Genomic DNA, 55,368 nt, shown 5'->3' with positions numbered 1-55,368 from the left:
CGACACGCTTGCCGAAGTCAGCGTCGATCTGTCGATCTCGGTCCTCGACATGAAGGGTGGGCGCAGGCACCTCAAGGACGTGCAGGCGGTCTGCACCCCTGACGCGGCTGTTACTGCCACCAGCATCGACGTGTCCGATATCCCTGCGGGAACGCTGCTTGCCTGGCGCTTCACGGCGTCGAACGGCATGGGCGGCGAGGGGCACTATGTTGATGGCACCTACAAGGCGCTGGAGCTCGAGCCCGCGGGCCTGATGGTCACGCACGAATATGTCGAGGAGGACGGCTCCGTCTGCCTCAATGTCACCGCGAGGGGACTTGCGCTCTTCGTGATGATCGAAACCGAGATCGACGGCAAGTATTCCGACAATGCCTTCGATCTGGCGGCGGGCGAGACGCGCCGCATCAACTTCACCCCGGCCACCCCGCTCGAGGGCGGCGCTTTGCCGGACTTCCGTTTCTACGACCTGCAGTCCTGTCAGTCCGTGGATTGATCCTGATTCAAATGAACGGGCACGAGGCCCGAGGAGGATAGTATGACGAAACTGAGTTTCCAGCTTTATAGCGCCCGCAACTTCCCGCCCTATTCGGCGATCTTCGAAAAGCTCGGCAAGGCCGGCTATCAGGAAGTCGAAGGCTTCGGCGGTATTTATGCCGACCTCGACGATGCCGGCCTGAACAGCCTGCGCGCAGAACTGGACAAGAACGGCCTTGTCATGGCCAGCGGCCATTTCAGCCCCGACTTTCTCGACGGAGAAGTGCAGAAGTCGCTGAACATCGCCAAGATCCTCGGCATGGACTCGATCTATGCACCGCATCTGGCTGCCGATGAGCGTCCGACCGATGGTGCCGGCTGGTTGGCCTTCGGCAAGCGCCTGCAGGAAATGAGCAAGCCCTATAAGGACGCCGGCTATGAGTTCGGCTGGCACAACCACGACTTCGAATTCGTGAAGCTCGCCGACGGCTCGCTGCCGATCGAGCGCATCTTCGAAGGCGCGCCTGATATTTCCTGGGAAGCCGATATTGCCTGGGTCGTTCGCGGCGGTGCGGATCCCTTCGCATGGATCGAGAAGCTCGGCTCGCGCATCACCTCGGCGCACGTCAAGGACATCGCGCCTGCTGGCGAAAACAAGAACGAGGACGGCTGGGCGGATGTCGGCCATGGCACGCTTGATTGGGCAAAGCTCATCGCGGCACTGAGGGGCACCAAGACCAAGCACTACGTCGTCGAGCATGACAACCCGGCCGATGTTGATCGCCTGATCACCCGCTCGATCGCATCCTTCAAGACTTACTGAGGCACATCATGACCAAGGAACTTGGCGTCGGCATCATCGGATGCGGCAACATCTCCACCACCTACTTTTCGCTTTCTCCCCTGTTCAAGGGCCTGAAGGTTCTGGCCTGCGCCGATATCAACATCCAGGCGGCAGAGGCCCGCGCCGAGGAATACGGCGTCAAGGCGCTGACAATCGACGAACTGCTCGCCAATGACGAGATCGACGTCATCGTCAACCTGACCATCCCCGACGCGCATTTCCCGGTTTCGAAGTCGATCCTTGAGGCCGGCAAGCACGTCTATTCGGAAAAGCCGCTGGTTCTCACCCTCGAGCAGGGTGAGGAGTTGCGTCGCATCGCCAAGGAGAAGAACCTCTCCGTCGGTTGCGCGCCTGACACCTTCCTCGGTGGCGCGCATCAGCTCGCCCGCAAATACATTGACGAGGGCGGCATCGGTCGCGTCACCTCGGGTGCGTGCTACGTCATGAGCCCGGGCATGGAAATGTGGCATCCGAACCCGGACTTCTTCTTCCTGCCCGGCGGCGGTCCGATCCTCGATCTCGGCCCTTACTACATCGCCAACCTGATCAACCTGATCGGACCGGTGAAGCGTGTTGGCGCCATGACGTCGATGGCGTCCGAGACCCGCACGATAACCAGTGCGCCACGCAACGGCGAGGTCATCCCGGTTAAGACGCCGACGACGATCCAGGCGATCCTCGAATTCGTCAGCGGCGCGACCGTGACGCTGACCGCGAGCTGGGATGTCTGGTCTCACCGCCATGCCAACATGGAGCTTTACGGCACCGAGGGCTCGATCTACGTGCCGGATCCGAACTTCTTCGGCGGTGTCGTCGAGGCAAGCGGCAAGGACAAGGACATCAAGCCGATCGAAGACTGGGATCACCCGTTCGGTATCTCCAACCAGGAGAGCACTCAGGGACCGCGCGCGAACTATCGCACGGCGGGTCTGGCCGACATGGCGATGGCGATCATCGAAGGCCGCGATGCGCGTTGCTCGCTCGACCGCACGCTGCACGGCGTCGACGTCATGACCTCGATCCTGAAGTCAGGCGAAGAAGGCCGCTTCATCGAGCTGACGACGACCTGCACGCAGCCGGCCGCGCTTGGCATCGAAGAGGCCCAAGCGCTTCTGAAGTAACAGGCGCTCTTGAAGTAAGCGTCCAAAGGACTATGGTCCGGCGCGGGCGATGAGCCCGCGCCTTTTTGCTTAAAGGATCAGAATTATGAGCTGGCAACCGGCTTCCGACCGCTATTCAAAGATGAAGTATAACCGCACAGGCCGTTCCGGCCTGAAGCTTCCGGCCGTCTCCCTCGGCCTCTGGCACAATTTCGGCGGCGACACGCCCCATGACCGCAAGATCGACATGTGCCGCACGGCCTTCGATCTCGGCATCACCCATTTCGATCTCGCCAACAATTACGGCCCGCCTCCCGGCAGCGCCGAGACGGCCTTCGGCGAAATCCTGCGCACCGAGTTTTCCGGCCTGCGCGACGAGTTGATCATTTCGTCCAAGGCCGGCTACGACATGTGGCCGGGTCCTTACGGCGAGTGGGGCAGCCGCAAGTATCTGATCGCCTCCTGCGACCAGAGCCTGAAGCGCATGGGTCTCGACTATGTCGACATCTTCTATTCGCACCGCTTCGATCCGGATACGCCGCTTGAGGAAACCTGCGGCGCGCTCGATCATATCGTGCGCTCCGGCCGTGCGCTCTACGTCGGTATCTCGTCCTACAGTTCGCAGCGAACCCGCGAGGCCGCTGCGATTCTCAAGGACCTCGGCACGCCATGCCTGATCCATCAGCCGAGCTATTCCATGCTCAACCGCTGGGTCGAGGACGACAAGCTGCTCGACACGCTTGATGAAGTCGGCATGGGCTCGATCGTGTTCTCGCCGCTGGCGCAGGGCATGCTGACGACGAAGTACCTTGGCGGCATTCCAGGCGACAGCCGTGCGGCGCAGAACCACTTCCTGAAGAAGGACTTCATCCGCCCGAAGATCATCGACAACATTCGCAAGCTCAACGAGATCGCGGAACGTCGTGGCCAGACGCTGGCGCAGATGGCAATCGCCTGGGTGCTGCGCGGTGACCGCGTGACATCGGCGTTGATCGGCGCCAGCCGCTCGTCGCAGATCGTCGATTGCGTGAAGGCGCTCGACAATCTCGAGTTCACCGCCGAGGAACTCAAGGAGATTGATGTCTACGCCCGTGAGGCGGACATCAATCTTTGGGCCAAGTCCGCAGAAATCGAATAGTCACAGACGCCCGGAACGATCTTCCGGGCGTTTTTCATAAATAGCTTGATGTACGTGCCGCAGCGTTTATGCGGTTGAGGAGGAGACCCACATGATCCGCAATCCTATCTTGCCGGGCTTCAATCCAGATCCGTCGATCTGCCGCGTCGGTGATGACTACTACATCGCCACCTCGACATTCGAGTGGTACCCCGGAGTGCAGATCCACCATTCGCGGGATCTGGTGAACTGGACACTGGTGCGGCGTCCGCTGGAGCGCCAGTCGCAGCTCGATATGCGCGGCAATCCCGACAGTTGCGGCGTCTGGGCACCCTGCCTGTCTTACGACGACGGTGTGTTCTGGCTGGTCTACACCGACGTCAAGCGCTTCGACGGCAACTTCAAGGACGCGCACAACTACATCGTGACCTCGCCAACGATCGAGGGCGACTGGTCCGAGCCTGTCTATGTGAACTCATCCGGTTTCGACCCGTCGCTGTTCCATGACGATGACGGCCGCAAGTGGTTCCTGAACATGCAGTGGAACCATCGCACCGAGAGCTTCGGCGGCGCACCGAAGTCGCCGGCCTTCGACGGCATCCTGACGCAGGAATGGGACGCGACGACCAAGTCGCTGAAGGGGCCAATCAAGAACATTTTCGCCGGCAGTCCGCTTGGACTCGTCGAAGGACCGCATCTCTTCAAGCGCAACGGCTACTATTATCTTACCACCGCCGAGGGCGGCACGGGCTACGATCATGCCGTGACGATGGCGCGCTCGCGGACGATCGACGGTCCCTACGAGATGCACCCGAATATGCACCTCATCACTTCCAAGGATCATCCCGAAGCCATTCTGCAGCGGGCAGGGCACGGTCAGTATGTCGAGACGCCGGATGGGCAGGTCTACCATACCCATCTCTGTGGCCGGCCGTTGCCGCCGAAGCGCCGCTGCACGCTCGGGCGGGAAACCAGCCTGCAGAAATGCGTGTGGAGGCAGGATGATTGGCTCTATCTCGAGAACGGCACGACCGTTCCCGATGTCACCGTCCCAGGACTGAGCGGTGCCGTCCTTGTCGAAGGGCCGGTGCGGACAGAGTACAGTTTCGATGGCGGCACGCTGCCTCAGGATTTTCAATGGCTTCGAACACCAAGGCCGGAACGCATCTTCAATCTGAGCGATCGGCCTGGCCATCTCCGGCTCATCGCCCGTGAGAGCATCGGCTCGTGGTTCGAGCAGTCGCTGGTGGCGCGCCGGCAGGAACATCACAGCTTCAGGGCAGAGACCGTCGTGGAGTTCGATCCGGATACCTACCAGCAGGTCGCCGGCCTTACGCACTACTACAATCGACACAAATTCCATGCCGTGGCGGTCACGCTGCACGAAAAGCTCGGGCGCTGCGTCACCATTCTTTCCTGCAATGGCGACTACCCGCATGGCCGGCTCGACTTCCCGGCCGGTAGCGGAGTGGCGGTTCCTGCCGAGGGACGGGTGCAGCTTTCCATGGAGATCCGTGACAACGATCTGCAATTCTTCTGGCAGACGGAAGGCAAGGGCGCCTGGCAGCCGATCGGCCCGGTACTCGACGCGGGCGTCGTTTCCGACGAGGGCGGGCGCGGCGAGCACGGCTCCTTCACCGGCGCGTTTGCCGGCGTATTTGCCTTCGATACATCCGGGCGCGCGCGGACAGCTGACTTCGACTGGTTCAACTACGAAGAGCTGTGATCGTCTGGCGACATCACCGGAGTTCCCTGTGTGATGTCGCATGTTCTAATTTAATATATGCTTTTAAGCATGTGTTTTCATTACGAAAGTTTAATTTAATTTTCAGTTTCGGTTCATCATTCGGAGCCTAATTTCGGGGCGTGTTCAACACGAGGAAACCCCATGAAAAAGCTCTTTGCCGTTCTCCTGTCTGCTTCGTTTCTTGCTGCGCCGCTGGTTGCGGCCACTCAAGCGAGCGCTCAGGATCACCGCCGGCCCGTCGTCGTCAAGCGTGATGTCCATGCGACGAACTACCGTTGGAGCCGAGGCCATCGCATGACGCCCGCCGAGCGCCGCCACATGCAGGACGTCCGCGACTACCGCCGCTATCGCTTGTCAGCACCGCCGCGCGGCTATCGCTGGGTGCGTGTCGACAACGACTATCTACTCATCGGCGTTGCCAGCGGCGTCATCGCAAACATCATTGCCAGCCGCTGATCTGTCGGCACGGCTCCTAGGAAGGGCGGCTTCGCGAAGCCGCCCTTTTTCGTGTGTCGGGATCGGCATCTCTTTTGACCAGCCGTTGCGCCAAACGTCTGAGCACCCCCGCGGCGGCAGGCCGTTGGTCTTCCGGCAAGAGGAGCGACGGGCCTTCGATCGGTGGCAGCGGTTCGCACTCCACGCAGATATAGCGGCAGGGGGGGCCTTCATGCGGCATGGCCTCCCCACCTGTCGAATGGATCGGCCAGGTTGCGCCACTTTTCCGGTGTGAATGTCTTCTCGCCGATCAGGCAGGCATCGAGACTTTCGCGTATCCAATGCTCGTCCATAGGATCGGCACCGATGAAGACGATCTCCTGGCGACGATCTCCCCAGACGGGGTGGAGATACGGAGAGATGGCACTCAAAAAGCCAGGGTCATCAGGCCAGCGATCTCGCGGGACCGCCGACCACCAAAGGCCTTTTTTGCCAGTCCGCAGGATCGCGCCGGCCTGGCTGATTTCACCGACATTCTGTGGGCGTGTGGCGAGCCAGAAAAAGCCTTTGGCACGGATGACGCCCGGCCAGCCGATGTCGAAGAACCGCTTGAGTTTTAGTGGGTCGAACGGGCGCCTTTCGCGGTACACGAATGAGCGTATGCCGTATTCCTCGGTCTCCGGTAAATGCTCGTTGAAACCGTGCATCTCCTTGTACCACAGAGGATGGGTTTCTGCTCTGTCGATGTCGAACAGGCCGGTTCCAAGTACGTCCCCCAGTCGCACGCTGCCGAAATCCGTCTCGATAAGTCGTGCATCCGGGTTGAGGCCGACGATGATCTGCCGTGCCGCCGCGCGTTGGTCCTCGGTGGCGGTGCCCATCTTGTTCAGGACGACGACATCGGCAAACTCGATCTGCTCTACGAGCAGGTCGACAACTGTGCGCGTGTCTCCTGTGCCTGCGGTCTCGCCGCGATCACCTAGGAAGTCCGCCGAGGCGTAGTCGGCCAGCAGGTTGGCCGCATCGACGACCGTGACCATCGTATCCAACTCGGCGATGTCGGAGAGGCTCCTGCCGTTCTCGTCGCGGAACTCGAAAGTGGTGGCAACGGGGAGCGGTTCGGCGATACCAGTCGACTCGATCAGCAGGTAGTCGAACCTGCCTTGCTCGGCGAGTTGCCGAACCTCGTCAAGGAGATCGTCCCTCAAGGTGCAGCAGATGCAGCCATTGGTCATCTCGACCAGCGCCTCTTCCGTACGCGATAGGTTGGCCCCGCCATCCCGAACCAGCGTCGCATCGATATTGACCTCGCTCATATCATTGACGATGACCGCAACGCGCATTCCCTGGCGGTTTGCAAGCACGTGGTTCAGCAAGGTCGTCTTGCCGGCGCCGAGAAATCCGGAGAGCACAGTCACCGGCAGCTTGATCTGCATCAATATCTCCATTTAATGTTATATTATTACATGTCGGTTGCTGAAAAAGACGAACCGGGAGGTCCGCCTTTAGGACGTCATGTCAGCTTTCGCGTGACAGGCAATCCTTCATGCTGTTGGCGATGCCCCGCATGAGGTTGAAGTAAAGGTCCGGTCCTGCTTCAAGCGTTGCGGCTTCCGGGTCGAGAACGCCGGATCTTGCCCGCGTGCCCTCGATCACGACATCGATCAGCCGCGGCTGAAACTGCGGCTCGGCGAAAACACAGGTGGCGCCAAGATCGGCAACCTTGTTGTGGATTTCGGATATGCGCTCCGCACCAGGGATGGTTTCCGGGCTGACGGTGATCGAGCCGGCGACGCGAACCTTGTAGCGGTGCTCGAAATACTGATAGGCATCATGGAAGACGACAAAAGGCTTGTCCTTCACCGGTGACACAGTGGCCGCGATCTCGCGGTCGAGTGCATCGAGCTTGTCGTCGAGTGCCTTGGCGTTGGCCTGGTAGGTCAAAGCGTTGGCCGGGTCAGCGGCAACCAGTGTCGTGGTGATTTCGGCGGCCATGGCCTTGGCGTTCATGGGGTCGAGCCAGAGATGCGTGTCAAAGACGTCATGGTCGTGGCCATGATCGTCGGCGTGCTCGTGCTCATCGCCATCGTCGTGCGCCTCGAAGGCTCCCCCTTCGCGAAATGCCAGTTTTGTGAGGCCGGGCGCCTTGTCGAGTTCCGCGACGCTGGCGTCAGAGCCGAGCGCCTCAAGCGGCTTCTCCAGAAAAGCTTCGAGCCCTGGGCCAACCCAGAACACCACCTTGGCACTCTGCAGTGCCGAGGCGTTCGAAGGCTTCATTGTGTATGTGTGGGGTGAGGCGGCGCCATCGACGATCAGTTGCGGCTTTCCGACGCCTTTCATGATCGCGGACACCAGCGAATGCACCGGCTTGATCGAGGTGACGACGACAGGTGCGTCGGCGGACCAGGCCGTGCCGGCGAGAAGAAACGCCGGGATTGCTAGCTCAAGGCCGATCGCGAGTTTCATTGATATGCTCCGCTTGAATTGCGATTGTTATGTTATTACATCAATTGCGTTATGCTATAACGTGTGCGATAGCAGGGCGCAACAGCACTTTCGGAAAAATGATGCCGCTACCCGCAAATTCCGAGGCGAAACCGCTCGTCTCGCTGTCCAATGTCGGCGTCCGCCGAAACGGTCGCTGGCTGGTGCGCGGCGTGGATTTTTCTGTCTCCCGAGGCGAGATCGTGACGCTGATCGGCCCGAACGGCTCCGGCAAATCGACGACCGTCAAGACGGCGATCGGCGTGCTGAAACCCGACGAAGGCCGGGTGCAGCGTGAAGCTGGTCTCAAGGTCGGCTACGTGCCACAAAAGCTTGCGATCGACTGGACCCTCCCGCTTACCGTTCGCCGATTGATGACGTTGACCGGACCGCTGTCCGAGCGCGACATGATGGATGCACTTGACGCGGTCGGGCTGGCGCACATGTCTGACGCCGAGGTGCAGCATCTCTCCGGTGGTGAGTTCCAGCGGGCGCTGATGGCGCGCGCCATTGCCCGCAAGCCCGATCTTCTCGTACTCGACGAACCTGTGCAGGGTGTCGATTTCTCCGGCGAGATCGCGATCTACGATCTGATCCGGTCGATCCGCAACGCGACCGGCTGCGGCATCCTGCTGATCTCGCACGACCTTCACGTGGTCATGGCGGCGACCGACACGGTCATCTGCCTGAACGGTCACGTCTGCTGCCGCGGCACGCCGCAGGCCGTCAGCCAGAGCGCGGAATATGTACGCCTGTTCGGCAGCCGGGCGGCGCAGTCGCTCGCGGTTTACAGCCATGACCACGATCATTCCCATCTCCCCGATGGCCGTGTGATGCATTCGGACGGTTCGGTGACGGAACACTGCCATCCGGAAGACGGTCACCACCACGATCACGCCCACGACCATGCGAACCGCGATCATGGGCATCATACCGCCGCGCCGGACCACGAGCACAAGCATCCAGCGGGGGACCAGCATGCTTGACGATTTCTTTGTCCGCGCAATCCTTGCCGGCGTCGGTCTGGCGCTGACGACCGGGCCGCTTGGCTGCTTTATCATCTGGCGCCGGATGGCCTATTTCGGCGATACGATTGCCCATTCGGCACTACTTGGCGTGGCGCTGTCGCTGCTCCTGCAGTTCAACCTCATGCTTGCCGTCTTTCTGGTGGCAGCAACGGTTTCGATCCTGCTCCTCGTTCTGCAGAAACGGCAGGCGCTGTCGGCTGACGCTCTACTCGGCATTCTCTCGCATGCGACGCTGGCAATCGGCCTTGTCATGGTTGCCTTCATGAGCTGGGTGCGCATCGACCTGATCGCCTTCCTGTTCGGCGACATCCTGGCCGTGTCGAAGACCGACATTGCCTTCATCTGGGGTGGCGGTGTCTTTGTGCTTGCGGCCATCGCCTGGCTTTGGCGTCCGCTCCTGGCATCGACCGTCAATCCCGAACTTGCCGAGGCGGAAGGTCTTCGCCCGGAGCGGGCAAGGCTGCTCTTCATGCTGTTGATGGCGGTGGTTATTGCAATCGCCATGAAGATCGTCGGTATCATGCTGATAACCTCGCTGCTGATCATACCGGCTGCCGCGGCGCGCCGGTTCGCATCGACGCCAGAGGCCATGGCGGTTCTCGCCTCGGTGATCGGCGCCGTCGCCGTCGTCGGCGGGCTCTTCGGCTCGTTGACCTACGATACCCCATCAGGCCCATCGATCGTCGTCGCGGCGCTGATACTCTTCGTCCTCAGTCTGCTGCCGAAGCGCGGACAGGGGCAGGCGGCAACGGAAGGACAAGGCTCATGAACGCTCCGCTTCTGACGAAAAACCAGGCGCTGGTCTTCGACGTGCTTGAGAAGGCCGATGGGCCGCTGAGCGCCTATACGATCCTCGACAAGCTGCGCGACCACGGCTTCCGCGCCCCGCTGCAGGTCTATCGCGCTTTGGAGAAGCTGCTCGAGTATGGCGTCGTGCACCGCCTTGAAAGCATCAACTCCTTCGTCGCCTGCGCCCATCCCGGCGAAAACTGCCACAGCCACGGGATAGTTGCTTTCGCCATCTGCGAAAGTTGCAGTCAGGTTATGGAGTTCCACGACCACGAGGTCGATCATCGGCTGATGGATTGGACGCGGGGCAAGAAGTTCAAGGCCGAGAAGACCACGATCGAAATCCGTGGCCTTTGCGAGGCCTGCGCTGCTTAGGGCTCGTTCCGAAGTCGCCGCAACCGGAAGCACCTTATGGGTGTATATAATATATATGTAATTTAAGATTGCATTTTGCGTTTCATGATTTATGATCTCTCCAGGTTAAGGGGGATTTCATGATTTTCACGCGCAAGTCCATGCTGCCAATACTGCCGCTGCTGCTCGGCGGCTGCGCCGCCTTCGCGCCAACCTATAGCGAGGCGATTTACACCAAGTTGGACGGCGCGCATTCGAGCCTTACCAAGATCGAGACTGCAATCGAGACAAAAGCGCCGCGGCACACGCCGTATCGCGATGTGGAGCCATATTACATCGATGCGCTGGCGCAGGTAAAAGAAGCAGGCGATATCGCCGAGAAGCGACCGGCTTACCTGCAAGGTCGTCCCGCAGCCGACGCGGCGCAGCTCGTAGCCGACAATATCGACCGGTGCCGCAAGGCGATCGAGCGCTCAAGGGCGGCATTCGATGGGGACGGGCAGGCGCCGAACGAAGCCGACAACGTCGCCATCGTCCGAAACACGTGCGCCATCGCCAAGACGATGGAAGGCTCGTTGAAGTAGAGGTTCAATCATGGTCGATCTCTCAACATTCGCACCGCAATCCGCCGAGGAGCTAGGCGAGGGGCTGCTGACCGTCGCTGCCGTCAAGGCCAAGGAGCATTGGGACAGCATCAGACAGGAGATGACTGCCCAGCTCACCTTCATCGCTCAGATGACGGCCAAGGTCATTGCACAACTCGCCGCCAAAAAGATTACCGCGCAGCAGGCCGATGTGACCTTGCACCTTCTCGAGTACAATCTGAACAGTGCACTCGCGGAGTTCAAATTTCTTGTCTACAACGCGGCGCAGAAAATCCTGTCGGCGGTGTTCGATCTCATCAAGGCTGCCGTCAAGAATCTTACCGGCGTCAGCCTGCTTTTCTGACGCGTCGTCTCAGAGCGCCTTCAGGTCGCGTGCGAAGCGCTGCCAGTTCGCGACGTATGTTTTCGCTGATTTACGCAGGCTTTCGATCGCGTCGTCGTCGAGTGTGCGGATCGCGCGGGCGGGCGATCCGACGATCAGCGAATTGTCGGGGAATTCCTTTCCCTCTGTGACCAGCGCATTCGCCCCGACCAGGCTGTTGTTGCCGATCCGGGCACCGTTGAGCACGGTCGCCCCCATGCCGATTAGGGAGTTGTCGCCGATGGTGCAGCCGTGGACGATGGCGTGATGGCCGATGGTGCAGCCCTCGCCGATCGTCACCGGCGAGCCCGGGTCGGTGTGCAGCATGGCACCCTCCTGGATATTGGTCGCCCTGCCGACGATGATCGGTTCGTTGTCGCCGCGCAGCACCGCGCCGAACCAGATGCCGACATCGGCACCCAGGATCACCTTGCCGATCACATGCGCGCCCGGCGCAATCCAGTAGGTGCCCGGTAGCGGCAGATCGGGCTCATGTCCGCCAAGGGCGTAGACTGGCATGGTGTTTCTCCCGTCAAGCGACGTTGATCGACAGCTGTGCGACACCGTCGATGCCGCAATTAATATGATCGCCGCGCCTGACGGCGCCGACGCCGGCCGGAGTGCCGGTCATGATGACGTCACCGGGCGCGAGGATGAATAGCTTCGACAGTTCGGCGATGATTTCCGGTACCTTCCAGATCATCTGGTTGAGGTCGCCGTCCTGGAGCCGCTTTCCGTTGAGCTCGAGCCAGATGCGGCCGGCAGCAGGGTGCCCCAGCAGGGATGCGGGTACGATGGCGGAGACCGGCGCGGAATATTCGAACGCCTTGGCGACCTCCCACGGTCGGCCAAGCTTCTTGGCTTCGGCCTGCAGGTCGCGGCGGGTGAAATCTACGCCGACGGCATAGCCGTAGACGCAGTCCAGGGTATTTTCGATGGCGATGTCCTGGCCGCCCGATTTCAGCGCCACCACGCACTCGACTTCGAAATGAACGTCGCTGGAAAGCGGCGGATACGGAAATTCCCTGCCCGGCGGCAAAAGGTTGTCGGCGTTCTTCTGGAAGAAGAAAGGCGGCTCGCGGCTCGGATCATGGCCCATCTCGATGGCATGGTCGGCGTAGTTGCGGCCGACGCAATAGACGCGGCGCACCGGAAAGCGCTCAGACAGGCCGTCCACCGGCAAAAGGACGGACTGCGGAAGGGGGATGACGGTGGCGGGACCGGACATAATGCACTCTTGCTGTTTCCGTGAGTCCCGGCATCTTAGACGCAAAATGCAAGGCTGGGAAAGCGCAGTTCGACCGCCGGCTTGTTCCTTTGTCTCGCGGCACATCAGACCATCGCATGATACGCGCTTGTCGCCCAGGGAGGGAGTTTGTGCGTCGGGCAATCTTTCATCCACCCATTCCGGCATTGCTGCCCTGCACCGGGAAAACTGGCGTTTTCCCGGGCTTTGCGCGATGAGCCGGCCATGACGACATCCGATTTCTACGCCGAGCCCTGAAAACCGGCCGGCCGATCTTCGCGGTTGCCCCGATGATCGATCAGATGGCCGTCTCAAAGCAGTTCAACGATGGCGTAACGATAGCCTCCTACGTCACATCCACCGTTGAGGGGTCTTGCAGGCGCAAGCCTTTGTGGCTTGGCGAGATATTGTCTGGCAATACGCATATTCTGACTTTGCCAAGGTGCAGGCGGGAGAGCGGGAGCAGCCGGCCGTGGCTGAAATCCTGAGTGAACTCCCCGAAATCGTCTGGCCGTAAACGGAGCCAGCATCATGTTCTGGAAAGTCTTCCGGCTCGCGCCGTTGTCGGTCGCGATCTATCCCGCGTGCGCGCTGCTATCCTGGCTGGCAACACTGCTGTCCTATCCGCTGTCGCCGCTGATTGCCGGGATATCCATGGTGACCGGCAAGAATGAGGTGGGCGGGCTGCTCGCCTACTTCTATACCCACGACAACAGTCTCGACGGTGGAGTTGATGCTGGCATTCCCGGCTATGACGCCAACGCGCGCGGTCTAAAACGCTGGTGGCTGCGGGTCTGCTGGATCTGCCGCAATCCCAGCTATCGATTCAATGCCTATGTTCTCGGTCTGCCGGCTGGAGGCACGACCATCATCTTCCGGCAGGGCGAGTGGCCGAACTTCCGGCTGTGGACCGTTCTCGAGACAAAATCCGGACGTCGGTACTTCGGCTATCGCGGCAAGAACGATCAGTGGTTTGGCTGGAACTACATTGCCTACGCCGGACGGCATCTGCTGAAGTCCAAGCCGATCTAACTGGACGAGAAAGAGAGGCCATTGGTCGCAGTGCGCCGTGGCGGGGTTTCATTGCCCGCTTCGTTTCCATACCTGAACAGGGTGTTCACGTTGCGTTAACCGCGCAGGGTTCAAACCTCTCCTTAGGTAAAGCGAAGGAAATGAAAATGAATGTCATGAAAGCAGTCTGCACAGCCATGGTTGCCCTTTGCGTCGGTGCCACGACTTTGACGCCGGCTTCCGCTGCCCCAATGCCGGCTGTTCATCCGGTGGTCGGGCAAGATGTTGATTTAGTTCAGGTCCGTGACGACCACCGTCGGCCACAGTATTACGGCGGGCACGATCGGAATGACCGCTACTACCAGGGTCGCGACCACCATCGTTACTCTTATCGTGACCACGATCGCGACCGCCGCGGTTACTATCGTGGATATCGCGGGTACCACGATCGCCGCCCTGGATATCGCCGGTACAATGACGGGCTTTGGTACCCAGCTGCCGCGTTTGCATTGGGCGCCATTATTGGTGGATCTATCAACAGATAGGCAATCCAGCTCGACAAGTTAAGTAAACAGTCTGAAGGCTCCTTTGCGGGGGCCTTTTTTCTATCCTAGGCGTCCCCCCAGAACTTTTCCCGATGTGACCCGCGTCTGAAACTTCATTCTTGGTCGTTGGTTCCGCAGAGACGAAAAAAGCCCCGCTGGCTGATGGCGGGGCTAGGCTACGAGATAGGAGTGCGCGGGGGAAACAGCGCAATGATAAAACGTCTGTCGCTTACCTTTGTTCCGCTCGGGAAAGACACTGCCAGCTAGGCCCAGCGTTCATGCCCCAATCCGGATGGCAAGAAAATTGTTTCAATTAGTTTCTGGATCGCTAATGTGCTTGGCATGGCATACCGAACGGTGCGGCTAAAACAGGGCGCAACGGGGACCGAGCATCCTGTTACAGGACGAAATCTCGAATGCCGTAGGGAGGGAAGCTTAGCTCTTCCGAGGCAACACCTGAGCTTCTCTCCCGATTCGTCGCAACCTGCTAGAAAGCTACCGATACGGTTGCGGTGATCTTGCCGCTGACCCCTCCAAAGCCAATGTCAATGTTGACGCATACTTCCGCGCATATCTTGGCGCCGCCGACAGTCTGACAAACCTTGAAGCACTTCTTGAATTTTTTCTCGGATACACCCGAGTCCGGAGGAACTACCACGGGGGGATAGGTGACAGCCATTCGAAGCCGACCGGGTGATTCTTTTCGTTCCTCCGCTTCCTTCTCTTCGTGACCCTCTTCCAACGAAACTATGGAAGCACCCGCCAGCTCTGAGGGAACCTTTAATCCGAATGCCCGCGCGAGGTGCGTAACGTCCTCGTCTCCAACGAGCTTGCCATCGCCTATGCGCTCGGTGAGTTCGACGAAGAACCTTCCCGTCTTCGCAAAGGTGTCCATACTATCAAGAAATAGGTTTAGGGGCATTTCCCTGGTCCTTTCAGGTGCTGGGAACTGAAAACTACACAGATGGAAGCCGGTGGGGTGGAGGCGTGTTTAGCCTGTGACGAAGGGGCGCTTCGAACACACTGTGTTGGCTTTTTGAGCGGCCAACCAAGAAAGTCACTGATGAGCTAGTATGCGCCTCTAACGAGACTATATCAAGGTGGTTCAACTGAACGGAGAGCAAGCGGGTGCCTAATCCCCAGTTGATTTTCGCTGGATGTCGCGCGCGAAATGGCGGAGTGCGCGGGACCGCAGGCTGACATGCTCGTCTTCCTGATTGAGAAGGCGTCACAGGAGGACAAGGACGAGGCAGCCCCGCGTGGCATTGTGGTCGGTACCGATGGGGGGACAGAGCTTCAATAGCCGTCTGATGCCTGTCCCAGCCTTCAGCACAATAAAGCCCCACCATGAGTTGGAGGGGCTTTTATGGGTGATGACCGCGTTAGAGTGGCCGATCAATAGCACTCGTTCTGGAAGGTGTCGGCGTGGCGCTCGTGCCGCCAATCCGGATAGCAGGTATCCCAACCATTGTCGTTGAACCGGCGGAACCCCCGATGGCTCAAATGGCCGGAACTGTGAGTTGTGTTTTCCGAGAAACTATCGTTATGGCTCCCTAAATTCCCGCGATCAAGGCCCCCAGGATGTTCTGCATTAATCGAGCCTCCATCACCTCCTGGGATGTAGCCGTAGGCCATTGCAGGCGTGAAGGCAAAAAAAGACGCGACTGTCAGGGTGGCGGCGATCAATCCAGTGACTGCGGCTCTGCTTAACCTGGACACAATATGCTCCTTCGGAAGTTATCTGCACCGACCAAGGTACGGCCGTGAGGGAACGGTAGCTCACAGCTTTATCTTGCGGAATCATACGCAGGTGTCGGGCAATCGATACCAAAGCTGCCGTTCGCGCTCTTGGCCAATCGATGTGTAGGAAATCCGGATTTTAGAGAAGGCCGCCCCAGGGGTGGGACGGCCTCTAGTGCGGATCATTATTCCGCCGACCAGAGCGAGGGGGATTGCGCTCAGATCCTGTAGCGAGGGTGCTACTCATCACCTCGCGAGAGGGGTTCAAGGTGATGCTCGGAAGATACCGTGGAGGGACACGTCGATCCACTATACACAGGTTTAGCGGAGCCTGGACGTTGAGAGACGGAGGGCTGGTGCTGCGGCGACAGTAAGCCCCTGTGTTGGTTGGGCTAAGTGGTGTTGCACACCGGGGAAGTGAAACCGACCACGGCACGCTGGTCGACTCACCAGAAATTCGCGACCCACCAAACGGATACGATAGCCACCGCAGCAATTGAGCTGGTGTATGTCAGTCGCAAAGCCATCGTTTGCTTCCTCCTTCGGTAACTAAAAGAAAGAGGTGAGCGCGCGCCGCGCGCCCGTCGAGCGACGCCCCTTAAGGCTGGCTGGTTGCCGGGGACCCAGGAGTAGCCGCTGGCGGCGTCATTGGCACCACGGGCTTCGGAACCGACTCAGTGATCGGCGGCCTGGGGGATGCGGTTGCTACTGGGTCGGTCGCCATGCCACCCCACTAAATGGTATGCGTGCGGGTGAGGGTGGTCAACAGCGTGAAAGGTTCTCGCATGCAAGACGCGGGCGCGTTAAACTGCTTCACGAGCGCGTTGGGAGATGCGGATGAGCACATTTCGGGATTTCTTCGCAGCGGTCGCTTTGATCGGTCTGACAGCGCTCTCTTCGGCGTGCACAACGCCAAACAATCACAACCGCGGCGATTCTGTATACCGTCCGGGGAGTTTCAACAATCCGGCATGCGCTGGCGGTTTCAGACCTACAAATGCGTTGTCGTGCTAGCTACGGCTGGCGGTGTTGCGTGGCCTCCGTCCACTTCTCCCGTGCTGTTGCTTCCATTTCGTCTAGCTCCACCCACACGTCGTTGCCCTTCTTCTGTCCGGGGTGTTTCATGTCGCGCCCAAGCACACGGCTGTGCGGCTCGTCAAAATCATTCCAACAAATGCGGACAATCTCTTCCTGCCGGCGGGTGGAGTAAGTTGCGAAGGCGATGATCTTGTGCATGGGCGATGATTGCGGCGTGCGCGCCTGCCTATCGACAAAGTGCTGCATGATCTTGTCGAGTTCGGCCAGGGTAGGGCGCCTGTCGCGCTTCGCCGACTTGCTGATGGTTTCCTGCCGAGACAGTGCCGCTTGAGCGTCTCGCATCGCCTGATAGTCCAAGGGAACATTTCCACAGTGCGCGAGCATCTTTGAAGACGGCGGATAGGTGGCTGATATAGTTGCCGACGGAATGGGGCTTCCTGCCGCCACTCAGAAGCTCGCGGGCGAACGATGAGATGTCGCTGGCCTTGATCGCGGCGCAATCCATTGAGGCGATCGAGTATTCTTTGATTGAGCGCAGGCATTGCTCCTTGGTGCGGCCGATTTCCTTCTTCTCTTTGGTGTAGAGGTCGATCACATCGGCCAGCGCGGTCGACTTCGCGGAAGCGCGCTCGATGGCGCCAGGCCTGTCCAACTCGGTTTCGCGGAGGCGGATCCACGCCTCAGCTTCGCGCCGCTTGTCGAAAGTCTTCGCTTCGCGCCAAACAATGACGCCGCCTATCTTTCTCAAGATTTGGGCGGTATATCCGGTGCTTCCCGTCCTGCCGCTTTCTAGCGCTGATGGTTCCCATGGTACGACATTTCTCACTCAAAGTACTACATTGTTGTACCTCACGGTAAAAAAAACGGCGCAACATCCGGAAAAAGTCCGACAAAGTACGACAAAACATGACAGGCCAAACTGAGGCTAACAACTTGAATTTATATCGAAAAGCCAGTGTTTCAAAGGTTCCGATCTTCGGGGTTGCACCTATGATCGACTGGACTGACAGGCATTGCCGCTATTTCCACCGGCAGATCAGCGGCAATGCGCTGCTCTATACGGAAATGGTCGTGGCAGATGCGATCATCCATGGACCGCGCGAGCGGCTGCTGTCGTTCGACGGGGCGGAGCATCCGGTGGCGCTGCAGCTCGGCGGTTCAGATCCGGCCAAGCTGGCGAAGGCGGTGGAGATCGCCACGCCGCATGGCTACGACGAGATCAACCTCAATGTCGGCTGTCCCTCGGATCGGGTGCAATCGGGGACCTTCGGGGCCTGCCTGATGCTGACGCCCGGGACGGTGGCCGATTGCATCAGGGCGATGAAGGCGGTGTCGGATGTGCCGGTGACGGTGAAGTGCCGGATCGGAGTGGACGACCAGGAGCCGGAGCTGGCCTTGCCGGCGCTTCTCGACAAGGTGCTCGATGCCGGCGCGGACGCGGTGTGGATCCATGCGCGCAAGGCCTGGCTGAAGGGCCTGTCGCCGAAGGAGAACCGCGAGATTCCGCCGCTCGACTACGAGATCGTCTACCGCATGAAGCAGGCGCGGCCGGATGTCTTCATCGGCATCAACGGCGGCATCCAGACGCTCGACGAGGCGGCGGAGCACCTGCGGCATGTCGACGGCGTCATGCTCGGGCGGGCGGCTTACCAGAATGCCGCCGTGCTTGCCGATGTCGACCACCGCTTCTTCGGCGCGCCGCAAAGCGAGACCGACTGGGACGAACTGCGCGACCGGATGATGGCCTATGCCGGGCGGCATATCGCCGGCGGCGGCAGGTTGCAGCAGGTGGCGCGCCACATGGTCGGGCTGTTCACCGGGCTGCCGGGGGCGCGGCGCTACCGGCAGATCCTGTCGACCGACGCTGTGAAGGCGGGGGCGGGGCCTGAGGTTATCGCGGCAGCCTTTGCGGCGGTGGATCTTGCCGGGACGCCGGAAGCGGTCGGCGCCTAAAGCAGGGCGGGCTAGCGGCAACAGGCCGATGGCGGGCTGGCTTTGTACCGGGAATGACAAACCCGTCGATCTCGCCGTCTCTTCAGCACTACGCCGTCCGGGAGTCCGCATGGTCAATTCGCGCGAGCCTTGACCGTCATCATCGCACGGTCGGGACAAGTGGGGACGTCAATGGCACCGGCCGCCACGCGGCTCAGGCCAAACAAAAAAACGGCGCCCTTGCGGAGCGCCGTTTGCATTCCCGCGGTGGCGGAAATTGAATCAGTTAGCCGAGATGTTGACGGCCTTCGGGCCCTTGCCCATGCGATCCGGCTCGGTGTCGAAGGTCACCTGCTGACCTTCGCGGAGCGACTGGATGCCGGAAGCCTGAAGAGCGGAGATGTGAACGAAAACGTCCTTCGCACCGCCGTCCGGAGTGATGAAACCAAAACCCTTGTCCTGGTTGAAGAATTTTACGATGCCTTTGGTGGCCATTGGGATAGGTCCTTTTCCCTGTAGTCTGTCTGGTATCCACCCCCCCGAAAGGAAGTGGACGGCTTTCACTTTCGCGCCCCCTCATCCTGAATTCAGCGCGCGAAGGGTCAGTCGAGTAGTTCACGAACGGGGAAAGAACGTCTACGCACGTGAGGTCCCCCACGCCACCCTCCTGCCGGAAGGCTTAACCACATCAGTCCAGTCACCGGCATGCAAATGCCCGAGTACTGAATTGGTGCCAGTAAACGAAGCAAAATGCAAGCGCCAATATTGTGACACCAGATCGAGCAAGCCGGGAATACCCAAAGATTCAAACACTTGACCACAGGTTAACATTAACCAGAGGCATTGTGCCATTCCCGGATTCCGTGCCGGAACGGCACTTGGCGGCCGCCACGGCGGCGTCGATACAGCGATGGCCGGGCGCACCCGGCGGCAGTACCTGGCGGACGATCCCCACCGCCGCAGGCCAGAAATCCGGCGGATCCCGCGTCAGGATGAAGACCAGCGCGCGGTCGTCGCCATCACGGGAGAATTCGTAGAGCGAGACCACCAGGCCGAAGATCGCGTAGAAGCCCTTGTCTTCGTCCTCCGTCAGCATCGCCTTGCAGACCGGCAGGCGCTCGCAAAGGGGGATGCGCAGGCAGGACCGGCTGCGGCGGCAGCGGCGGATGCCGCAGGTCATGAGCGGCATGGCCAGCATCTCCGAGGTGCGCGCCATCAGATCGGCGAAGACATCGACGCCGAGCACAATTTCCATCGCGTTGAGGGGCATGTGGCGCTTGAACAATGGGGTCGGCGTTTCCGGCATGTCGGTCCTTCCCGGCGGCTGCGCGCGGCGTCGCCTTCACGCGGCTGGTTTCACCCGTGGTTTGATCTCGGCTTGACTGCGCCGACCAATCGAGGGCGGCAAGGTTCGGACGGGGCGCTCGAAAGAGCCGCATCTTGGGGTAGTGTCATATGGCGCTATCGAGCGCCCCGTTCGACGGTTTTTATCCGCGACTCCGGTCCCTCTGGCTCCCCTCCTGACCTTCGTCGGGAGAAGCCTGCGCTTCCCGCTGGAGGGGCCGTTGTGTGCCACACAGGCACGTCCGGAGCTCAACTCGACGCGGCATTCTCGCCACGCCGCCGTCTCCGGAGGGAGACCATTTTCCGCGGACCCCGGATGAGAGGACTTGCGTCGTTCCCAACCACCCGGCGCCGGCCCCGTCTCGCCGCAACGCCTTGCGGTGTATCCGTGAGGGGACGAGGGGATCATGGCATGGGGGTGAGGGGGTGGGGATGAAGTCTTTGCGGCGCCACTGATTTTTCTAGAAGAATTGCGTGAGTTGTCCACCACCACCTACGCCGGGCTTCGCGCCAGGAGCGGTAAATAAAAAGAACGGTAGCGGGCTTGCTTGGTCGGGATTAACGGTCGACTGACGGGACTTCGGGAGAAATGAGAGAGGGTTCGTTATCTTAGTGTTGGAAGTTATCGACTTGGGACTTGTTTCAGATGTCGTGTCTGTGCTTCCGTGAAGGGAACGCATTGAACCTTCGTTGCTATCGCTGAGGAGAAGTGCATGCTTAGACCGATATTTGCGTCAATCGTCGTAGCGTCGAGCTTGATGCTCGGCGTACCGGCATCCGCACAAGCGCGAAAGCCGGACGAAAAAATCGTCACTGATGCCTATCTCTATCTGCTCGACCGCGCGCTGGTGATCAGACAGGAACATCTTGACCGGAACGGGAAAGACTTTGCCTACAATGTCATCCGGTACAATCCGCTGGCGTCTGCGGATTTCACCAATCCCAACTTCGACGTTGCCTATTTTGAAGCGTGGCTCGCGGTTGATGACAGTTCTGCAGCGGTTGTGGAGATACCGGAAATCAAGGGCCGCTACTACACCGTTCAAATCCTGGACGAATGGGGCGAAGTCATCACCAACATCAATGACCGGACGTTTCCGAGCAAGCCGTTCGGCAAATATGCATTGGTGAAGCCCGGTTCGACGGTGGCGATCCCCGAAGGCATGGGCCGGATCGAACTGCATTCCAGCAAGGCCAAGTTGCTGGGTCGCGTTGAACTCAAGGGCGATCCCGATACCGCAGTGAAGCTCCAGCACGCTTTCAATGTGACGACCATCGGCAATCCGAAGATCGCCCCACCGCCAGAAATGCCGCTGTTCAGCCAAGCCGACCTCATCGGCGCCGAGATATTCGACAATCTGGATGAAAGACTGGCCAGTGCTCTCGATATCTCGCCGGCCGCCGCCGAGATGCAGCAGCAGGTTCGCGCTGTGGCCGCTTACTCAGCCTCCAGCAAGGAGGCATATGCCGAAATCGATGCCATTCTACAAAAATTCATTCCCCAATATAGGGAAAATGTTCTCGTCACTACTGTCCCCTATGTAAACCATTGGGCATGTGCAGCAAGCGCGGGCAACTATGGGTGGGAATACCAGCATCGGACCGGTGCGGCTTACACCGGCATCTGGACGAACAATCCTCGCGAGGTGGTCTATTTCGGTGCGGTCAATGACGGGCAGGACAAGCCGCTGGAGGGGAGTAACGACTATGTCATCCACTTCCCGGCGGATGGGCTGCCGGGGACCGTCGTCGATGCGTATTGGTCAGTCATTCTCGTTGACTTCCCAGGCTACCGGGCCGTCCAAAATCCGCTCAAGCGATACAATTTCAACAACCATTCGCCTTTGGTGAAAGAAAGCGACGGCTCGCTGAAGATTGCGATCGGTCCAAAACCTGTTCCAGGTATTGCTGAATCGAATTGGCTCCCCGCTCCCGAGGGCAAGCGGTTTTCGCTTACATTCCGCACCTACGTTCCGAAAGAGGGGCCGCGTACGTGTACGTGGACGCCACCAGCTATCGAGAAGCTCAATTGAACTGACTGAGCCTTATGTACCGACCGGAGGATTGGGACATTCAACCGGAGGCTTATAGGCGGCTCTAAATGTCCGATTCGGCGCCGAAAGAGGACAATTCTCCACGACCCTTAGTGCTCCCCTTGCGCTTCTTCTCGCCCGGTCCGCGTTGCTCCCGACGCCGCTTGCCGCGCACAGATTGTTAACTTCTGAGGTGGTTTGGCGATCATCGGCGCTTCTGTGCGGCCAATGCTCATTTTCGCTGCCACTTGCGCTTGTCGAAAGCTCGATCGACACTTCACCACAAAGCAGCAAACCTCGGGAGGGGCTACCATGAAATGCATCGTCGGATTTTTCACCACCAAGCCGGGCAAGCGCGAGGCCTATCTGACGGCGGCGCGGGAGCATCTGGAGATGAGCCGGCTCGATCCGGATTGCCTCTATATCGAGCTCGTGCCGATGCCCGAGCATCCCGACCGGATCCTGCTCGCGGAGGCGTTTACCAGCGAGGAGGCGCATCGCCGGCATGAGGATACCGAGCACATGCGGGCGCTCTGGGCGGTTGGCCCTTCGCTGCTCTCGCACGTGGTGATCGACAACGTGATTTCCGACCAGGTGCAGCACATCGACGAGCGGTTCGACTGACGGTTTTCCCGCCCCGGCCAAGTGCGCCAGCGGGTGCTAGCGTCCCGGCCGGCCGGTCTTGCCCTTGGTGCGGCTCTTGCGCTTCTGCTCGCCCGGATCCTCGTACGAGCCGACGCCTGTCTTGCCGCGCACCAGCGGGCGAGGGTCGTCTGGCTGTCTCTTGCTCCTGCCTGCGTCGTCGCCGATGCCGCGTTCCGGCTGGCCCTCGAGCAGCGGCGAGAAGCGTTTGGTGCTCTTCGCCGAATCCGGCTTGTCGGGCAGTGCGCGGGTGACCGGCTTTTCGGTGCGGCCGACGGTCATTTCGTCGAGGTCGTTGCGGCGGAAAAGGGGGCCCCGTGACGGAATGGCGGTGTCGGTGCCGGGGGCAATATCGTCGAGGCCGGGTTTCTGGAAGAGGGAGGTGGGCCTCGCACCTTCGGCTTTCCCCTCCCCAACCCTCCCCACAATGGGGAGGGAGTCGTTGGTGGTTGCCGCTGGCTTGAGGGATTCACTCGTCGCCTTGGCGTTGCGCTTGATGCCCTCCATCGCCTTGGATTCCTCGCGGGCCATCTGGTCGTCCATGACAGAGAGTTCGGCGGCCTTGAGGCGCTTGATCTCGTCGCGCAGGCGGGCGGCCTTTTCGAAGTCGAGGTCGGCGGCGGCGTCGCGCATGGCCTTTTCCAGCGCGTTGAGATGGGTCTGCAGGTTGTTGCCGACGAGATTGCCGCCATCGGCGAAGCCCTTGCCGGAGACGCCGGAGATGTCGGCGCGGACGTGGTCGCGTTCGTAGACGCTGTCGAGGATGTCGGAGATCCTCGCTTTCACCGATTCCGGGGTGATGCCGTGCTCGGTGTTGTAGGCCACCTGTTTTTCGCGGCGGCGGGTGGTTTCCTCCATCGCCCTTTTCATCGAGCCGGTGACGGTGTCGGCATAGAGGATGACCTTACCGTCGACGTTGCGCGCGGCGCGGCCGATGGTCTGAACCAGCGATGTCTCGGAGCGTAGGAAGCCTTCCTTGTCGGCGTCGAGGATGGCGACGAAGCCGCATTCGGGTATGTCGAGGCCTTCGCGCAGCAGATTGATGCCGACAAGGACGTCGAAGGCACCGAGGCGCAGGTCGCGGATGATCTCGATGCGCTCGAGCGTGTCGATGTCACTGTGCATGTAGCGGACGCGGATGCCCTGTTCGTGCAGGTATTCGGTCAGGTCCTCGGCCATGCGCTTGGTGAGCACGGTGCAGAGGGTGCGGTAGCCCTTGGCGGCGGTCTCGCGGATCTCGCCGAGCACGTCGTCGACCTGGCTGCGGGCGGAGCGCACTTCGACCGGCGGGTCGATCAGGCCGGTCGGGCGGATCACCTGCTCGGCGAAGACGCCGCCGGATTCCTCCATTTCCCAGCCGCCGGGGGTGGCGGAGACGGCGACGGTATCCGGACGCATCGCGTCCCATTCCTCGAAGCGCAGCGGCCGGTTGTCCATGCAGGAGGGCAGGCGGAAGCCATATTCGGCCAGCGTCGCTTTTCTGCGAAAATCTCCTCGGTACATGCCGCCGATCTGCGGCACGCTGACGTGGCTTTCGTCGATGAACAGCAGGGCGTTGTCGGGGATGTATTCGAACAGTGTCGGCGGCGGCTCGCCGGGGGCGCGGCCGGTGAGATAGCGCGAATAGTTCTCGATGCCGGCGCAGGAGCCGGTGGCCTCGAGCATCTCGATATCGTAGCGGGTGCGCTGCTCCAGGCGCTGCGCCTCCAGCAGGCGGCCGGACTTTTCCAGCTCGGCGAGGCGCAGGCGCAGCTCTTCCTTGATCGACTTGATGGCGCCGTTCAGCGTCGGGCGCGGGGTGACATAGTGGCTGTTGGCGTAGATCTTCACCGATTTCAGGTCGCCGGTCTTCTGGCCGGTCAGCGGGTCGAACTCGGTGATGCTGTCGATCTCGTCGCCGAACATGCTTATGCGCCAGGCTGCATCCTCCAAGTGGGCGGGGAACAGCTCGATTGTATCGCCTCGTACGCGGAAGGAGCCGCGCACGAAGTTGATGTCCTGGCGCTTGTATTGCTGGGCGACGAGGTCGGCGAGCAGCTGGCGCTGGTCGAGCCGGTCGCCGACTTCCATCTGGAAGGTCATGGCGGTGTAGGTCTCGACCGAGCCGATACCGTAGATGCAGGAGACGGAGGCGACGATGATGCAGTCGTCGCGCTCGAGCAGCGAGCGGGTGGCCGAGTGGCGCATGCGGTCGATCTGCTCGTTGATCGAGCTTTCTTTCTCGATGAAGGTATCGGAGCGCGGCACATAGGCTTCCGGCTGGTAGTAATCGTAATAGGAGACGAAGTACTCGACCGCGTTGTCGGGGAAGAAGTTCTTGAATTCGCTGTAGAGCTGGGCGGCCAGCGTCTTGTTCGGCGCCAGGATGACAGCCGGGCGCTGGGTGGCCTCGATCACCTTGGCCATGGTGAAGGTCTTGCCGGAGCCGGTGACGCCGAGCAGCACCTGGCTGCGGTCGCCGTTTTCCAGGCCCTCGACGAGGTCCTTGATGGCGGTTGGCTGGTCGCCGGCGGGCTCGTAGTCCGAGACCATGCGGATCTCGATGCCGCCTTCGGACTTCGGCGGCCGGGCCGGGCGATGCGGCGTCCACATCTTGCCGTCCTTGAACAGCGGATTGCCGGATTCGATCAGCGCCGAGAGGGCCTCGACCGTAGCGGTGACGGCGGTGCCGGCCTTCAGTCCGGCGGCTTCCTCCAGCGTCGTGTCCATGCCGGAGACCGGGTTGAGGCCGGCGGCGGCGCGTGTCCTGGGGTCGGTCGAGCCGCCCATCGAGGTGCCGCGGGCGGATTTGGAAGCGGCGATCTCCACCTTCTTGCGGTGCTTGCCGGCCTTCGAAGCGATCTGCCGCTGGGTCTCGACGCCGGACGCTTCGGCATCGGCCTCCAGCTGCTTCACCCAGTCGGCAACGGAACCCTCGAGCGGGGCGCCTTCAAAGCCGGATTGGGGAGCTTCCTCGAAACCATCGGGGGTGGGGGACGTCTTCGGAGATTTGGCCATGGCCGGAATATGGCGAGAGTCATCGGCAAATGGAAGAGGGAAAGAGTACAAAAGGGAAACGAATAAATTGCCCAGACATAGTGACGGTCGTTCGTTGCCGTGTCGGGGCAGCACACCGTTGTTCCCGGTCGCTGCGGGTTGATTTGGTCGCGAGCCCGAGGGTGGCATTGGCCGCGCCTCTTGCCCGGCTTCAGACGATCACCGGCATCAGGAAGGCAACGAACTCGGATTGCTTGGTGCCGGCGCTGTTCTTTTCCAGCCGCGGGAAGGTTCTCTCGCAGACGGTGTTGCCCTGGTTGCCGCCCAGCAGCGTGACCGCGCTGCTCGTCCACGACACGACGAAGCCGACATGGCCGGTGCCGGTGGCCCATTTGAGGTCGCTGAACGGCGCATAGCGGCGGACCGCGATGGCTCCAGGCTGCGGCCCGGCGAGGACATGGAACTGCTTCTTCTTGTTCCAGTAGAACGAACGGGCGCCGGGGTGATCGGTGCCCATGTGGCCGCTGGTGACGAGGCAGAAGTTGACGAAGGCGGCGCACCAGTCGACCTCGTCGCCGCCGGCGACCTCGAACCAGGGTGCGCCGATCTTGAAATAGTAAAGGATACGGGGGTTCTCGTCGGGATCCGGCCACTCGCTGCGCTCGCGGGCCGGCAGGGCGGCTTCCCGGCGGGCGATGGCCATCCAGTCCTGGGTGGCGGATGCGGCAGAGGAGGCGACACCGATGCTTTCGTTCATCAGCGGAGCGGGTGGCGCGTTGGCGCGGATAATCCCGGGTTTCCACCCTTCGATGACCTGGATGGTCCGTGCGATCTTGCGGAAATCCTCGGCCTTGAGATCCGCGAGCACGGCTGCGAGCGGAATGCCGGTGTGCTCGTGAATGAATTTGGCGTAGGCGTCGGAGTTGTTTTCACTCGGCGGCGCGTAGCGGAAGATCGCGGCCTTCAGCGTCAGCTTGATGTAGGCCGAGGTCTTCAGCAGCGCGATGATCGCTGCCTTACCGAGCTCTTCGCTGGGAAAAATGGCGAAGCTTCCGTCGTCGCCGATGGCGCCTGCATTGATCGAGAAGTCGCCTTTGCGAATATTGCCGGCGTTGCAGTCGCGCCAGGAGCGCGAGCCGCCCTCGCGGATCTGGTCACGCCCAGAGGCGTCCGTATAGAGGATCGTCTTTGGCGCGATCATGCGGGCGTGGACGAATTCACCGGGCGCCCCGGCCGGAGGCGCATCGGGATCGTCCATGTTGGAAACGGGCGGCGCGCTGGGGAGCGCCTCATCAAGCCTCTCCGTCGCTGACGGAGTGCCGGATGGGCTGTAGACGACGGTATAGGCGCCGTCGGCTTTGGTCAGCGAAAGCACGATCATTCTTGTCCGCACAAGATCAGCGAGCGTGTCCGCCAATCCTGCCTCGGGGATTCCTCTGAGCGTTTCCATGGCAATGCTCCGCCATTCGGATGCCGCAAGGCGGCATCGCGGTGTTGCTGGATTGCAGGCTTGCTATCGATCGGGATGCCGGTGTCAGAAAACGGAAAAATTCAAATGACGCTATGATCATCATCATGCATAGATCTGTGGCGATGTATACCAATTCGATGCAATCAAAGATTGCGGTTCCTGCGGCAAGGGTCGCGTGAAGGTCCACATGCCGGCGTGGCCGATTCAGGGGCATACTCGCAGCGAGGGCCTCGAAGACACTTGAAGCCCTGCGATTTGGCGATACATGGTGCCGCCAGCTTCAACTCACGGGAATCGCTCATGCCGTTCGCTATCAGCCCCGCTGCCATCTGGCCGGTCATCATGTTGCTTGCCTCCAATGTATTCATGACATTCGCCTGGTATGGGCATCTGAAACACAAGGGCACAGCAATCTTCATCGCCATCGTCGTGAGTTGGGCGATCGCCTTTTTTGAATATTGCCTGGCCGTGCCGGCGAACCGTATCGGCTCGGAGGTCTATTCGACCGCGCAGCTGAAGACGATGCAGGAGGTGATCACGCTACTGGTGTTCTCCGGCTTCTCGGTCTTCTGGCTGGGTGAGAGCCTGACATGGAACCATGCCATCGGCTTCGCCCTGATCGCCGTCGGTGCGTCCTTCATCTTCCGTGGTTGAGCATGCCTTGTGACTGCGTTCAGCACTCCACGAACGAGCGAAGCCGTTCGAGCGCGGCGTCCCACTGGCGGGAAACTGTCTCCAGATAGGCCTGCATCTCGACGATTTGTTCCGGGCGGAAGGCACAATGGCTTTCGCGCCCGATCCTGCTGTTGCGGACAAGGCCGGCCTTCTCGAGCACATGCAAGTGTTTGGTGATCGCCTGGCGCGTCAGTTCGGTTCCAACGGAAAGTGAAGCGATAGATCGTTCTCGCCCGTGGCTGAGAGTGGTGAGCAGCGACAGGCGGGTCGGATCCCCGAGAGCAGCGAACCGCGCCGCAACCGAATAGTTGCGGATTGCGCGCGCTGTCACCCCATCACGTCGTAAAGGCGGAAGATGAAACTGACCTGGTACAGCAGGTTCAGCGACACGAAGATCGCGTGGAAGCGCCGGTTGGCCGTCCAGGCGGCGATGATGCAGAGGACGATATAGACGATGTTGCGGGTGGGATATTCCCAGCCTAGCGAGACGATATGATCCTGGCCCTTGATGGCGGTGTCGGCAATGTCGATGGCGTAGGTGAGGGCCAGTGTGCCGAAGAACCAGCGACGGCGGGAAATGAAATACTCCTCGTAGCCGCCGTACTCGTCGAGCGAGGCGGGGAAGAGCAGGGCGCAAAGCAGGAAGAACAGGCTGCAGAAGCAAACCAGGAAGAGATAGACGCCGAAATGCAGGACTGGGATGGCCTGCACGCGATACTCCCACCACCAGATGTGGATGATGAACAGGAACATCGACAAGGCCCAACCGAGATGCACGGCATAGACCTTGCCCTTCGCCGGGTGCTGGATGATGCCCGCGATGCCGGTGAGCAGCCGTGCGAGGCTCAGCGAGATCACCATCCCCATCACGACCTTGATGTGGAGGAAGACCTCGGGCGACGCGAGCGGCTGCATTGGGCTTATTCCGCGGGAACGGGTGTTGGCTGGCCGTTCTCGTCGAGTGCGACCATGATGAAGATGCCGGCCGTGACCTTTTCCATGTTGTTGTAGCGGGCCCGCGTTGCCCAGGCTTCGACCAAAAGAGTGATGGAGGTGCGACCGACGCGCTCGATCTCGGTGTAGATCGAGAGGGTATCACCGATCTTGACCGGCAGCGCGAAGGCCATTTCCTTGACGGCGGCGGTGACGACGCGGCCCTTGGCGCGCTCGGCAGCGGAGATGCCCGATGCAAGGTCCATCTGGGCCATGACCCAGCCGCCGAAGATATCGCCGGCCGGGTTCGCATCGGCAGGCATCGCCATGGTCCGCAGCGTCAGCGTACCCTTCGGCTTGAGGTCTTCGGTCATGGGGGCTCCTGTTCTGGGCGGTGCAAGTGGTGATCCGCCGAATCCCACCGCAGACCCGGCAAATCGAAATCAGGTGATGTCGCCAATGCGGACGGCGGAACCGCGTTCGGAAACCCGGGTGCGCTGTATGAAAGTGCGCGCCGCCCGGGCTACCAGCCGGAAAATATCAGCCCTTTGGCTGTGGCACGATGCGGATGTAAGGCTTCGGCGCCTTCCAACCGTCCGGGTAGATGGTCTTGGCTTCATCATCGCCAACCGAACCGGCGATGATGACATCCTCGCCGTTCTGCCAGTTTACCGGGGTCGCAACGCGGTGCTTGGCAGTGAGTTGGAGCGAGTCGATGACGCGCAGCACCTCATCGAAATTGCGGCCGGTCGTCATCGGATAGATCAGGATCAGCTTCACCTTCTTGTCGGGGCCAACGACAAACACGTTGCGGACGGTCTGGTTGTCCGCCGGCGTGCGCTTTGTCGGATCGCCGGAGACCGGTGCCGGAAGCATGCCGTAGAGCTTGGAGACATTGTAGTCGATATCCGCGATCATCGGGAAATTGGGCGCGTGGCCCTGCGTTTCCTCGATGTCGCTCGCCCAGCCGGCATGCCGATCAAGCGGATCGACCGACAGGCCGATGATCTTGACACCGCGCTTGTCGAATTCGGGCTTGATTTTGGCCATGTAGCCGAGCTCGGTGGTGCAGACCGGCGTGAAATCCTTAGGATGCGAGAACATCACGGCCCAGGAATCGCCGATCCAGTCATGGAAGCGAATTTTTCCGTCGGTCGTTTCTGCTTCAAAATCCGGTGCGATATCATTGATAGCGAGGGTCATCGTTCACTCCCGAGGTTGCAATTGTCATCGTGGCTGATCTGTTTGCCAAATCGCTGATTTAATCAAGTGCAGGGAGGGCGGAAACGATCAGCTTTTGATGAGGACCCGCGCCTGCACGGGCTGCGCTATGCCCTTGAGCGCGAGCAGGCGCGGCTCCGCTCCTGTCATCCGGTCCGGCGCCTGGGCGGCCGTTGCGTCCGACACCAGGATTTCGCCGGCGGCCGCCTTGGATTCCAATCTCGCCGCGAGATTGACCGCGCCGCCGATCGCCGTGAAATCACTGCGGAAAGTCGAAAACTCGCCGATCTCGACGTCTCCGGTGTGGACGCCGACACCAACGCCGAGCGCAGGCCCGTGCGAACTGTCGAGATCGGCGTTCAAACGATCGAGGGCCGCGGTGCAACGCCGCTGGATGTCGCGCGCTGCCATGATGGCGGCGCCGGCGTGATCCCCTATCTTGATCGGAAAATTGAAAATCGCCATCAGGCCATCGCCCATCTGCTTGTTGACGATGCCGTCGTGCGCCCAGATCGCCTGCGCGCACAAATCCTGGAACATGCTGACGAGTTCGCTCAACTTGACCGGATCGATCCGTTCAGACAGCCTTGTGAAACCCCTTATGTCTGCAAAGAGGATGGTGGCGCTGACGGTGACATGGCGCTTCTTCTTGACATATCGAAAGGAACGTTCGCAGATCGTGCAGATGTTCGGGTTCATCTTGCTGCGGGTGATCCCGAAGGCGCGGAACGGAAGCGCAAGCGGACCGCGAATCGGGATCGGGACGTGCATCTGGTCCCAGCAACCCAGGCAGATTTTGGCGCTGCCCTGGCCGTTCGGCTGGATGAGATCCGAGGCTGCTGTCATGTTTCGCCATCCACCTCCGCTGCCAAGGCACATGGCCGTGGCTCACAAGAAGCATCTGACATTCATTGTTCTTTGGCAACTCCTGTAGAGTTCTGAAGATCAAGCCACCCCGAAAGCCAACGCAACCCGACGAAAAGTCTCCAACTAAAGTCCTATCGGATATTGGCCAACCAGATTTTCTGCTCGACAGAATATCGTTTTATAATAAACGTTTATATGAATTCAAATCGACTTTGGAGATTTGTCTGACGTAACGTTATGTGAGTGGTGCCTAATCGAAGTTCACGATACGGTAAGAGACCCATTGCAGTATTTGACTATTATCAAATTCTGAACTGCCGGGGATCCATGCGTAACGTGAAGATTTCTACTCGCCTCTACACTCTCGTCGTGATGGCGCTGGCCATTCTAGTGCTGACCATTGCCTTCTTCCTTAACTATTCGCACGCCAGGCTGGAGAGCGAGCGGAAGAATGGCCTTGCGCAGATGGATGCGACCGCCATCGCGATCTTCCAGAAGTACTACAAGCTGGAACAGGCGGGCACCATGACACGGGAGCAGGCGCAAACCGCTGCCAAGGACGTCATCTCGACCATGCGCTACGGCGGCAACGGTTATTTCTGGATCAACGACATGCATCCGACGATGATCATGCATCCGATCAAACCGGAGCTGAACGGAACGGACCTGTCTCAGAACAAGGACCCGAACGGCAAGTTCATTTTCGTCGAATTCGCCAATACCGTGAAGAAGAGCGGCGAGGGCTTTGTCGACTACTACTGGCCGAAGCCGGGCGCCGCCGATCCGGTGCTGAAATATTCGCACGTCGTCGGCTTCGAGCCATGGGGCTGGGTGGTCGGAACAGGCGTCTATGCCGACGATCTGGCGGCGCTCTACCGGCAGAACGCGCTGTGGGCCGCTCTGACCTGCCTTGCCGGCGCCATCGTCATCATCTCGGTTGCCTTTGCCATCGTGCGCAGTGTCACGCTGCCGATCGCCCGCCTGCAGGGTGCGATGAACGCCATTGCAGCCGAGGAGCACACCGTCGAGATTTCCGATCACGATCGCCGCGATGAAATCGGCCAGATGGCGAAGGCCCTGCTCGTGCTGCGCGATTCCGTGCACGACCGCGTCGTCATGCGTGACCGCGAAAGCGAACAGCAGCGGGTCATTGACGACGAGCGTCGCGGGAACGAGGCAAGCTGGCGGTCGGCCGCCGATCGGCAAAGCTTTGCGATCCAGTCGCTGGGCGCCGGATTGGAAAAACTGGCTGCCGGCGATCTTACCGTTGCCATCGGCGATATAGGCGATGACTACGGCAAGCTTCGTGGCGACTTCAACACGGCTGTCGACGCATTGAACGGCGTGATCCAGGCGATCGCGGAATCAAGCCGGATCGTCAACGACAGCGCCGGCGATATCAGCGAGGCGACCAACAACCTGTCGAAGCGTACGGAGCAGCAGGCGGCGGCACTCGAAGAAACCGCCGCAGCCCTGGACGAGATCACGGCGACCGTCAAGACAGCCTCGGAGCGGGCCAGCGAAGCTCGGGAAATGGTGGCCGAAACGAAGGCGAGTGCCGGCAAGTCGGGCGAGATCGTTCGCAACGCCGTTACGGCGATGAACTGTATCGAGGATTCGTCTAACCGCATCGGCCAGATCATCGGCGTTATCGACGAGATTGCCTTCCAGACGAACCTGCTGGCGCTCAATGCCGGCGTTGAGGCCGCGCGGGCCGGCGAAGCGGGCCGAGGTTTCGCTGTCGTCGCCCAGGAGGTGCGCGAACTGGCGCAGCGGTCGGCGAGCGCCGCCAAGGAGATCAAGGCACTGATCAGCAAGTCCGCCAGCGAAGTCGGAAACGGGGTCACGCTGGTGCGTTCGACCGGCGATGCGCTTGTCGAGATCGAGGAACTGGTCAACCGCGTCAATGCGCATGTCGACTCCATTGCCACGGCGGCGCGCGAGCAGGCGACGGGTCTCCACGAGATCAACACCTCTGTCAACCACATGGACCAGATGACGCAACAGAATGCTGCGATGGTCGAAGAGACAACGGCGGCGAGCCAGACGCTTGCGGAGGAAAGCCACCAACTGAGCGGGCTGCTAGCGAATTTTCGCCTGCGGTCAGCACAGCAAGCCGATACGCGGCGTCTTGGCCGAGCGGCGTAGCTGCGTCGATGGGTGGAATAGGGCGGTTGCACTTGCGCACCGCCCTAATTTATTCCCTCGACTTGAGTTTGCATTTTTAGGCGGTAAGCTCACAACCAGTGCTGTGGGCGAGGCAACGGAGCGGGTCGTGAGCGTGCACATCGAACGTCAAGCTGCCGTCCGCTGCCTTGCGCGGTTTCTGCAGCAGCCTGTTCGACAAGCGGGGGTGAGGGACTTCCGGGTTGCCCAGCCTTCCATGGGTATTGAGATGTAATTTCCGGGCAATCGATGTTGCGCCAGATTGGCTAGCGGTGTTCCTGTTTCAGGACCGCAGGTGGGGGATGAACATGCGGCCGTGGCTTTCAAATATCCTGGCGTCGCTTTCGCCGTTGGGTCTCGCACTTGGCTTTGCATTCTTCGCCGCGTCGCTGACGCCGAGCCTGATGCCGCGCAGCTTCATCGTTCAAGGGGCGCTGTCGGGGGTGTCGGCCGGCGTCGGGTATTTGTTCGGCGTGGTGATTGCCTGGCTCTGGAACTACATGGAGCTGCCGGCCCCGCGAACAGGGCGCTTCCTCAGAGTTGTGGTCTGGGTTGTCGGTGTGGCGGTTGCCATCGGCTTTCTCTGGCAGGCGGCGGGCTGGCAGAATTCGATCCGCGAATTGTGGCACATGGACCCGGTGGAAAGCGCGGAGCCGTACAAGCTTGCCGGCATCGCTGCGGTCGTCTTCTTTATCGCGGTTCTCGTCGGGCGAGTGTTCCGGCTGACGTGCCTGGCGATTTCCGGCTGGCTGGCGCGCTTCGTGCCGCGGCGGGTCTCGAACGTGATCGGCGGGCTGATCGCAATCGCGCTGTTCTGGTCGGTCGTCGACGGCGTGCTGCTGCGCGCGGCAATGCATGTCGCCGACTCCTCGTTCCAGAAGGTCGATGCGCTTCTGGAACCAGACGTGCCAGTGCCGGCCGAATCCGGCAGGACCGGCAGTCCGGCGTCGCTGGTCACCTGGGACGGGTTGGGACGGCAGGGACGGAACTTCGTTGCTTCGGGGCCAACGGCCTCCGACATCGGCAAATTCTGGAATGCAACGGCGAAGGACCCGATCCGCGTCTATGTCGGGCTGAACAACGCGGAGACCATCGAGCAACGAGCCAGTCTTGCTCTGGAGGAAATGAAGCGGCAGGGGGCGTTCGACCGGTCGCTGCTTGTGATCATCGTTCCGACCGGGACGGGCTGGGTCGATCCCGCGGCCATGGATCCATTCGAATATCTGCATCGCGGCGATGTCGCGAGCGTTGCGTTGCAGTATTCCTATTTGACAAGCTGGTTATCACTGCTGGTCGAGCCCGAATACGGCGCGGAGTCTGCCAAGGCGCTGTTTCACGAGGTTTACGGCTACTGGACGAAACTGCCGCACGACAAGCGACCGAAGCTCTATTTGCATGGCCTCAGCCTCGGCTCGCTGAATTCGCAGCTCTCCGCGGATCTCTTCGACATCGTGGCGGATCCCTATCAGGGCGCGCTCTGGAGCGGGCCTCCCTTCGAGAGCGCGATGTGGCGTAGCGTGACGGCAGGACGGGATCCGCAATCGCCGGCCTGGCTGCCGCGGTTCCGGGATGGCTCGGTCATCCGGTTCACCAACCAGAACAACGAGCTCGACATCCCCGGCGCCGTATGGGGACCGATCCGCATGGTTTACCTGCAATATGCGAGCGACGCCGTGACCTTCTTCGATGCGCATTCGTTCTATCGCGAGCCGGAGTGGATGAGGGTCCCACGCGGGCCGGATGTTTCACCGAGTTTCCGGTGGTTCCCCGCTTTGACGATGCTGCAGCTCCTTGTCGACATGGCCACCGCCACGACATCGCCGATGGGGTACGGCCACGTCTATGCGCCGGAGCATTACATCGATGCATGGATCGCGGTGACAGAGCCGAAGATCGAGCCGGGCCAGGTCACCGAACTCAAGCGGCACTTCCGCGATCTGCAGGCGGATTCTGATAGTCACGACTGACCTGGTGCCATGCATTCCGGCCTGTGGCGGGATTATGCTGTGGGTTAACCATGTTCCTTAGGCTTTCGTTTAGCCTCGCGTATCAGTTTGCGCCGGAGTGGCTGGGAAACCACAGCATTGAGGCTCCAAACAATGACCTATAGCGGCTTGCTCCTTACTGCCATCGTGGCTGGCTTGATCACAATCCTCGCGGTCGGCAGTCGTCCGGCCACGGAGGCAGCGTCCAACTGGCCGCAGATGGACGTGTCAAAAACCGACCGGATCGTGACAGGCAGCGTTCCTCCGCAATAAGTGAGGGGACATCGGATTCCAGATGATGGGATGGCCCAATGTGCTCCAGATCGGCGCGGACGTAAGCCCCGGAACGAGTGTGGCGGATGGGTTTAACACAGTGTTAGCCACCGGAACGTCGGACGCTTTTGCCCCTCCACGGGATGTCCTAAGCGGAAGTCATGGGAGACAAATCATCATCTGATTCGCGGCCATGTCTGGTCGATCTGGTTATCGTCGGCGCGGCCGCCGGACTGCTGGCTTTCCTGCTGCGCGGCGACGATGCCGGTGCGATCGCACCCGTTGCTCTTGGCACGGCACTGTCCTGGTATTTTCTCGGCTTCCCGATCGTAAGGGCAAGAAATCGCCCCCGCTAAATAGTTTTCGGGCGCAAGGGTGCGTTAACCGAGGGCAGGATAAATCGGCAGGGTTATCAAGGCAGTTTTCCCATGGATAGTTCCGGCCAGCGTTACGACGTCATCTGCGATCCGCTAGATATGTGGACCGTATGGGACAATCAGGCCGACGAGCCGGCATCGTTCGGCGGGCAGATGCTTTACGGGCTGACGGAAGGCCACGCCGTTGAGGTCGCGAAGATCATGAACGAGCTCTACGGCCGCGATCGCGGCGCCGATCATGCCTCGCGCAAGCAGCCCGGGACGGGACGATTGCTCAATGCCGGCGGTCATCGGCACTAGAATTCGATCCAGCGACGGTTTTCTAGCCGGGCTGGCACCGCGACGAACTTCCGGTTATCTTCAGGCATCGTAGACTTTGGCAGCGCGATATCGCGTGCACGTCGATCGGGCACGTCCGACTTCGCCGGGGAGGTAGCCGCCGTGGGCACGAAGGAACTCTTCTCGACCGCTGCCGGCCACGCGGCACGTTTCCGGACGGCAGACGATCTCCGCCACCGACCAATGCGAGATTATGCGGCGTCCGTGGATGCCTATGCGGAGGCGTTGCCATCCCGTTCGTCGCCGATGGACGAAGTGCTCGACGAACTGGTTTCCAAGACAGAGCCGGGCCTGCATCTGATGACCGGCTCCCGTTTCTTCGGGTGGGTGATCGGCGGTTCGCACCCGATGGGGGTCGCCGCGGATTTTCTGACAAGCGCCTGGGGCCAGAATGCCGGCAACCACACAGCGTCGCCCTCGGCCGCCGCCGTGGAAACGGTCGCGGCGCAATGGCTTCTCGAACTGCTGGAACTTCCCTCATCCTGCTCGATTGGCTTCGTCACCGGTGCGACGGTCGCGAACTTCACCTGTCTGGCGGCTGCGCGGGGCGAGGTATCGCGCAAGGCCGGCTGGGATGTTGATGCCGCAGGGTTGTTCGGCGCTCCGCCAATCACGGTGCTGATCGGCGACGATGCGCATACGACGGTGTTTTCCGCGCTGCAGTTCCTCGGGCTTGGCCACGATCGGGTCGTGCGGATCCCGGCAGACGACCAGGGCCGGATACTGCCCGCGGCGTTTTCGCAGGCGCTTGCGGATACATCCGGTCCTTGCATTGCCATCTTGCAAGCCGGGCAGATCAACACCGGCGCATCCGACCATTTCCAGACGCTCGTTCCTTTGGCCAAGGCCAAGGGGGCATGGGTGCATATCGACGGCGCGTTCGGTCTTTGGGCGCAGGCCTCGCCGCAGCGGCGTCACCTGACGGCCGGGGTGGCGTTGGCGGATAGCTGGGCGACGGATGGGCACAAATGGCTGCAGACCCCTTATGATTGTGGTTATGCTATTGTTCGGGACGAACTCGCGCATCGGCGGGCCATGACGATTTCCGCGAGTTATCTGCCGCTCGCCAGCGAGGGAGAGCGTGATCCGTCGCTCTACGTACCTGAACTTTCAAGGCGGGCGCGCGGTTTTGCGACCTGGGCGATGATCAAGCATCTTGGCCGCAGCGGTGTGCAGGATCTGGTCGATAGAGCCTGCGAGGCTGCCGCAGCAATGGCGGCAGCGCTTGCGCGGGTGCAGGGCATCGCCGTGATCAATGATGTGGTCCTCAACCAGATCATCGTGCGGTTCGGCAGCGACCTGCCGGCTGAGCAGGCGAATGCGCTGACGAAGCGGACAATTGCCGCCCTCCAACACGAGGGCGCAATCTTCGCCGGTGGTGCGACATGGCGCGGCATGCAGGTCATGCGGCTGTCGGTGATCAATTATCAGACAAATTCCGCCGAGATCGGGAAGGCCGTGGACGCAATTGTCACCACCTATCGTGCGGAACGCCAAGCCACCGAAGAATAACGAGGCGCATTCGAGATGGAGCCATGCCAGCTGCGGTTCGCGCGCCGACGGTATGAATTTGCGTCGTCGCGTGGGGCCAGCGGTCGCGGGGTAAGCTTTCGTTCACCGTTCTTCACTAAATTTCGATTGAAGTTTTTTGATCACTGCGGTTCTTCGGAAGCGATGAGAGTATGGCGTCTGGTTCCATTCTGCGGCGATACGTGCTGCCTGTGCTGCTTTCAACGGCCCTGACAACCTGCTCGACGGATGGGCTTATTCCGCCCGGCGAGGTCGATAGTGGAACCAAGGTCAGTTCGATTTCTCCGCAGCGGCGTGTCCCCGTCACGCAAATGACGATGACAGAGAGCCAGCAGGCCTATCCCGCTCCGGTCAGCGGAGCGGAGGGATCGGCCGATTATCTCGATTCACCCAATCTTGCCGGAACAGGACATTCGCGCGGCGTGACGCGATCGCAGCCGCTGCAATCCGCGTCGGGTGCGCCGACCGGGCGATTGCCGATGATCGACAGCGACGAGGCCATGGCGGGCGCGCAAGGCGCCGCGGGCTCGCTGAGCGGACAACCGCAGACCTGGGGTGGTACGCAGTCGCTTGCGGTGCCGCCCGGTGGCGTCAACATGGACGACGACCTCGGCGCGGAGCCCGTCGTCGGACTTGCGCAGGAACAGCAGCAGCAGATCGCCGAAGGACAGTCCGACCAGCCGGTGGTCGACGGCATTGGCACGGAGAACCCGACGCAGCTCAACAGGGAGCGAATTCCCCAGCCTGCCGCCAAGGCGCAGCTTAGCCGTGCTCCCGTCTGGGGCGACGGCAGCGCGGTCGTGGCGCCTTCGCGCGTTCCTGAAGAGAATGAGGAGCAGGAGGTCGCCATGCTGCGGCCAAGCAATCCTGCCGCGCCGATGACGACGGCGCCGACGGCGCCCGCCGATCCGAGCGTGATGCCGGCGTCGGAGTTGGCCTGCCGCCGCGAGTTGAAGCGGATGGGCGTCGTCTATGCCGACAAGCCCGCAATCTCCCAGGGGCCGGCATGCCAGGTTCCATACCCGATCTCGCTTCAGGGACTTTCCGGCAGTATCGGCGTAAAGCCGGCGGTGACGCTGAACTGCCAGGTGACGCTCGCCTTTGCCAAATGGGTCAAGAACGAATTGGCGCCCTCGGCCCGCTTTCGTTATTGGTCCGGAATCAAGACGATCCAGCCGCTCGGCGGCTACAGCTGCCGTAGGATGAACAACAGTCGTCAGCGCTACAATCCGATGTCCGAACATGCCCGTGGCAATGCGATTGACGTTGGCAAGTTCGTTCTTAAGAGCGGCCGCCAGATCGATGTGCGCAAGAAGGGGCTGTTCTCCTTCCGCGAGGGCCGGCTGTTGCAGGCGGTGCGCAGCGACAGCTGCAAGTATTTCAATACGGTGCTCGGACCGGGAAGCAATCCGGAGCATTGGAATCACTTCCATTTCGATCTCAGGTCGCGCAAGAGCGGCAGGGCCTACTGCGATTGAAAAGGAAACGGCCGGCGCTGGGCCGGCCGAGGTGAACGCAGGCGGGTGGCGGGACCGGCGGCGTTCAAGGCACATGACGACTGGCATGTATGCTGTACTGCCTGTCGAGGCTGCACGAGGAGCGTAACGAGATCGCTCAGGGGCTGCTCCGCGAAGGGCGGTGGAACGGAGAGCACTGCTGCCTCGCCGTTTTTATGCGCCGCGAAGATCACCGCTTGATGACATGCCGGAACGGCCAGATTTATCCACAGCCCCGCACGTTTTTTTCTTGCCCGCCCGCTTTCACGCACTCGAATACTCTGTTCACCCCGATCGGGATGTCAAAACCACTCAAAGCGGTTATATAGCGCGGTGAAACACGCCCTACAGTTCAGAAGAGCCCTTATGGCCCCGATCATTTCCATCCGAAATCTCACCAAGACATATGCAAACGGATTTCAGGCCCTGAAGGGCATCGATCTCGATATCGAAAAGGGCGAAATCCTGGCGCTGCTCGGACCGAACGGCGCCGGCAAGACGACCTTGATCTCGATCGTCTGCGGCATCGCCAATCCGAGTGGCGGCGAGGTGCTGGTCGGCGGCCACGATGTCGTCAAGGATTTTCGCGCGACGCGTTCGATGATCGGCCTGGTGCCGCAGGAGCTTACGACGGATCAGTTCGAGACCGTGTGGAACACCGTGAGCTTTTCGCGCGGGCTGCACGGTAAGAAGGCCAATCCGGCGCACATCGAGAAGGTGCTGCGCGACCTGTCGCTATGGGACAAGAAGGACAACATGCTCCGCCAGCTTTCGGGCGGCATGAAGCGGCGCGTGCTGATTGCCAAGGCGTTGTCGCACGAGCCCGAGATCCTGTTTCTCGACGAACCCACTGCCGGCGTCGACGTGACGCTGCGCAAGGACATGTGGCATGTCGTGGAGAAGCTGAGGCAGTCGGGCGTTACGATCATTCTGACGACGCACTACATCGAAGAGGCAGAAGAGATTGCCGATCGGGTCGGCGTCATCAATGGGGGGCAGCTGCTGCTGGTCGAAGACAAGACCGCGCTGATGGCGAAGCTTGGCCGCAAGCAGCTCATTCTCGATCTGGTGGAACCACTGCGGGCATTGCCGGAGCGCTTTGCCGGAAACGGTCTTTCACTGACGGCCGGCGGCAACCGGCTGGTCTACGATTTCGACGCGCAGAACGAGCAGGAGAGCATCGCGACGCTGCTGACGGGACTAGCCGAGCACAACATTCACTTCAAGGATCTTTCCACGCAGCAGAGTTCGCTGGAAGACATTTTCGTCGCACTCGTGGGAGGATCGAAATGAATTTCGAAGCCGTCAAATCGATTTATCTCTTCGAGATGGCACGCACGCGCCGCACGCTGCTGCAGAGCGTCGTTTCGCCCGTCATCTCGACATCGCTCTATTTCATCGTGTTCGGTGCAGCGATCGGGTCGCGGATCGAACAAGTGGAGGGTGTGTCCTACGGCGCGTTCATCACGCCGGGGCTGATCATGCTGACGCTGCTTGGCCAGTGCGTCAGCAACGGGTCTTTCGGCATCTACTTTCCGAAGTTCACCGGCACGATCTACGAGGTATTGTCGGCGCCGGTAGCCATGAGCGAGATACTGCTTGGCTACGTCGGGGCGGCAGCCACGAAGGGGCTGATGATCGGCGTGATCATCCTGCTGACGGCGACCGTCTTCGTCGATCTCAGGATCGAGCATCCGGCGATGATGGTTCTGTTCTTCCTGCTGACAGCTATTACCTTCAGTCTGTTCGGCTTCATGATCGGCATCTGGGCGACCAACTTCGAGCAATTGAACCTCATCCCTATGCTCGTCGTGCCGCCACTGACCTTCCTGGGGGGCAGCTTCTACTCGATCAATATGCTGCCGCCTTTCTGGCAAGCGGTCAGCCACTTCAATCCGGTGCTCTATCTCGTCAGCGGATTTCGCTGGAGCTTCTTCGGCATTGCCGACGTCAATCCGCTGGTGAGCCTCGGGATGATTTCGGTCTTCCTGGCCATCTGCCTGGGCACGCTGGGCTGGATGTTCAAGACGGGATACAGGCTCCGGAACTGAGCCGGGTCAGCTTTTCTTCTCAGGCAGTGGCAGGCAAGAGATAGCTAGTCGCGCAGCCGCAGTTCATCCGTCTGCATCTGGAGCGAGCCGAGCGTGGAGAGGAAGCTCATGCCGAGCAGGCTCTGGTCGAGCTTGCCGTCCTCGGCGACGCTGGCGGCGACGTTCTTTCGGACAATGGGGCCGATCGCGACCTCTGCAAGAGTCACGGGTGCTGCAAGGGCGCGACCGTTCGCGGTCATGACCGTCATTGTATAGTCGAGGTTTTCGGGGATGAGGCCGACGCGCTTGGCGTCCTCGCTCGACAGTGCCACCATGCTGGCGCCCGTATCGACCAGCATCGCAATGCTCTGGCCGTTCACCGTGACGTAGGCTTCGTAGTGGCCGTTCATGAGCTTGTGCAGGATCACTTCCTTGCCGCCCTCGCTGGTGGTGACAACGACGGCGCGGCCGGGGACGAGCCCGGCGAGGAGACGGTTTCCGACGCCGATCGCCTCGTGTCGGTAAAGGTAAGCAGTCGCAAGCGCGAGGATCAGCACGAGCCAGATCGCCAGATTGCGCATGGTTTCGCCCATACTGACCCGTCTGCCCCAGACCGCTGCCATGAGCATCAGTGCGATCGGAAGCAGGTAGACGATGCGGCCGAAGTCGTCGCTGCGCATGCCGAAGACGCGGTTGCTGTCGCCGCTGAAGATAAGGACGGCGAGGCCCAGCCCCAGAATGGCGAAGGTTATCGTCATGCGATTCATGCGGGCTGCTCCACTGCGGGCGCCATGGCCGCCTGAAGGCGCGACGGCAGCAAGGTCATCAGGCGTCGGCGCTCCTCGTCCGAAAACGAAACCCAGCCAGCGATTTCTGCAAGCGTACGGCCGCACCCCATGCACAGGCGGGTTGCCGGGTCGATGGAGCACACGTTGATGCAGGGTGTTTGCATGGAACTTATATCGAGGTTTCACAAGGCCATGGCAAGGGCACAGAAGACCGCGATCCCGGAAATCTGTTCGGCGGCTCCCAGCGTATCGCCGGTGTGGCCGGCCAGCTTCCGGCGGATGAACCGAGTGAATGCGATGACGGCCATTCCCGCGGCGAGGAGGCCACACACCAGGGGAAACAGGCCGAGGCCCGGCCAGAGCAGCAGCGCGGCCATGAGGCAACCTGAGACGAGTGCCGCCTGCATGGCACCTTCTCCCGGCTGGCCGGCCGCGGCGGCGATGCCGTCGGACTTTGCCGATGGCAGCCTGTGCCAATGCCAGACAAGGGCACTGCGGCTGATGCAGGCGACAGCCGGGATTGCCAGTGCAGCGGCAAGGGGCTGCGCCTCGCGGGCAATCGCTGCAAGCGCGGCTGCCCGAAGCGCGAAGGACAGGATGAGGGCGATCGCGCCGTACGTGCCGATGCGGCTATCCTTCATGATGGCGAGGCTGTGGTCCCTGTCTCGTCCACCTCCCAGGCCATCTGCGCAGTCAGCCAGACCGTCCTCGTGCAACGCGCCGGTCAGCGCGGCCTGGACCGCGAGGGCGGCGAGTGCCGACATCAGCTGGTCGGCCCGTAGGGAAAGCATCACAAGGAAAACAACGGCAGGCAGCAGGCTGATGATGATGCCGGCAAGCGGGAAGGCGCGGGCGGCGTGGGCAAGCTTGCCGTCGAAGCCGGCGAAAGCCGATTGCGGCATCGGAATACGACTGAGAAACGCAACTGCACGCGCAACGTCTGTCGCGTAATTACTGATCTTCATCCTGCGCCCGCCCCAGACCAAATGCAGCGCTTTTGGAGTTGTTCAGCTCCATCGCTGGCTTTATGAGAGTGGCGACGAAAGAAGCTGATTTGCAGCGAAAAGACAAGTTCGCCTGCCAAGACAAGGAAGCCGCATTCATGAGCGTTTCAGGCCTGCCATTCGACGATTTCCGAGCACTGCTGCGCGATCTGCCGGGGCCGGACGCCAAGGCGCTGGTTGCCGCGCGCGAGCGCGACGCGCAGTTGACGAAGCCGCCCGGTGCGCTCGGCCGTCTCGAGGAAATCGCCTTCTGGCTGGCGGCGTGGACCGGCAGGACGCCAGCTGTCAATCGTCCGCTCGTGGCGATCTTCGCAGGCAATCATGGTGTCACGAAGCAGGGGATCACCCCCTTTCCACCGGCGGTGACGCAACAAATGGTCGAGAATTTCGCCGCCGGCGGTGCGGCGATCAACCAGATCTGCGTGGCCTACGACCTCGGGCTGAAGGTTTTCGATCTCGCGCTCGACTTCCCGACTGGCGATATCACCGAGGAACCGGCGCTTTCGGAGCGCGACTGCGCCGCGACCATGGCCTTCGGGATGGAGGCGATCGCAGGCGGCACCGATCTGCTCTGCATCGGCGAAATGGGCATCGGCAACACCACGATCGCGGCTGCGATCAACTATGCGCTCTACGGCGGTAATGCGCGTGACTGGGTCGGCCCAGGCACCGGGTCCCAAGGCGAGATGTTGGAGCGGAAGGTTGCTGCCGTTGAGAAGGCGGTGGCGCTGCACAGCGATCACCTTGACGATCCGCTGGAGATCATGCGCCGTCTCGGCGGGCGCGAGATCGCCGCGATGGCGGGCGCGATCCTTGCTGCACGGGTAGAGCGCATCCCGGTGTTGATCGATGGCTACGTGGCAACCGCTGCTGCTGCAATCCTGCAGGCCGCCAATCCGTCGGCTCTGGATCATTGCCTCATCGGCCATGTCTCCGGCGAACCGGGGCATCTGCGTGCCATCGAGATGCTGGGTAAGACGCCGCTTTTGGCACTTGGCATGCGGCTCGGCGAGGGCACTGGCGCGGCACTTGCCGCGGGGATCGTCAAGGCCGCGGCGGCCTGCCATTCCGGCATGGCGACGTTTGCCCAGGCAGGCGTCAGCAACCAGCACTGAGCCTTCAGCTTTGTGACAGGTTCATGACGGAGTCTTGCGGCGGGCACCGGGAAACGGTATTCGCATTTCCTGATAAACGGCAGCCATGATGCTGCCGTCGGCAAGACAAAGAGGGCGCTCATGAAACCTGCGGTGAACAAACTGACCGGCCTCAGCCATTTCTTCGCTGCCGCCGGTTATTCGCTTGGCGGGTTTCGGCGGCTGATCAGGGAGGCCGCGTTCCGCCAGGAACTGCTGTTTGCTGTGGTTTCCCTGATGCTGCTGGTCGCGGTTGGCGCTACGCTGGCAGAGCTGCTGATAGCCAGCGTGCTCTTCCTCATTCTTTTTGCCGTCGAGGCGTTGAATACGGCGATCGAGGAAGTCATCGATAGGATCTCGCCCGAAATATCCATGGTCGGCAAGCATGCGAAGGACCTCGGTTCGTTCGCGGTCCTTTGTGTCATCGTAGCCTGCGGTGCGTTTCTGATGTTTACGATCGGGAAGCATCTGTTGTTCGTGTGACTATGCAACCGATTTCGTCTTTTGGTTGCGTGCATATTTTATGCATCTTGAAGATGTAAAGCAAAACGGTTACGCTATCCTCCTGCTTAAGGCTGGGGGATGTAATGACGACCTTCGCGGACAGATGGAACCAATATTACAACGAATCGTTTCAAGCGGCCGAGCGTAACAAGCACGCCGTCCTGCTCGTCAAAGTTGGGGCGAGTGCGGCCGGTTCAACACTTGCTTTTGCTGGCCTTGCGCAAACCGATGGTCCGATCGGTGGCTTTGGGGTAGGTGGGCTCATCATGTTCGCGGGGCTCGCTGTCGGTGGCTTGCTAGGGTTCCTCTTCTCGGTCCCCCGTGTTCTGGCGAGAGACAATTCGGCGAGCTTGGCGGGCGCTGCTGGCTCAACGATTGCCGCTGCCAACCCGAAGGCGACGGCGGTGGATTATCAGAGTGCGACGGTGCCAGCGGCCGGCAAGGAGCGGCTTCTGGGTTCCAATACGAATCTGGAACGGATTTCGGAGTGGCTCACGACGATGCTTGTCGGTGTCGGCCTCACCGAAGTTGACTCGCTGGGCGATCGATTTCGCGATTTCAGTGACTTCTTGGCGGAAATGGTGACGATTTCACAAGGACCGCAACCCGCCGGCATTCTGCCAGCGGTGGGACCGTTCCTGCTTATCGCAGGCTTGGTAAGCGGATTCATATTCTTCTACTTGTACACCCGCATCTATCTTTCGCCGCTGTTCCTCTATGTCGAAACGATACTGACTGATCCTGGCGCCGAGCGGCTGAAGGTGGAAGTGACGAACGATTTCAGAGAGGCCGCAATAACGCTGCCACAGGACAATCCGATGATCACCTATGTGTCTCGGGCATCGAGCCTTTCCGTCAACGACAGTCTCAACGTCATCGCCAGTCTGCTCTATCAGACCGATGGCTATCTCAAGGCCATCGAACTGGGCAACAAGCTGGCATCAACTCCCGCGATCAGGCTATCGCGCTATTGGTTCCTGATGGCTGCCGCATACGGCCAGAAGCATCATTATTTGCCGGACAATGCCGCCGCTGATGAGCGCAGGACCGCGCGAGATTCTGTTCTCTATGCCGCACGCAAGGCTGTTGAACTCAGCGAGCCAGCGAAACGGCATCTCAAGGCGTTGACGGATCCCAATGCTATCGACAACGACTTGCAGGACTTCAGGGACGACTCTGACTTCCTGCGGATCGTCGACTAGGCATTACGCGAAACTACGCCGCTTGCGGGAAACGGCGGGTGCATCCTCGATGGCCGGTACTGTCTGCAGCACGCGCTTTGCCGGCAGGATCGCGATGACTTCCGTCCCCTCCCGCAACTTTGATTTCAGAATGAACTGGCCGTCATGCTTGGCGAGGATTGCCTGAACGATCGGCAGGCCGAGGCCGGTGCCTTGCTCGGCGCTTTTGATCGCAATCGAGCCTTGGCCGAAGGCGGAGAGGACAATCGGAATTTCTTCCTCGGGAATGCCGGGGCCGTTGTCCTTGATCGAGATGTACTGGCCGCCGCCGGCTGTCCAACCCACCTTGACGTGAACCTCGCCGCTTTGCGGCGTGAATTTGACCGCGTTGGAAAGCAGGTTGAGGATGACCTGGCGCAACGACTTCTCATCTGCCCAGATGGCAGGCAACTCGAACTCGAACTGCTGGGAAATGGTGATGTTCTTGCCGTGGGCGCGAAGCTGCACCATGCCGATGCAGTCCTCGGAAATATCGAGCAGCGACACCGCTTCCTCGCTCAGTTCGTACTTCCCGGCCTCGATGCGCGAGAGATCGAGGATTTCGTTGATCAGGTTCAGCAGGTGCTCGCCGGAGCGATGGATATCGCTCGTATACTCCTTGTAGGTGGCATTGTTCAGCGGTCCCATCACCTCGGCGGACATCACCTCGGAGAAACCGAGGATGGCGTTGAGCGGGGTTCTGAGTTCATGCGACATCGACGCAAGGAAGCGGGATTTCGCGAGGTTTGCCTCTTCGGCGCGACGTCGGGCCTCGTCGGACATCGACTTTGCCACCTCGAGTTCGGCGATCAGATCATCCTTCTCCGCCTGGAAGGCGAGGATCCTCAGGTTCGATTGGAACAGCCTGTCGCTGATATAATTGAAGAAGATGACGGTCGTGGTGAAGATTGCGGCCAAGCTGACTTCGAGGATGTCGCGGGACAGACCGGCCTTGGCCATAAGCCCAAGAACCACGGGCGCGAAGGCGACGAGCACTGCCGGCTTCAGCATGAAATTCGACATCGCCGTGACGGACAGCGCGATGAACAGCGTAGCGCCCTTGTAGAGCACGAAGCTTGAAGGCTGGCATGAAATGCAGTCCCCCAAGGCAAAGACTGCCCAGCAGCAGCCGATCGTGAATTGGCCGAGCAACAAGACACGACGCCATTGCCGCGTGCTTGCGGCATTGATCTCCTGCTTGCGGGCACGTCGTGCAAGAAACACGTTGGCGGCATGGGCCGTCAGTGTCAGGAGTGCCCAGATGAAGATCTGTGTGTCTTCGGTAAGGTAGACGCCAACGCCGGCGACGATCATGACGAACAGCGGTACGATGGAGGCGCCCTGAAGCACGGCGTTAACGTACATAACCAGCACGTCGCGATCGAAGGCACCGCTCGCGGGGTGGCTCGATTGCAGGCGCTCACGCGTCAACCGAACAGCCTTTGAAACGGGCTTGTTGCGGTGACTGCGTGACTTGTCGACGATGTTCTTATCTGTCGAGGTGCTGACGCCGGTACTCATTGCACACGTTGAAATTTGATCCGCGGATGGCTACACCCTAAGCCGCAATTGTTAAGAAGGCGTTTGCCATCTTTGCCAAGGATTTGTTTTTCAAGGAGGCGAAAGCGTGGCACGCGGTTTGCGGACGATCCGGGACGGCGTGACTGCCCTGGCCATGCTGGGGTTCATTTGGCTGATCGCGGCCAAGCTCAACGATGAGAGCGTGACCGTGCACTCCGGCCAGTTTCATGCCGCCGACGGCGACAGTCTGACAATCGGCGGGGAGCGGATGCGGCTTTCTGGCATCGATGCGCCGGAACTCAACCAGACGTGCGAACGAAATAAGACGATCTGGCCCTGCGGCCAGGAGGCGAAGAGGACGCTACAGATCCTGGCCGCATCCGGCGACACACGGTGCCAGGGAACCGAGCGCGACCGCTTCGACAGGCTGCTGGTGGTCTGCCATGCTGGCGGAATCGATATCAACGGTGCGCTGGTGCGAAGGGGTATGGCTGTCTCCTACGGGAGCTATCGGGCGGAGGAGGCGCAGGCAAGGCACGAGAAGGCCGGTATGTGGGCCGGAACATTCGAGATGCCACGCAGTGTTCGCGATCATGCGCAACCGGGATCGGGTACGCGCTCTTTCCTCGGATTTTTCGGATGGTAGACCTGACAGGCGAAGCGGACGAGGTGGCCCTGGAGGCTTTGCGCCGGCAGATTTCGGCCTGCCGGATCTGTCGCGATACACCGCTTCGCGGTGCCGACGATCGGCTGCCGCAGGATCCGCGCCCGGTTGTGGTGGTTTCCGCCAAGGCGAGGGTGCTGATTGCCGGGCAGGCGCCCGGCCTCAGGGTCCAGCACAGCGGGATTCCGTTCGATGACGCCTCCGGCGACCGGCTTCGTCAATGGCTCGAGGTCGATCGGGCTACCTTCTACGACCGAGATCGGTTCGCCATCGTGCCAATGGGCTTTTGCTTCCCGGGTTATGATGCCAAGGGCAGCGATCTTCCTCCGCGCCGGGAATGCGCGCCGCGATGGCGCCAGCGGGTGATTTCCGCGATGCCGCAGATCGAATTGGTGCTCGCTGTCGGGCAATATGCGCAAGCGTGGCATTTGGGGGCGGCGCGACGTGAAAGCATGACCGAGACCGTCAAGGCATGGCGCGAGACGCTCTTCTCCAACCGCGCACCCGCCATCCTGCCTCTTCCACATCCGAGCTGGCGCAATACCGGCTGGATCAAACGCAATCCGTGGTTCGAGACCGAGTTGCTGCCGGTGCTGCGCGAGCGTATTGCGCTTGTTGCCCGCTGAAACAAAATTCTTTCAAACTGCCGGAATCGCGTTATAAAGAGAAAATAAATTCGAAAGGGCTTTTCTGGATGGACCGTCTCGACCGCAAGATTCTGCGTCTTCTGCAGGAGGATTCGACTTTGGCTGTTGCCGATCTGGCCAAGAAGGTCGGCCTGTCGACGACGCCATGTTGGCGGCGTATCCAGAAGATGGAAGAGGATGGTGTGATCAAGCGCCGCGTCGCCATCCTGGATCCGGAGAAGGTCAACACCAAGGTCACGGTGTTCGTGTCGATCCGTACCGCGACGCATTCGATCGAATGGCTACGGCGCTTTTCAGAGGTGATCGCAGACTTCCCGGAGGTCGTCGAATTCTATCGCATGAGCGGTGACGTCGATTATCTGCTGCGCGTCGTCGTTCCCGATATCGCGGCCTACGACGCCTTCTACAAGCGGATGATCGCCAAGATCGAGATTCGCGATGTTTCGTCTGTCTTCGCCATGGAGCAGATCAAGTACTCGACGCAACTGCCGCTCGATTATATGAACCTCGACAACGCCAAGTCGAACGAAGACTAGGCCGGATCAACGAGCCGCGTGGAGCGGCTCGTATGTCTATTCGCTCTGCCGGAGATTGCGGAGCCGGTCGAACAGGACGGCAAGTACGATCGCGCCGCCGATGAACGTGCCTTGCCAGAAGGCGTTTATGCCCAACAGGCCAAGACTGTTGCGGATCACTTCAATGAGCGCTGCGCCGACAATCGCACCGAATGCGGTGCCAACGCCGCCTGCGAGGTTCGCACCACCGATGACGGCAGCGGCGATCACCTGCAGTTCCATTCCGGCGCCGATATTTGTTGTCACAGCGCCGAGCCAGCCGGTCTGGATGATGCCGGCGACACCCGCCGACAGGGCGGAGATCATGTAGACGGCCACCTTGATCTTTCTGACCGGGACGCCCGTCAACGTCGCGGCATGTTCATTGCCGCCAATCGCGAATACATAGCGGCCGAACCTGGTCCAGCGAAGCACGAAGCCTGTCAACAACGCCAGCACGGCCATGTAGACGACCGGATTGGCGATGCCGAAGAACCAGGCGCCGCCGCCGAGCGCCAAAAGCTTGTCGTGATCGGGGCCAAACTGGAAGACGACGGTGTTGTTGGAAGCAACCATCGCCAGGCTTCGGGCGATCGACAACATACCCAGCGTGACGACGAATGGCGGAAAGCCGAGATAGGCGATTAGGAGGCCATTGAAGGCCCCGACGACGAGCGCGGTGCCGATCGATGCGGCAATGCCGATGCCGATGCCGTAGCCGGCATGCATGACGACCGCCAGCACCATGCTGCAAAGGCAAAGAACAGAGCCGACGGACAGGTCGATGCCGCCCGTGATGATCACCAGCGTCATGCCGAGGGCGATGATCGCCACGAAGGTGACGTTGCGGGTAATGTTGTAGAGGTTGGTCGATGTCGCGAAGGAACTGGTCGCGAAGGACAGGAAGACGCAGGCAAGGGCGACTGCGATCAGCACCCAGAATGTCTGGCTGCCGACGATCGCGCCGAGCCAGTTGCGCTGCTTCTGTGCAATCGTCTGATCAAGGGTAATTGCCATGGTCGACCTTCGCTTGAGTGGTACCTGCCGCTTGGACGTTCACACCTGCTCGATCGCGCCGGTAATGAGGCCCGTGACTTCTTCGGGTGAACTCGAATCAATCTGCTTGTCGGCGACTTTTCGCCCGCGCCGCATCACGATCACCCGATCCGCGACGGTAAAGACATCGGGCATGCGGTGGCTGATCAAAATGACGGCGATGCCCCTGTCACGAAGCTGGCGTATCAGGTTCAGGACCTCCGCCACCTGACGGACCGAGATGGCGGCCGTCGGCTCGTCCATCAATACGATCTTTGCTTCCGCCAACATCGTACGGGCAATCGCCACGGCTTGGCGTTGCCCACCCGACATCTGCTTGACGAGGTCCCGCGGGCGCGTCTCGGACTTCAGTTCCTTGAAGATCTCGCCCGCGCGCTGGTACATGGCCTTGTAGTCGAGGATGCGTAGCGGGCCGACTCCGCGCCGCGGTTCCCGACCCAGAAAGACGTTTGCCGCCGCGGTCAGATTGTTGCAGAGCGCCAGGTCCTGGTGGACGATCTCTATACCGCGTTGTCGTGCATCCACCGGCCGGTGCATGACGAGTTCCCTGCCGTCGAGATGCATGATGCCGTGACTCGGCCGGAAATTGCCGGCGATCATCTTGACCAGCGTGGACTTGCCGGCGCCGTTGTCGCCCATCAGGCCGACGACCTCACCAGGTTCCAGCGAAAACGATACATCGTTGACCGCCTGGATGGCGCCAAAATGCTTCGAGATGTTGGCGAGCTCGAGAACTGCCACTCGTCGTCTAACCTCCCAAACCCTCAACATCGCAGCGCACGCATACCGTGGCTTCGATCTGCACCGTCGCCCACCGGTCTCCTCCCTGGCGGACATCGCAAACATTTATCCAGAACAGTGTGAAACCGTCAATCGAATGTCGCTAATTTACGGTCTTCGCTACAATTATTCGTTTTGTACTACAATTCCATTGACGATCGCAGGTCCGTGTATATTAGCTATTTGCGGAGGAGACATGCTGATCCTTGTTACCGGTGCCACTGGCAAGGTCGGGCAGCACTTTATCGCTGGGCTGGTCGACGATCCGCGATTTTCAAAGGCGCGCATACGTGCGCTTTGCCATAATCGGCTGTGCCCGGAAACCGAGCGGGTAGAGGTCGCCCGCGGCTCGATCGCGGACAGGGATGCCGTTGCCAAGGCTCTCGCCGGTGTGACACATGTGGTGCATCTTGCCACATGCAAGGAGACGCCCGACGAGGTCATGGACGTCACGGTCAAGGGGCTGTTCTGGCTGCTTGAGGAGTTTCGGACCAGCGCCAGTGCGCGTCAGTTCATCCTTATCGGCGGCGATGCCGCTATCGGCCATTTCTTCTATCGACACGACGCTCCGATCACCGAGGCCGTGCCGCATCAGGCATACCCGGGGTCCTATGCGCTGTCCAAGGTGCTCGAGGAGGTGATGCTGGAGCAATTCGGTATCCAGTATGGCATCAACGGCTGCTGCCTCCGCGCGCCGTGGATCATGGAAAAGGACGACTTCAAATATTCCCTTTCGTTCGGCAAAGACGTCTTCGGAGGGCCTGACTGGAAGACACTCGTTCCACCGGCTGCGGCGGAGCGCTATGCCAGAGAAGGCACCGTTCCATTGCTGCGCGATGCGGACGGGCGTCCGTTGAAGCGCAATTTCATTCACGTGGATGACCTGGTTTCGGCGATCCTGTCAGCCATCGATAATCCACGCGCCAAGGGCCAGCTCTTCAATATCGGCATGGACCGGCCTGTGGACTACGGCGAGGTCGCCGCCTATCTCGCGCGTAGGCGCGGCTTGAATTCCGTCGACATTGCAAGCCAGTACCATTCGAACTGGATGGACAACAGCAAGGCCAGATACCTGCTGAACTGGCGGCCTGTCTACGATCTCGAAATGCTAATCGACTCGGCTTGGGGATACGAGCGTTCGGAGGAGGAGCCTCGCATCGTCTGGTACCCGGGTTGATCACTTGGCGGGCAGGGTGCCCGTCTTTTTCAGAGGGAGGAAGCTATGAGGAAGGCATTATTGCTTACAGTTGCAGTGTTGGCGCTTACGGCCGGACAGGCCCTGGCCGCCAAGAAGCAGCTTGTCATTGTCGTCAAGGGGTTGGACAACCCGTTCTTCGAAGCGATCAATCAGGGTTGCCAGAAGTGGAACAAGGAAAACCCCGATTCCGAATATGAGTGCTTCTATACCGGCCCGGCATCGACGTCCGATGAAGCCGGCGAGGCACAGATTGTTCAGGACATGCTGGGGAAGGCGGAAACGGCTGCCATTGCGATCTCGCCGTCGAACGCCAAGCTGATCGCACAGACCCTGAAGACTGCAAATCCGAAAGTGCCGGTAATGACGCTTGACGCTGACCTCGCCGCCGAGGATGCCGCCTTGCGCAAGACCTATCTGGGTACCGACAACTACCTGATGGGTGCGCGCATCGGCGAATACATCAAGAAGGCCAAGCCGGCGGGCGGCAAGATCTGCACGATCGAAGGCAACCCCGGAGCGGACAATATCCTTCGGCGCGCCCAGGGCATGCGTGACACGCTCACCGGGCAGAAGGGTTTGACCGAACTCAAGGGCGAAGGCGGATGGACCGAAGTGGCCGGTTGCCCGGTGTTCACCAACGACGACGGCGCCAAGGGCGTGCAGGCGATGACGGATATCCTGGCTGCCAATCCCGACCTCGCTGCCTTTGGCATCATGGGCGGTTGGCCGCTGTTCGGCGCGCCGCAGCCCTATCGTGACCTGTTCAAGCCAATGGCCGACAAGATCGCCAGCAACGAGTTCGTGATCGGTGCCGCCGATACCATCGGCGACGAAGTCGCGATCGCTCGGGAGGGCCTGGTGACAGCACTCGTCGGCCAGCGGCCATTCGAGATGGGCTACAAGGCGCCGTCAGTCATGATGGACATGATTGCCGGCAAGCCGGTCGAAGATCCGGTTTTCACGGGTCTCGACGAATGCACCAAGGATACGGTGGATACCTGCATCCAGAAGTAAGCTGGAACGCATCCATTGGATGACGTTGGGACTGCCGCGCGAAAAGGCTCGCGCGGCAGTCTGTTTGTGTCCGGCCGGATGAAAGCTAGTGTTGTGAGTCTAACGCTTGTTTCGTCCTTGCGACACCGCCGCAGGTGAGCTACGCGCGTTGACCCCGATCGGGAGCGAGATCGCCCCGTTGATCGCCAATGTGATGCAGTGGTTGGGTGCGCGCATTGCGCACATCGCCGCTTCGCAACAGGAATTCGACAATGGGCCGGCCGCAAAGGTTTGAGCTCCTCGGAAGTGGATGGGGAGGCGCCTTGCGGCTCTCGTCGGTGCGATTGTCGCAGGACTGAAATCCTAGGGACCAAGCGGTAAGCTTTGTACCCTTCCTAAAACGAAGACCACATTTGGGAGAGGCCCGTGAAAGCGCTTGTCGTGGTTTGCCATCCGGCCGCCGATAGTTTCAATCACGCGCTGGCGGAAGCGGTGCGGGCGGCTTGGACATCCGCGGGGTGTGATGTCGTCTTTCATGATCTTTACGCAGAAGGTTTTGATCCGCTTCTGTCCGCGTCCGAAGCTCGGGGCACGTCGAGCGCGGACAAGACAGTCGCTGCGCATATTGCCGAGCTTCGCGCTTGTGATCTGCTCGCTGTCATTCATCCCAATTGCTGGGGCGCGCCGCCGGCAATGATGAAGGGCTGGATCGATCGCGTGTTCGCCCCGGAGGCCGCCTTCACATTCGCCAAAGGCGCGGACAACGGGGACGATCCGATCGGCCTGTTGCGGACGCGTGCTGCTTTGATCCTGAACACGGGCAACACACCGGCCGAACGTGAGAAGAATCACTTCGGCGACCCCCTCGATCACATCTGGCGGCGGTGCATTCTCGAATTTTGCGGCGTGAAGCATGTGAGCCGCGCGCTATTTGGTGTCGTGGCCACAAGTTCCCGCGACGAGCGACGAGCGTGGTTGGAACAGGCTGGAAAGATGGCGCGGGAAATGTGGGAGGAAGTGGTGTGACACTAACGCTTGTCTCGCCCTTGATGCGGTTTCGGGTGATATCGGCAAAGAAGCGTTCGACCATGTTGAGCCAAGATGCCGAGGTGGGCGTGAAGTGCGAGTGGAAGCGCGGATGCGCCTTGAGCCGGCGGTTCACGGCCTGCGCTGATTTGTGAATCGTCTGTCAGCGTCGGTACATTAGGTTCGGGCGGGCTTGTCTAGCCGCGCCAAGACCTTCTCGCTCGTGAGTTCCCTGGCGGCGTCCCGGCCAATCCAGCGCGCGGTCTTGTCTGATCGTGCTGTCAGTTGCTCGGCGAGCGCTAGCGCGGGGCCGTGGCAGCGGTGGCTGCGCTTGCCGATATTGCGCAGAGCCCAGTTGACCGCCTTGCGGACGAAATTCCGCGAGTCAAAAGCGTGAGCGTCGATCAGAGGCAGCCATGCCAGCAACGTCTCGTCCGGCTCGTTCTTGAGGTGGACGGCAGCCCCGGCGATCATGGCGAAGGCGGTGCGCCGGACGTATTCGCGATCGTCGGCCGCGAATTCGGGAATGAGCGTCAGGAGCCGGGCCTCGACGTACAGGTCGGCGGCGCAGTCGACGACTTCCCAGGAGTTGAAGTCGTTGGACCAGCTGCGCGCCTCATCTTGGGTGAGGTTCCGCGGATCGGCTGTATAGAGCGCGAGCAGACGGGCCTCGCGGATGTCGCTCCGCCAGAGTTCGGACGCCCGCTGATGGTCCTTTTTCGACAGGCGGGCAATCTTCTGCAAGTCCGGGTTCGAGATGCCGAGCGCGGTATCGATGATGATGCCGAAGCGTGCCATGCTGCGGATGTTTTCCTCCGAGCGCAGCGTTCTCAGATGCTCGATCAGGTCGGCCGCACTGGAGGAGGGACCGATCATTTTTCCAGGCGTGCCAGGAGCGACGAGGTATCCCAGCGATTGCCGCCCATCGCCTGAACGTCGCCGTAGAACTGGTCGACCAGGGCGGTGACGGGGAGCTTCGCGCCGTTGCTGCGGGCCTCGTCAAGGACGATGCCGAGATCTTTGCGCATCCAGTCGATGGCGAAGCCAAAATCGTATTTGCCTTCGCTCATCG

At 60.7% G+C, this 55,368-nt stretch carries 57 protein-coding genes (2 of these 57 only partly in view); 34 read left to right on the top strand and 23 right to left on the bottom strand.

Features of this window, described 5'->3' with window-relative positions:
- The 6 genes from ASC90_RS11785 to ASC90_RS11760 all read left to right on the top strand — a co-directional run.
- Positions 1-493, top strand: the end of a protein-coding gene (locus ASC90_RS11785) for a glycoside hydrolase family 2 protein (RefSeq protein ID WP_056540036.1). It extends 1,973 nt beyond the left edge of the window; the window shows 493 of its 2,466 coding nt (coding positions 1,974-2,466); its start codon lies off the left edge, out of view; its stop codon occupies positions 491-493.
- 42 nt (positions 494-535) lie between these two features.
- Positions 536-1,297: a sugar phosphate isomerase/epimerase gene (locus tag ASC90_RS11780; RefSeq protein WP_056540034.1), complete on the top strand. Its 762-nt coding sequence runs from the start codon at positions 536-538 to the stop codon at positions 1,295-1,297.
- Positions 1,298-1,305: 8 nt separating this feature from the next.
- A complete protein-coding gene (locus ASC90_RS11775) occupies positions 1,306-2,439 on the top strand; it encodes a Gfo/Idh/MocA family oxidoreductase (RefSeq protein ID WP_056540029.1) in 1,134 nt (377 codons plus the stop codon).
- An 85-nt stretch (positions 2,440-2,524) separates the two neighbouring features.
- Positions 2,525-3,556, top strand: coding sequence for an L-glyceraldehyde 3-phosphate reductase (gene mgrA, locus ASC90_RS11770; RefSeq protein WP_056540023.1), 1,032 nt, complete (start codon positions 2,525-2,527; stop codon positions 3,554-3,556).
- A 91-nt stretch (positions 3,557-3,647) separates the two neighbouring features.
- Positions 3,648-5,261, top strand: a complete 1,614-nt coding sequence (locus ASC90_RS11765) for a glycoside hydrolase family 43 protein (RefSeq protein WP_056540020.1) — start codon at positions 3,648-3,650, stop codon at positions 5,259-5,261.
- A gap of 162 nt (positions 5,262-5,423) precedes the next feature.
- Positions 5,424-5,738, top strand: a complete 315-nt coding sequence (locus ASC90_RS11760; protein ID WP_056540017.1) for an RcnB family protein — start codon at positions 5,424-5,426, stop codon at positions 5,736-5,738.
- A gap of 209 nt (positions 5,739-5,947) precedes the next feature.
- Here the strand turns inward: ASC90_RS11760 and ASC90_RS11755 are convergent, their stop codons facing one another.
- Both ASC90_RS11755 and ASC90_RS11750 read right to left on the bottom strand, forming a co-directional pair.
- Complete coding sequence (locus ASC90_RS11755) at positions 5,948-7,153, bottom strand: GTP-binding protein (protein ID WP_056540015.1); 1,206 nt, start codon at positions 7,151-7,153, stop codon at positions 5,948-5,950.
- A gap of 82 nt (positions 7,154-7,235) precedes the next feature.
- Entirely contained in the window at positions 7,236-8,183 is a 948-nt protein-coding gene (locus ASC90_RS11750; RefSeq protein WP_056540010.1) for a zinc ABC transporter substrate-binding protein, read from the bottom strand.
- A gap of 101 nt (positions 8,184-8,284) precedes the next feature.
- Between ASC90_RS11750 and ASC90_RS11745 the strand changes: the two genes are divergently transcribed.
- The 5 genes from ASC90_RS11745 (at position 8,285) to ASC90_RS11725 (ending at position 11,320) form a co-directional block, all read left to right on the top strand.
- Entirely contained in the window at positions 8,285-9,187 is a 903-nt protein-coding gene (locus ASC90_RS11745) for a metal ABC transporter ATP-binding protein (RefSeq protein WP_056540009.1), read from the top strand.
- Positions 9,180-9,998, top strand: coding sequence for a zinc ABC transporter permease subunit ZnuB (znuB, locus tag ASC90_RS11740; protein WP_056540006.1), 819 nt, complete (start codon positions 9,180-9,182; stop codon positions 9,996-9,998). The genes ASC90_RS11745 and znuB overlap by 8 nt, the downstream gene beginning before the upstream one ends.
- The gene (locus ASC90_RS11735; RefSeq protein WP_056540003.1) at positions 9,995-10,393 is read left to right on the top strand and encodes a Fur family transcriptional regulator; all 399 of its coding nucleotides are present in this window, start codon (positions 9,995-9,997) and stop codon (positions 10,391-10,393) included. The genes znuB and ASC90_RS11735 overlap by 4 nt, the downstream gene beginning before the upstream one ends.
- 119 nt (positions 10,394-10,512) lie before the next feature.
- On the top strand, positions 10,513-10,956 hold the full coding sequence (locus ASC90_RS11730; RefSeq protein WP_056539999.1) for a hypothetical protein: 444 nt from the start codon (positions 10,513-10,515) through the stop codon (positions 10,954-10,956).
- Positions 10,957-10,966: 10 nt separating this feature from the next.
- Positions 10,967-11,320, top strand: coding sequence for a hypothetical protein (locus ASC90_RS11725; protein WP_056539995.1), 354 nt, complete (start codon positions 10,967-10,969; stop codon positions 11,318-11,320).
- A gap of 9 nt (positions 11,321-11,329) precedes the next feature.
- On the opposite strand, the gene ASC90_RS11720 is transcribed toward ASC90_RS11725, so the two are convergent.
- Positions 11,330-11,857, bottom strand: coding sequence for a gamma carbonic anhydrase family protein (locus tag ASC90_RS11720; protein WP_056539989.1), 528 nt, complete (start codon positions 11,855-11,857; stop codon positions 11,330-11,332).
- 13 nt (positions 11,858-11,870) lie between these two features.
- Positions 11,871-12,566, bottom strand: a complete 696-nt coding sequence (locus ASC90_RS11715) for a fumarylacetoacetate hydrolase family protein (protein WP_056539986.1) — start codon at positions 12,564-12,566, stop codon at positions 11,871-11,873.
- A 549-nt stretch (positions 12,567-13,115) separates the two neighbouring features.
- On the opposite strand from ASC90_RS11715, the gene ASC90_RS11710 reads away from it, so the two are divergent.
- Positions 13,116-13,616 (top strand): hypothetical protein, encoded by a 501-nt coding sequence (locus tag ASC90_RS11710; RefSeq protein ID WP_056539983.1) that lies wholly within the window; start codon positions 13,116-13,118, stop codon positions 13,614-13,616.
- 1,011 nt (positions 13,617-14,627) lie between these two features.
- Here the strand turns inward: ASC90_RS11710 and ASC90_RS11700 are convergent.
- Complete coding sequence (locus ASC90_RS11700; RefSeq protein WP_056539977.1) at positions 14,628-15,062, bottom strand: hypothetical protein; 435 nt, start codon at positions 15,060-15,062, stop codon at positions 14,628-14,630.
- A gap of 249 nt (positions 15,063-15,311) precedes the next feature.
- On the opposite strand from ASC90_RS11700, the gene ASC90_RS30260 reads away from it, so the two are divergent.
- Positions 15,312-15,443 (top strand): hypothetical protein, encoded by a 132-nt coding sequence (locus tag ASC90_RS30260; protein WP_280138319.1) that lies wholly within the window; start codon positions 15,312-15,314, stop codon positions 15,441-15,443.
- Positions 15,444-16,894: 1,451 nt separating this feature from the next.
- Here ASC90_RS30260 and ASC90_RS11695 read toward each other — a convergent pair.
- Positions 16,895-17,275 carry a hypothetical protein gene (locus ASC90_RS11695; RefSeq protein ID WP_056539974.1) on the bottom strand — a complete coding sequence of 127 codons (381 nt, stop codon included), beginning with the start codon at positions 17,273-17,275 and terminating at the stop codon, positions 16,895-16,897.
- A gap of 549 nt (positions 17,276-17,824) precedes the next feature.
- On the opposite strand from ASC90_RS11695, the gene dusA reads away from it, so the two are divergent.
- The gene (dusA, locus tag ASC90_RS11685) at positions 17,825-18,871 is read left to right on the top strand and encodes a tRNA dihydrouridine(20/20a) synthase DusA (RefSeq protein WP_056539969.1); all 1,047 of its coding nucleotides are present in this window, start codon (positions 17,825-17,827) and stop codon (positions 18,869-18,871) included.
- 261 nt (positions 18,872-19,132) lie between these two features.
- Here the strand turns inward: dusA and ASC90_RS11680 are convergent, their stop codons facing one another.
- Both ASC90_RS11680 and ASC90_RS11675 read right to left on the bottom strand, forming a co-directional pair.
- Complete coding sequence (locus ASC90_RS11680; RefSeq protein ID WP_027511931.1) at positions 19,133-19,345, bottom strand: cold-shock protein; 213 nt, start codon at positions 19,343-19,345, stop codon at positions 19,133-19,135.
- Between the two features lie 310 nt (positions 19,346-19,655).
- On the bottom strand, positions 19,656-20,156 hold the full coding sequence (locus ASC90_RS11675) for a hypothetical protein (protein ID WP_056539966.1): 501 nt from the start codon (positions 20,154-20,156) through the stop codon (positions 19,656-19,658).
- 751 nt (positions 20,157-20,907) lie between these two features.
- On the opposite strand from ASC90_RS11675, the gene ASC90_RS11670 reads away from it, so the two are divergent.
- Positions 20,908-22,227 (top strand): DUF1214 domain-containing protein, encoded by a 1,320-nt coding sequence (locus tag ASC90_RS11670; protein ID WP_056539963.1) that lies wholly within the window; start codon positions 20,908-20,910, stop codon positions 22,225-22,227.
- 312 nt (positions 22,228-22,539) lie between these two features.
- Positions 22,540-22,851, top strand: a complete 312-nt coding sequence (locus ASC90_RS11665) for an antibiotic biosynthesis monooxygenase family protein (RefSeq protein WP_056539961.1) — start codon at positions 22,540-22,542, stop codon at positions 22,849-22,851.
- Between the two features lie 36 nt (positions 22,852-22,887).
- On the opposite strand, the gene uvrB is transcribed toward ASC90_RS11665, so the two are convergent.
- On the bottom strand, positions 22,888-25,866 hold the full coding sequence (uvrB, locus tag ASC90_RS11660) for an excinuclease ABC subunit UvrB (protein WP_056539957.1): 2,979 nt from the start codon (positions 25,864-25,866) through the stop codon (positions 22,888-22,890).
- Positions 25,867-26,056: 190 nt separating this feature from the next.
- Positions 26,057-27,295, bottom strand: coding sequence for a CHAP domain-containing protein (locus ASC90_RS11655; protein WP_200950876.1), 1,239 nt, complete (start codon positions 27,293-27,295; stop codon positions 26,057-26,059).
- A gap of 321 nt (positions 27,296-27,616) precedes the next feature.
- On the opposite strand from ASC90_RS11655, the gene ASC90_RS11645 reads away from it, so the two are divergent.
- Entirely contained in the window at positions 27,617-27,970 is a 354-nt protein-coding gene (locus ASC90_RS11645) for a DMT family protein (RefSeq protein ID WP_056539951.1), read from the top strand.
- Positions 27,971-27,989: 19 nt separating this feature from the next.
- Here the strand turns inward: ASC90_RS11645 and ASC90_RS11640 are convergent, their stop codons facing one another.
- The 5 genes from ASC90_RS11640 to ASC90_RS11620 form a co-directional block, all read right to left on the bottom strand.
- Complete coding sequence (locus tag ASC90_RS11640) at positions 27,990-28,322, bottom strand: metalloregulator ArsR/SmtB family transcription factor (RefSeq protein WP_244480362.1); 333 nt, start codon at positions 28,320-28,322, stop codon at positions 27,990-27,992.
- The gene (locus ASC90_RS11635) at positions 28,319-28,906 is read right to left on the bottom strand and encodes a hypothetical protein (RefSeq protein ID WP_056539948.1); all 588 of its coding nucleotides are present in this window, start codon (positions 28,904-28,906) and stop codon (positions 28,319-28,321) included. The genes ASC90_RS11640 and ASC90_RS11635 overlap by 4 nt, the downstream gene beginning before the upstream one ends.
- Positions 28,907-28,911: 5 nt before the next feature.
- On the bottom strand, positions 28,912-29,298 hold the full coding sequence (locus ASC90_RS11630; protein ID WP_056539945.1) for an acyl-CoA thioesterase: 387 nt from the start codon (positions 29,296-29,298) through the stop codon (positions 28,912-28,914).
- A 166-nt stretch (positions 29,299-29,464) separates the two neighbouring features.
- Positions 29,465-30,127: a peroxiredoxin gene (locus ASC90_RS11625; RefSeq protein ID WP_056539942.1), complete on the bottom strand. Its 663-nt coding sequence runs from the start codon at positions 30,125-30,127 to the stop codon at positions 29,465-29,467.
- Positions 30,128-30,214: 87 nt separating this feature from the next.
- A complete protein-coding gene (locus tag ASC90_RS11620; RefSeq protein ID WP_056539939.1) occupies positions 30,215-30,991 on the bottom strand; it encodes an adenylate/guanylate cyclase domain-containing protein in 777 nt (258 codons plus the stop codon).
- Between the two features lie 348 nt (positions 30,992-31,339).
- Between ASC90_RS11620 and ASC90_RS11615 the strand changes: the two genes are divergently transcribed.
- The 8 genes from ASC90_RS11615 to ASC90_RS11580 all read left to right on the top strand — a co-directional run bounded on the left by ASC90_RS11615 (position 31,340) and on the right by ASC90_RS11580 (position 41,229).
- The gene (locus tag ASC90_RS11615) at positions 31,340-33,160 is read left to right on the top strand and encodes a methyl-accepting chemotaxis protein (RefSeq protein WP_056539936.1); all 1,821 of its coding nucleotides are present in this window, start codon (positions 31,340-31,342) and stop codon (positions 33,158-33,160) included.
- A 326-nt stretch (positions 33,161-33,486) separates the two neighbouring features.
- Complete coding sequence (locus tag ASC90_RS11610; RefSeq protein ID WP_056540264.1) at positions 33,487-35,145, top strand: alpha/beta-hydrolase family protein; 1,659 nt, start codon at positions 33,487-33,489, stop codon at positions 35,143-35,145.
- Positions 35,146-35,597: 452 nt separating this feature from the next.
- Positions 35,598-35,792 (top strand): hypothetical protein, encoded by a 195-nt coding sequence (locus ASC90_RS11605; RefSeq protein WP_056539926.1) that lies wholly within the window; start codon positions 35,598-35,600, stop codon positions 35,790-35,792.
- Between the two features lie 72 nt (positions 35,793-35,864).
- A complete protein-coding gene (locus ASC90_RS11600; protein ID WP_056539923.1) occupies positions 35,865-36,113 on the top strand; it encodes a hypothetical protein in 249 nt (82 codons plus the stop codon).
- A gap of 141 nt (positions 36,114-36,254) precedes the next feature.
- A complete protein-coding gene (locus ASC90_RS11595) occupies positions 36,255-37,664 on the top strand; it encodes a pyridoxal-dependent decarboxylase (protein WP_056539921.1) in 1,410 nt (469 codons plus the stop codon).
- Between the two features lie 170 nt (positions 37,665-37,834).
- Positions 37,835-39,160 carry an extensin family protein gene (locus ASC90_RS11590; protein WP_056539919.1) on the top strand — a complete coding sequence of 442 codons (1,326 nt, stop codon included), beginning with the start codon at positions 37,835-37,837 and terminating at the stop codon, positions 39,158-39,160.
- A gap of 384 nt (positions 39,161-39,544) precedes the next feature.
- Complete coding sequence (locus ASC90_RS11585; RefSeq protein WP_056539916.1) at positions 39,545-40,471, top strand: ABC transporter ATP-binding protein; 927 nt, start codon at positions 39,545-39,547, stop codon at positions 40,469-40,471.
- A complete protein-coding gene (locus tag ASC90_RS11580; protein ID WP_056539913.1) occupies positions 40,468-41,229 on the top strand; it encodes an ABC transporter permease in 762 nt (253 codons plus the stop codon). The genes ASC90_RS11585 and ASC90_RS11580 overlap by 4 nt, the downstream gene beginning before the upstream one ends.
- Before the next feature lie 44 nt (positions 41,230-41,273).
- Here the strand turns inward: ASC90_RS11580 and ASC90_RS11575 are convergent, their stop codons facing one another.
- Genes ASC90_RS11575 through ASC90_RS11565 form a run of 3 tightly spaced genes read right to left on the bottom strand, consistent with a single transcriptional unit; the run spans position 41,274 to position 42,961 of the window.
- On the bottom strand, positions 41,274-41,975 hold the full coding sequence (locus ASC90_RS11575; protein ID WP_056539909.1) for a TIGR02281 family clan AA aspartic protease: 702 nt from the start codon (positions 41,973-41,975) through the stop codon (positions 41,274-41,276).
- On the bottom strand, positions 41,972-42,160 hold the full coding sequence (locus ASC90_RS11570) for a DUF1289 domain-containing protein (protein ID WP_056539907.1): 189 nt from the start codon (positions 42,158-42,160) through the stop codon (positions 41,972-41,974). Before ASC90_RS11570 ends, ASC90_RS11575 begins: the two co-directional genes overlap by 4 nt.
- Before the next feature lie 18 nt (positions 42,161-42,178).
- Positions 42,179-42,961 carry an adenosylcobinamide-GDP ribazoletransferase gene (locus ASC90_RS11565; RefSeq protein WP_056539905.1) on the bottom strand — a complete coding sequence of 261 codons (783 nt, stop codon included), beginning with the start codon at positions 42,959-42,961 and terminating at the stop codon, positions 42,179-42,181.
- Between the two features lie 137 nt (positions 42,962-43,098).
- On the opposite strand from ASC90_RS11565, the gene cobT reads away from it, so the two are divergent.
- The 3 genes from cobT (at position 43,099) to ASC90_RS11550 (ending at position 45,839) form a co-directional block, all read left to right on the top strand.
- A complete protein-coding gene (cobT, locus tag ASC90_RS11560; RefSeq protein WP_056540261.1) occupies positions 43,099-44,115 on the top strand; it encodes a nicotinate-nucleotide--dimethylbenzimidazole phosphoribosyltransferase in 1,017 nt (338 codons plus the stop codon).
- Positions 44,116-44,235: 120 nt separating this feature from the next.
- Positions 44,236-44,616, top strand: coding sequence for a diacylglycerol kinase (locus ASC90_RS11555; protein ID WP_056539903.1), 381 nt, complete (start codon positions 44,236-44,238; stop codon positions 44,614-44,616).
- Positions 44,617-44,720: 104 nt separating this feature from the next.
- Positions 44,721-45,839 (top strand): hypothetical protein, encoded by a 1,119-nt coding sequence (locus tag ASC90_RS11550; protein WP_056539900.1) that lies wholly within the window; start codon positions 44,721-44,723, stop codon positions 45,837-45,839.
- A 3-nt stretch (positions 45,840-45,842) separates the two neighbouring features.
- On the opposite strand, the gene ASC90_RS11545 is transcribed toward ASC90_RS11550, so the two are convergent.
- Positions 45,843-47,378: a HAMP domain-containing sensor histidine kinase gene (locus tag ASC90_RS11545; protein WP_056539897.1), complete on the bottom strand. Its 1,536-nt coding sequence runs from the start codon at positions 47,376-47,378 to the stop codon at positions 45,843-45,845.
- Positions 47,379-47,484: 106 nt separating this feature from the next.
- Between ASC90_RS11545 and ASC90_RS11540 the strand changes: the two genes are divergently transcribed.
- The 3 genes from ASC90_RS11540 to ASC90_RS11530 all read left to right on the top strand — a co-directional run bounded on the left by ASC90_RS11540 (position 47,485) and on the right by ASC90_RS11530 (position 49,225).
- Entirely contained in the window at positions 47,485-48,024 is a 540-nt protein-coding gene (locus tag ASC90_RS11540) for a thermonuclease family protein (protein ID WP_056539895.1), read from the top strand.
- Positions 48,018-48,668, top strand: coding sequence for a uracil-DNA glycosylase family protein (locus ASC90_RS11535; RefSeq protein ID WP_056539892.1), 651 nt, complete (start codon positions 48,018-48,020; stop codon positions 48,666-48,668). Before ASC90_RS11540 ends, ASC90_RS11535 begins: the two co-directional genes overlap by 7 nt.
- A 68-nt stretch (positions 48,669-48,736) precedes the next feature.
- On the top strand, positions 48,737-49,225 hold the full coding sequence (locus tag ASC90_RS11530) for an Lrp/AsnC family transcriptional regulator (protein WP_056539889.1): 489 nt from the start codon (positions 48,737-48,739) through the stop codon (positions 49,223-49,225).
- Between the two features lie 36 nt (positions 49,226-49,261).
- Here ASC90_RS11530 and ASC90_RS11525 read toward each other — a convergent pair whose 3' ends face one another.
- The gene (locus ASC90_RS11525; protein WP_056539887.1) at positions 49,262-50,260 is read right to left on the bottom strand and encodes an ABC transporter permease; all 999 of its coding nucleotides are present in this window, start codon (positions 50,258-50,260) and stop codon (positions 49,262-49,264) included.
- Between the two features lie 39 nt (positions 50,261-50,299).
- Positions 50,300-51,070 (bottom strand): ATP-binding cassette domain-containing protein, encoded by a 771-nt coding sequence (locus tag ASC90_RS11520; protein ID WP_056539884.1) that lies wholly within the window; start codon positions 51,068-51,070, stop codon positions 50,300-50,302.
- A 205-nt stretch (positions 51,071-51,275) separates the two neighbouring features.
- Between ASC90_RS11520 and ASC90_RS11515 the strand changes: the two genes are divergently transcribed.
- The 3 genes from ASC90_RS11515 to ASC90_RS11505 all read left to right on the top strand — a co-directional run bounded on the left by ASC90_RS11515 (position 51,276) and on the right by ASC90_RS11505 (position 54,296).
- On the top strand, positions 51,276-52,256 hold the full coding sequence (locus tag ASC90_RS11515; RefSeq protein ID WP_056539882.1) for an NAD(P)-dependent oxidoreductase: 981 nt from the start codon (positions 51,276-51,278) through the stop codon (positions 52,254-52,256).
- A 45-nt stretch (positions 52,257-52,301) separates the two neighbouring features.
- On the top strand, positions 52,302-53,291 hold the full coding sequence (locus ASC90_RS11510) for a substrate-binding domain-containing protein (protein WP_056539879.1): 990 nt from the start codon (positions 52,302-52,304) through the stop codon (positions 53,289-53,291).
- A gap of 405 nt (positions 53,292-53,696) precedes the next feature.
- Positions 53,697-54,296 carry an NAD(P)H-dependent oxidoreductase gene (locus tag ASC90_RS11505; protein ID WP_056539876.1) on the top strand — a complete coding sequence of 200 codons (600 nt, stop codon included), beginning with the start codon at positions 53,697-53,699 and terminating at the stop codon, positions 54,294-54,296.
- A gap of 177 nt (positions 54,297-54,473) precedes the next feature.
- Here the strand turns inward: ASC90_RS11505 and ASC90_RS11500 are convergent, their stop codons facing one another.
- Together ASC90_RS11500 and ASC90_RS11495 are read right to left on the bottom strand one after the other, a co-directional pair.
- Entirely contained in the window at positions 54,474-55,172 is a 699-nt protein-coding gene (locus ASC90_RS11500; RefSeq protein ID WP_056539873.1) for a DNA alkylation repair protein, read from the bottom strand.
- Positions 55,169-55,368, bottom strand: partial view of an NAD(P)-dependent oxidoreductase gene (locus ASC90_RS11495; RefSeq protein WP_056539871.1) — the final stretch only. 670 nt of this gene lie beyond the right edge of the window; the window shows 200 of its 870 coding nt (coding positions 671-870); its start codon lies beyond the right edge, outside the window; it ends in the stop codon at positions 55,169-55,171. Before ASC90_RS11495 ends, ASC90_RS11500 begins: the two co-directional genes overlap by 4 nt.

The sequence above is a fragment of the Rhizobium sp. Root1220 genome (genome assembly GCF_001426265.1).
Taxonomy (GTDB): Bacteria; Pseudomonadota; Alphaproteobacteria; order Rhizobiales; family Rhizobiaceae; genus Rhizobium.
Note: the sequence above shows the minus strand (reverse complement) of the source record. Positions and strands in the feature narration are given on the sequence as shown.

Excerpts from the sequence above, each read along its gene's own strand:
- ASC90_RS11780 (WP_056540034.1), top strand. The coding sequence starts at position 536 with ATGACGAAACTGAGTTTCCAGCTTTATAGCGCCCGCAACTTCCCGCCC.
- ASC90_RS11775 (WP_056540029.1), top strand. The coding sequence starts at position 1,306 with ATGACCAAGGAACTTGGCGTCGGCATCATCGGATGCGGCAACATCTCC.
- mgrA (WP_056540023.1), top strand. The coding sequence starts at position 2,525 with ATGAGCTGGCAACCGGCTTCCGACCGCTATTCAAAGATGAAGTATAAC.
- ASC90_RS11765 (WP_056540020.1), top strand. The coding sequence starts at position 3,648 with ATGATCCGCAATCCTATCTTGCCGGGCTTCAATCCAGATCCGTCGATC.
- ASC90_RS11760 (WP_056540017.1), top strand. The coding sequence starts at position 5,424 with ATGAAAAAGCTCTTTGCCGTTCTCCTGTCTGCTTCGTTTCTTGCTGCG.
- ASC90_RS11755 (WP_056540015.1), bottom strand. The coding sequence starts at position 7,153 with ATGCAGATCAAGCTGCCGGTGACTGTGCTCTCCGGATTTCTCGGCGCC.
- ASC90_RS11750 (WP_056540010.1), bottom strand. The coding sequence starts at position 8,183 with ATGAAACTCGCGATCGGCCTTGAGCTAGCAATCCCGGCGTTTCTTCTC.
- ASC90_RS11745 (WP_056540009.1), top strand. The coding sequence starts at position 8,285 with ATGCCGCTACCCGCAAATTCCGAGGCGAAACCGCTCGTCTCGCTGTCC.
- znuB (WP_056540006.1), top strand. The coding sequence starts at position 9,180 with ATGCTTGACGATTTCTTTGTCCGCGCAATCCTTGCCGGCGTCGGTCTG.
- ASC90_RS11735 (WP_056540003.1), top strand. The coding sequence starts at position 9,995 with ATGAACGCTCCGCTTCTGACGAAAAACCAGGCGCTGGTCTTCGACGTG.
- ASC90_RS11730 (WP_056539999.1), top strand. The coding sequence starts at position 10,513 with ATGATTTTCACGCGCAAGTCCATGCTGCCAATACTGCCGCTGCTGCTC.
- ASC90_RS11725 (WP_056539995.1), top strand. The coding sequence starts at position 10,967 with ATGGTCGATCTCTCAACATTCGCACCGCAATCCGCCGAGGAGCTAGGC.
- ASC90_RS11720 (WP_056539989.1), bottom strand. The coding sequence starts at position 11,857 with ATGCCAGTCTACGCCCTTGGCGGACATGAGCCCGATCTGCCGCTACCG.
- ASC90_RS11715 (WP_056539986.1), bottom strand. The coding sequence starts at position 12,566 with ATGTCCGGTCCCGCCACCGTCATCCCCCTTCCGCAGTCCGTCCTTTTG.
- ASC90_RS11710 (WP_056539983.1), top strand. The coding sequence starts at position 13,116 with ATGTTCTGGAAAGTCTTCCGGCTCGCGCCGTTGTCGGTCGCGATCTAT.
- ASC90_RS11700 (WP_056539977.1), bottom strand. The coding sequence starts at position 15,062 with ATGCCCCTAAACCTATTTCTTGATAGTATGGACACCTTTGCGAAGACG.
- ASC90_RS30260 (WP_280138319.1), top strand. The coding sequence starts at position 15,312 with ATGGCGGAGTGCGCGGGACCGCAGGCTGACATGCTCGTCTTCCTGATT.
- dusA (WP_056539969.1), top strand. The coding sequence starts at position 17,825 with ATGACAGGCCAAACTGAGGCTAACAACTTGAATTTATATCGAAAAGCC.
- ASC90_RS11680 (WP_027511931.1), bottom strand. The coding sequence starts at position 19,345 with ATGGCCACCAAAGGCATCGTAAAATTCTTCAACCAGGACAAGGGTTTT.
- ASC90_RS11675 (WP_056539966.1), bottom strand. The coding sequence starts at position 20,156 with ATGCCGGAAACGCCGACCCCATTGTTCAAGCGCCACATGCCCCTCAAC.
- ASC90_RS11670 (WP_056539963.1), top strand. The coding sequence starts at position 20,908 with ATGCTTAGACCGATATTTGCGTCAATCGTCGTAGCGTCGAGCTTGATG.
- ASC90_RS11665 (WP_056539961.1), top strand. The coding sequence starts at position 22,540 with ATGAAATGCATCGTCGGATTTTTCACCACCAAGCCGGGCAAGCGCGAG.
- uvrB (WP_056539957.1), bottom strand. The coding sequence starts at position 25,866 with ATGGCCAAATCTCCGAAGACGTCCCCCACCCCCGATGGTTTCGAGGAA.
- ASC90_RS11655 (WP_200950876.1), bottom strand. The coding sequence starts at position 27,295 with ATGGAAACGCTCAGAGGAATCCCCGAGGCAGGATTGGCGGACACGCTC.
- ASC90_RS11645 (WP_056539951.1), top strand. The coding sequence starts at position 27,617 with ATGCCGTTCGCTATCAGCCCCGCTGCCATCTGGCCGGTCATCATGTTG.
- ASC90_RS11635 (WP_056539948.1), bottom strand. The coding sequence starts at position 28,906 with ATGCAGCCGCTCGCGTCGCCCGAGGTCTTCCTCCACATCAAGGTCGTG.
- ASC90_RS11630 (WP_056539945.1), bottom strand. The coding sequence starts at position 29,298 with ATGACCGAAGACCTCAAGCCGAAGGGTACGCTGACGCTGCGGACCATG.
- ASC90_RS11625 (WP_056539942.1), bottom strand. The coding sequence starts at position 30,127 with ATGACCCTCGCTATCAATGATATCGCACCGGATTTTGAAGCAGAAACG.
- ASC90_RS11620 (WP_056539939.1), bottom strand. The coding sequence starts at position 30,991 with ATGACAGCAGCCTCGGATCTCATCCAGCCGAACGGCCAGGGCAGCGCC.
- ASC90_RS11615 (WP_056539936.1), top strand. The coding sequence starts at position 31,340 with ATGCGTAACGTGAAGATTTCTACTCGCCTCTACACTCTCGTCGTGATG.
- ASC90_RS11610 (WP_056540264.1), top strand. The coding sequence starts at position 33,487 with ATGCGGCCGTGGCTTTCAAATATCCTGGCGTCGCTTTCGCCGTTGGGT.
- ASC90_RS11605 (WP_056539926.1), top strand. The coding sequence starts at position 35,598 with ATGGGAGACAAATCATCATCTGATTCGCGGCCATGTCTGGTCGATCTG.
- ASC90_RS11600 (WP_056539923.1), top strand. The coding sequence starts at position 35,865 with ATGGATAGTTCCGGCCAGCGTTACGACGTCATCTGCGATCCGCTAGAT.
- ASC90_RS11590 (WP_056539919.1), top strand. The coding sequence starts at position 37,835 with ATGGCGTCTGGTTCCATTCTGCGGCGATACGTGCTGCCTGTGCTGCTT.
- ASC90_RS11585 (WP_056539916.1), top strand. The coding sequence starts at position 39,545 with ATGGCCCCGATCATTTCCATCCGAAATCTCACCAAGACATATGCAAAC.
- ASC90_RS11580 (WP_056539913.1), top strand. The coding sequence starts at position 40,468 with ATGAATTTCGAAGCCGTCAAATCGATTTATCTCTTCGAGATGGCACGC.
- ASC90_RS11575 (WP_056539909.1), bottom strand. The coding sequence starts at position 41,975 with ATGAATCGCATGACGATAACCTTCGCCATTCTGGGGCTGGGCCTCGCC.
- ASC90_RS11570 (WP_056539907.1), bottom strand. The coding sequence starts at position 42,160 with ATGCAAACACCCTGCATCAACGTGTGCTCCATCGACCCGGCAACCCGC.
- ASC90_RS11565 (WP_056539905.1), bottom strand. The coding sequence starts at position 42,961 with ATGAAGATCAGTAATTACGCGACAGACGTTGCGCGTGCAGTTGCGTTT.
- cobT (WP_056540261.1), top strand. The coding sequence starts at position 43,099 with ATGAGCGTTTCAGGCCTGCCATTCGACGATTTCCGAGCACTGCTGCGC.
- ASC90_RS11555 (WP_056539903.1), top strand. The coding sequence starts at position 44,236 with ATGAAACCTGCGGTGAACAAACTGACCGGCCTCAGCCATTTCTTCGCT.
- ASC90_RS11550 (WP_056539900.1), top strand. The coding sequence starts at position 44,721 with ATGACGACCTTCGCGGACAGATGGAACCAATATTACAACGAATCGTTT.
- ASC90_RS11545 (WP_056539897.1), bottom strand. The coding sequence starts at position 47,378 with ATGAGTACCGGCGTCAGCACCTCGACAGATAAGAACATCGTCGACAAG.
- ASC90_RS11535 (WP_056539892.1), top strand. The coding sequence starts at position 48,018 with ATGGTAGACCTGACAGGCGAAGCGGACGAGGTGGCCCTGGAGGCTTTG.
- ASC90_RS11530 (WP_056539889.1), top strand. The coding sequence starts at position 48,737 with ATGGACCGTCTCGACCGCAAGATTCTGCGTCTTCTGCAGGAGGATTCG.
- ASC90_RS11525 (WP_056539887.1), bottom strand. The coding sequence starts at position 50,260 with ATGGCAATTACCCTTGATCAGACGATTGCACAGAAGCAGCGCAACTGG.
- ASC90_RS11520 (WP_056539884.1), bottom strand. The coding sequence starts at position 51,070 with ATGTTGAGGGTTTGGGAGGTTAGACGACGAGTGGCAGTTCTCGAGCTC.
- ASC90_RS11515 (WP_056539882.1), top strand. The coding sequence starts at position 51,276 with ATGCTGATCCTTGTTACCGGTGCCACTGGCAAGGTCGGGCAGCACTTT.
- ASC90_RS11510 (WP_056539879.1), top strand. The coding sequence starts at position 52,302 with ATGAGGAAGGCATTATTGCTTACAGTTGCAGTGTTGGCGCTTACGGCC.
- ASC90_RS11500 (WP_056539873.1), bottom strand. The coding sequence starts at position 55,172 with ATGATCGGTCCCTCCTCCAGTGCGGCCGACCTGATCGAGCATCTGAGA.